Origin of the sequence: Nocardia sp. NPDC051911 (assembly GCF_040681035.1) — a bacterium.
Taxonomy (GTDB): Bacteria; Actinomycetota; Actinomycetes; order Mycobacteriales; family Mycobacteriaceae; genus Nocardia; species Nocardia sichangensis.
The window spans coordinates 57,375-110,469 of sequence record NZ_JBFAXY010000028.1 but is presented as its reverse complement, the minus strand read 5'-3'; the positions used below and the strand labels follow the sequence as shown (position 1 = coordinate 110,469).

Sequence of the window (53,095 nt, the reverse complement as noted above, 5' to 3'; positions counted from 1 at the left end):
CCCGAACCACTCACCACCACACCAGCAACAACCAAAGCCGAGACCGTTATCGGAGCAGATACACGCATTCGGCCACACCCAATCCTCGACGTCGTCCGCGTCTCGGGACGGATGCACCGCACGGACAACGGAGTCCTTCTGCCGGGCCGTAACCACGACCCCGGCCCGCTCCCTCTGATGAAGCGAACCTTCGATAACATAAGGTACACAACGCCGAGGACATCACGGGTTGGATCACGGAAATTCGCAGTAACTTAGCGCTTCTGGCGACAACCCCTGAAACCAGGGTACCGGCCCGAGCCGCCCCATGCCCGTGCCCGTTTCGTCCGTTGCCATCACAGGCTCGATGAGGTGATCCATTGGCGCACCGCACTTGTCGGCCGCAGCGGCGTCGCTCGAGCTACTTCTTCGCGAGCCTCCCGGCGGCGTGATGCGCGTCGCCTGCACCGAAGTCAGTCTCGCGTCATTCCGGTTCGCGCGACCTCGCTCGGCGCCGCCGCCGCGGTCGCCACGGTGGCCGCGGCGGCACGCTCGGCCTCCTCGACAGTGCAGCGGCCCAGGCCGCACGCCGTCGCCACGCCGTAAGCGGATCGCCCGGCGGCCGCTTCGAACAAGGCCAGGCTTCGGATACCGTCTTGCGCTTCCGCGGGCGACACGACCCCGGCGATGACGCGCCAGTCCGGGTCCAGCCGGCGCAGCGGCCGGTAGAACGCCGGCTCCAGCGGGGCAGGATGAGCACCGTAGGCACAGGGGATGTGCGCGGGCGGCAGCGGCACGGCGCGAGCGCGCAGGTCTCGTGCGACGGTGTTCAACAGCCGCACGGCCGGCGCGAGACTACGCGGGGCGAGAAGTTCTTTGTGCTGGTAGTCGCCGTAGCACAGATGCAGGACGGTTCGCGCGCCGAGATCGTGTGCCCGCGCGAGGAAATCGGCCAACTGTCGCGCGACCAGACGCCCGACCGGAGCCTGCGCACCGAATCGCGCCGCCTTCACCAGTGCGAGCTGGGCGATCGGCGACTCCACCTGCCAGGTGATCATGTCGCCGTGCTCGGCGGTGACTCGGGCCATTTCGGCCAGCACGGCCTCCACGAAAACCGGCAGGTTGCGCAGCGCGGGAGTCACCGTCCGGAGGTGGCGCAGCGCGCGCCCGAGCGGAAGACCGTCGGCCACCGCGGCGCCTCCGAACACGAACAACGCCAAGTCCAGCGGATTCGGTTGACTGATCTGCAATCTCGTGTCGGCGAGTTCCGGATGTCGATCCCGCAGCGCGCGAAAGGCGGTGACGGCCGCGCCGATACGGTCGGCGCGATCCATCGCCACGTGCCGGGGTTCGAGGGTGGCGCCAGGGCGAATGCCGTACACGCGCATGTCGGCGTAATCGGCGAAGTCCCCGCTGCGCACCACTTCGAAGACGTCGTCGTGTTTCTCCCGCTCCCGCAGGTACTCCACGACCCAGGTGGGATCCAGGTCCCGCGGTACGCCGGTGAGCCGGCGGCCCTGGCTGCGCTGGACGAACCACTCCAGCACGTCACCGTCATCGGTCGTCAATGGTGCGGGCAAGCTGCCCACGAAGTGCACGAGTCGGGTCATCGCCTGTCCAACACGTAGTCCACCCGAACGGATCAGGTGTTCACCTACCGCTCAGGGCCCCGATCCGGCGGCCGCCAAGCAGGATAGGCTGATCGATAGCCAGAAGTTCGCCACTGCTGGGAAGCCGGCGCTGGACTACTGCGGCGGCTTTTCGGAAACGCACCGCGTGGTGCAATAGCGTCTGCCGGAACTACCTGGTAGAACTCGGCCATGGTCGATCGAACGCGGTTCGCGCGGTTGGCGCTGGACCAGGTTGCCGCCGAGTTGGACGGCACGGCTCTTCGCGGCGGCTACCTCACCTCGGAACGGATGCGATTCCTCGCGACGAAGGTCCGCGACGCCGGACAGGCCTACGACAAAGCTCTCGAATCGAACGCGGCCCCGGAATAAGCTCCGAAGACTTGCCGACCGCCGATTACGGGAGGCCGGAAGAACGATCCGGCCGCCCACCCCTTCCCTGCGCTACCCGTGCCCGTTCGGCGGAATTCGAGACCCGGTGGCCTGCGCCCGACCGCTCGGCGCTCGGTCGACATGGATCCGGCGTCGCCAGATATCGGAGGGATTCCAGTCCGGCGCGGTCCGCCCACGCGTGAGAGGGAACGCGGCCAGCCCGATCAGCAGCGCCGAAAAATGCCCGATGCCGGTGAAGGTGGGGTGGATGAGCAGCGGGATGGCGAACCACACCAGGATTCCGCCGAGGTACAGCCACCGCCACGGCCGGGCGACATGGTAGGTCAGGACTCCGATGATCGCGGCGAGGAAGTAACTGACGCCGATATCGCGGACATCGATCATCCCGGGATCGGCGTAGCCGTGGCGAATCGCCAGGGCCAGGATGCCCTCGCTGAGGTACGTGGCTCCGACGTGCGCGCCCAGACCGACGATCGCCCAGCGCAACGCGCCGAGCCACCGTTCGGCCGGCGCGTGGAAGACGCAGAACAGCACGAAGTAGGGCAGCCAGAAGTAGCCGTCGATCCACAGCAGACTGGTCACGAGGACGTGCACCGGATCGGACTCGAGGTGACGCAGGTTGGTGGAACGCTCACCCAGCAGTCGCTCCAGATCGCCGCGCGGCACCAGGTGCTGGATGATCGTGGTGCCCAGCAGCACAGCCAGCCAGGCGAAGGTCCACGGGGCGGTGCGGACGTACTGCCAGATGGACGCCGTGCGGCTGGGTCGCGTGCCGCCGACGTCGGCTGCTCGAGTCATGGCGCGGCCTTCCCTGTGGAGTCCTCCGCCCGGAGGACGCGACCGCCCGGCAGCATTGCCGACTCGAGACGCGCGCTCCTGGCTCTGCCAGGTGAAACACTACTCTCGGACCGGCTGGAGATCCCGCCGATGACCTGTCCGCGCCCGGGAACCCGCCGAGCGAAGTCAGCCCGCCGCCCGCACGGCGGCGGTGCTGAAATCGTCGACGTCGGCGCAGGCATCGAACGGGAGCGGCGGATAGCTGCCGTCCGTCGGGTGATCGGGATCGCCGTATTGGGCGCCGGGGAGCGCGGTCCAATCGATCGCGAGCCTGATGAGATGACCGTTCAGGCGGCCGTCGCTACTGGGCCGGTAGGTCAGGCTGACGGCACACCGCGACGGCACGGGACCGTACACGGTCGAACGGAGAATTATCCCGCTCAGGCCCGCGGCGCGGTAGGGGCCGCCGTCCAGTCCGGCCGATACCTTCTGCTCCGCGTCCAAGCGGTACTCCAGGTCGACCTGCAAGCTGTATTTCGCGCCCGACTCGGCGAAAGTCAACTGGCAGTGATACGGAGCGATCCACCCGACCGAGTTCAGCGTCCAATCGTTGTACCGAGCCTGCACGGCGTCTCTGGCCGCACACGGATCCTTGCCGTACAGCGCCTTCCCATCGGCGGGCTTGCCGCGGGGCGCGAGGGTGTTCAGCCGATCGATGATCTTGCCGACGTAACTCTTCTCCACATCGCATTTCTCGGGCCACGACGTATTGGCCGGCGCGCCGTCGGGCGGGATCTTGCGCAACCGCAACCGGTGCGCGTAGCCGCTGTTCCCTGCGGGCACGTAGTAGTAGCACGTGTCGGCGGCAGTACGCTCGTCGGCCAGGCGGGACCGGTAGATCGTATGACCGTTGACCGTTTCGGCTTTGTCCCGCGCACGGTCATCGTCGTCGTATACCTCGCCGAGTGACAGTTCGAACAGGTAGAGCGCTTCCTTCGAGCCGGGTTCGCCGACGTGATCGCCCACTCTGAGTTGGCACCCGGTGAGTCCTGGTCCCTCGCGTAACACCGATTTCGTGCCCAGGTTCATCGATGGCAACGGCTCGATGTCCAGCATCGAGCACGGATCGGCGGCCCGGATTCCGGCCATCAATGGCTCGGCGCCAGGGCTGGTGACGATACGGTCGTGTTCGCCCACCGAACTCGCCGTGATCGAAGGCGTGGATGTCGTCGTCGTTCCGGTCGGCGCGCTACTGGTGCTGCTCGGCGCCACCCGATCCTCGGTGACATTCTTTCCGCAACCGGTCACCGCGCTCACCGCGCAGACCATCGTCAACACGGTGGCTGCGGCCAAGCTACGGAGTGTCATCACGTCCCGTCGTAATCTCGCCCAGCTCGGAGCTTTTCATTCTGTCGGTGCTGGGTTACGGCCATCCAACCCTACAAGCTGTTTCCGAACAACCGACGAGCCGACTGTCGCCGTCCCGTCCGCAGCGCTGCGGACGATCCCGCGATCATGAGCGTCCCGTCGGCAACGAAGGCCTCCACCACGATGTGCGACACTGGAGATATTCAGCCGCAGAGCTTTCCGCGCACTGCCCGACCGTCTAGGTCGACGAGCAGCCGTCCTCGGGCGACTCCGGGGCAAGCGGCCCGGTGCGGTTGGCGGTGAGCATTCGGACGGCCGTGATGCGCAGGTCCGGACGGGGTCGCCGGGCGGTGAGCTCGGCCAGGCAGATCTCGCCGACCATGGCCACCTTCATCCGGGAGGCCGCGTCGGGGTCCGGCCATCCGGCGGCCACCATGTCCGGTCGTCCCACCGCGATGAACAACTCGTGGCGACGGCGGATCTCCTCGCGCAGATCCGGGTCGGTGCGCGCCTGCACCATGAACGCCTCGGTGCCGCGGGCATCGAGACAGGCATCCAGGAATGCGTCCAGGCTGGGGCCGATCCGTTCGATCCCCGGCGGAATCCCGGCCAGCGCCGCGGCCACCGACTGCGACAGCGCGTCGAAGAAGCGGCGGTGCAGCGCGATGACGTAGCTGCGGCGGTTGACGAAGTGGTGATAGAAGGTGCCCTTGGCCATCCCGGCTTCCTCGACCACCGCGTTGATCGAGAGACGGTGCAGCCCTTCGCGTTCCGCCACCACGGTGCCCGCGATGAGCAGCGCCGTGCGACCGGGGTCGGCAATGACTGTCATGTTTCCGAATTCTCCCCACTCTTTCTGAAAAGCCTAGTGTCGTGCACCGGCCGCACCTACGCTGTGACCGATCGGTCGGTCGAAGCCTAGCTGGGTTCCGGATGGGCCATCGGGTCATCGAGGACCGATCTGATTCCGGGCGACCCTGGGGGTTCGAAATGTCCGCTGAGTTTAAATTGGTGAGCGGCGATGTGGTGCCGCTGGCGTCGAACGCGTGCTATCTCGTATCGATCGACGACCTGTTGCCCGCGGATTCGCCGCGGTCCAACGGAGAGGATCGCAGGCATATCGCGCGACTGGCCGAGAGCGATACCGAATTACCGCCGATTCTGGTGCATCGCAGCACCATGCGCGTCATCGACGGAATGCATCGGTTGCGCGCCGCGCAATGGCTCGGACGCGAGCACATCGACGTCGTGTTCTTCGACGGGACACCGGCCGAGGCCTTTCTGCGCGGAGTCGAGCTCAATACGACACACGGTCTGCCGCTGACACTTTCGGACCGCAAAGCGGCGGCCGAACGGATCATCGAGACGATGCCGGAATTGTCCGATCGAGCCATCGCGTCCACCGCGGGACTGTCCGCGCGCACGGTGGCCACGATCCGCCAACGTTCGAGTGCGGAAATTCCGCAGTCGAACATCCGCGTCGGCGCCGACGGCAGGCGCAGGCCGATGGACCGCGCGCAGCGCAGGCGCCGGGTCGCCGAGCTGCTGGCGGCCTCGCCGGACATGCCGCTGCGCGCGCTGGCCGCCGCGGCCGAGGTATCCATCAGCACGGCACACGCGATCCGCAAACGCCTGCGCGAGACCGGGTCCTGCGATCGCGACAACACCGCGGAACAGCCCGAGGGCAGCGCGCTGCTGCTGCAACAGCTCACTCGCGACCCGGCCATGCGGCACAGCCAGCAGGGCCGTGACCTGCTGCGCTGGCTGCACACCCATTCGATGCAGCGCGAAGTGTGGACCACGCTGGTGGCCACGGTCCCACCGCATTGCATCCCGGCCGTCGCCGAACTCGCCAGCCGCAATGCCAAGGAATGGCGAGCGCTGGCCAGCTACATCGATCCCGGCGCCGCCGAATAGCGCCCGGCCGCATCGGCATTCGCCACCGCCGGAGTTCGAGAAAAGGTCATTCATCATGCTTGTTGGTCTCGCACGCCTGGCAACCCGGCGCCCGCGATCCATCCTGTACGGCGCGCTGCTCATCGGGATCGTCTGCGTCGGGCTCGGCTGGTCGGCGCCCGCCCACCTGAAGTCCGGCGGTTACATCCCGTCCGACACCGAATCCACCGAGGTCGCGGCGTTCCTCAATCGCGAATTCCCGGGTGCGGCACCGAATCTCGTGCTGCTGGTCACAGCGCCCGACGGGCTGGACAGCCCCGCGGCCCGCACGGTCGGCGAGCGCCTGGCCGCGGATCTGCGCGTCCGCGACGAGGTCGACGCGGTCCAGTCCTACTGGGAGCTCCCGCCGGATCTGCGGCAAGGGCTGCGCGGCAACGACGGCCGCGCCGGCCTTGTCCTGGCTCATGTCACCGGCGACGACACCGACGCGCCGAAACGGGCGGGCGCCATCGCCGAACACGTGAGCGGCGACTTCGACGGCGTCTCCGTGCGGGCGGGCGGCCAGGCGGTGGCGTTCGACGAGATGAGTCATCAGATCGTCACCGATCTCCTGGTCACCGAGGCGATCGCGATACCGCTGACCGGCCTGGCCCTGATCCTGGTCTTCGGCAGCCTGACCGCCGCGCTGATCCCGCTGTCGGTCGGGGTGTTCAACGTCTTCGCGACGCTGCCGATCCTGCGGCTGCTCACCGAGGTCGGCGACGTGTCGATCTTCGCGCTGAACATGATGAGCGCGCTGGGTTTCGCGGTCGCGATCGATTCGAGCCTGTTCATGGTCAGCAGGTTTCGTGAGGAACTCGCCGCAGGGCACGACACCAGCTCCGCGGTCTCGCGCACGGCGCGCACCGCGGGCCGCACCGTGCTGTTCTCCGGCGTGGTGATCGCGCTGTCGCTGTCGACGCTGCTGGTCTTCCCGCTGTATTTCCTGCGGTCGCTGGCCTATGCGGGGCTGGCGGTGCTCGGCGCGGCCGTATTCACCACGCTGCTGCTGGTGCCCGCCGCGCTCGCGCTGCTCGGCCCCCGCGTCGACGCGTTCGACCTGCGGGTGCTCCTGCGCCGCCGACTCCGGCGGCCGCAACCCGAGCCCGTGGAGGTCACCGCAGGCAGGTGGTATCGCCTGGTGCAGTTGGTCATGCGCCGCCCGGTGGTGGCCGCGCTCTCGGTGATCGCCTTGTTGCTGGTGCTGGGTTCGCCGTTTCTGTCCATCCGGTTCGGCGCCGCCGACGACCGGGTCATCGCGGGGGCGTCCAGCCACGTGGTCGGCGACGCCTTGCGCACCGGTTTCCGGGAGAACGCCATGGCCGGTGTGGTCGTGGCCATGCCCGGGTACCGGGGCGGCGACGCCGACATCGCGGACTACGCGGAGCGTTTGTCACGAGTGGAGCACGTGACGTCCGTGCTCTCCGCGGCCGGCGTCTACGCAGGCGGGCTGAAAGTGGCCTCCGCGCCGCCCGGCATGCGCGACGACGCGGGCACGTACCTGCGGGTGGGCACCCGGCTCGACCCGTACTCCCCTGCCGCGATCGATCAGCTCGACCAGGTGCGCGCGGTCCCCGCACCGGGCCGGGCGCTGCTCGGTGGCGCGGCGGCCGAAAGTGTCGACTCGCTCGACGCGCTCGCGGCGAAAGTGCCGGTGGCCGTCCTCGTGATCGCGCTGTCGACGCTGGTGGTGCTGTTCTTCTTCACCGGCAGCGTGCTGCTGCCGATCAAAGCGCTGCTGCTCAACACGCTTTCGCTGGCGGCGACCTTCGGCGCCATGGTCTGGATCTTCCAGGAAGGGCACCTGGCGGGCCCGCTCGGCTTCACCCCGACGGGCTACCTCGTGCCGACCATGCCGATCCTCATGTTCTGCATCGCCTTCGGCGTCTCGATGGACTATGAGGTGTTCCTGTTGTCCCGGATTCGCGAGGAGTGGCTGTCCTCCGGCGACAACACCCGCGCGGTGGCGACCGGCGTCGCGCGCACCGCGCGGATCTTCACGGCGGCCGCCTGCCTGATGGCGATCGCCTTCGCGGGCATGGTGACCTCGCACGTGTCGTTCATCCAGCTGTTCGGCCTCGGCCTGACCCTGGCCGTGCTCAGCGACGCGACATTGATCCGCGGCGTGCTCGCGCCCGCCCTGATGCGCCTGCTCGGCGCGGCCAACTGGTGGGCCCCGCGTCGGCTCGCCCGGTGGCACGAACGTATCGAAATCACCGAGACCAGCGCAGCTCTCGAGCCAGTACCCAAGTAGTGCGATAGGAACAACATGGCGAAATTCCGCACAGGCGTGATGGATTCCGGCGTCTACACCCGGTTCGCGCCCGATCTGCAATTTCGCGGCAGCCGCTCGGTGGCGATGGCGGGCGGGGCGGACTCGCTCTGGGTGACCGACCATTTGCCCTCGATCCTGCCCGCCTCGATCTGGAAACCGCGGCACGTCGGCATCACCCGGCTCGCACCGCACGCCGACGGCATCTACGAACCGTGGACGGCGCTGGGCTATCTCGCCGCGCAGAACCGCTTCGCCCGCCTACGGCTCGGCGTCGGCGTCACCGACGCGGGCCGCCGCAATCCCGCCGTGACCGCGCAGGCCGCGGCCACGCTGCACCAATTGAGCGGGGGCCGCGCCATTCTCGGCATCGGCACCGGCATACGGGACAACAACGAGCCCTACGGCGTGGACTGGTCGGCTCCGGTCGGACGGTTCGAGGAGGCGCTGGCGACCATCCGGGCCCTGTGGGATTCCCACGGCAGCCTGGTCACCAGGGATTCCCCGTATTTCCCCTTGCGCGACGCGGTCTTCGACGTGCCGCCGTACCGGGGCACCCGTCCGGAGATCTGGGTCGCCGCCGGGGGCCCGCGCATGCTGCGGGCCGCCGGGCGCTACGCCGACGTGTGGTTCCCCGGCTTCGCGCAGCGCCCACACGAATACCGGCATCGCCTCGACCTGGTTCGCACCGCGGCCTCCGACGCGGGCCGCGACCCGTCGTCGGTCGCGCCGGCCGCCGTGTTCAGCGTGCTCACCGCCGCCCGTCCCGGGCAGGTGGACGCGCTCGTCGAGAGCGTGGGCGCGCGGGCGCTGACCCTGTGCGCCCCCGGGGAGATGTGGACCAGGCACGGCGCGACCCACCCGCTGGGCGAGGACTTCACCGGCCTGCAGGACTACCTGCCGCAGACGTTGGACGAGCGCACCGTCCTGGACTACATCGAGAAGGTCCCGGCCGCACTGGTACGGGAATTCTGTCTGGCCGGAACGCCGGACGAGATCGTCGAGCAACTCGCGCACTGGCGCGACCACGGTCTGCGCTATGCCGTGCTCATGAATCTCAGCGCAATTCATCCGAGCATCACACGAGGGATGTTTTCGAACGCGCCCCTGGTGGCGACGTTACGTAAATTGAAACGTCTGTAACACAAGACAATTGACGGCCGAGCCGCCCGAGCAATAGCATGCATTCGAGCGAAGGAGCTCGTCACAATATTTGTGCTGCTGCGGTCGGGGGGCTCAGCATGGTCCCGCATTCAAGGCCAGGAGAAATAATGGTCGACATTGCAATAGTGGGTATCGGCTGCCGGTTTCCAGGCGGTGTATTCGATGCGGAAAGCTACTGGAATTTTCTGTTGAACAAAGGCGACGGGATCGTCGATATCCCACCGGACCGTTGGAGTATCGAAAAGTACTACGACCCGGATCCGGACGCGCCGGGTCGTATGTACACGCGGCGCGGCGGATTTCTCACCCAGCCGCTGTGGGATTTCGACGCCGACTTCTTCGGCATCGCCCAGAAGGAGGCCGCGATCCTCGACCCCCAGCAGCGGCTGCTGCTCGAGGTGACCTGGGAGGCGCTCGACGACGCGGGTATGGCCGGTCGGGTCTCCGGCCACCGGGTCGGCGTCTACGTCGGCGGCTTCATCCTCGACAACGTGCTCGGGCGCAGCGGTCCGCTGGTCCGCTCGGCGATCACCAGCCACACCGCGATGAGCGCCTCGCACACGTTGTTGTCCAACCGCATCTCCTATCTGCTCGACCTGCACGGCCCGAGCCTGACGGTCGACACCGCCTGCTCGTCCTCGCTGGTGGCCACGCATCTGGCGGTGCAGGCGATCGCCAACGGCGAGTGCGAGATCGCGCTGGTCGGCGGGGCGAACGCGATGCTGCAGCCGGAGACGTTCATCTCGATGTGCAAAGGCCGGTTCCTGGCGGTCGACGGTCGCTGCAAGACCTTCGACGCCGCCGCCGACGGCTACGGCCGGGCCGAGGGCGCGGGCGCGGTGCTGCTCAAGCCGCTGGACGTCGCACAGCGCGACAACGACCGCGTCTACGCCGTCATCCGCGCGACGGGGGTCAACCAGGACGGCCGCACCATGGCCATACCGGTGCCGAATCCCGTTGCGCAGGAACAACTCGCTCGCCAGGTGCGCGACGACGCGGGTGTCGCGGCGCACGAAGTGAGCTACCTCGAGGCGCACGGCACCGGCACCGCGGTCGGCGATCCGATCGAGCTGTCCGCGCTGGGCGCGGTGTACGGCGCGGTGGACGGCCGCGGCGAACCGGTGCCGGTCGGCTCGGTGAAGAACAATTTCGGGCACACCGAGGCCGCGGCCGGGGTCGCGAGTCTGATCAAGGCCGCGCTCACCCTGCACCACCGCACGGTCGCGCCCCAATTCGAGCTGATCACGCCGAATCCGGCGATCGAGTTCGACGAGCTACGACTACGGGTGCCGCTGAGCGCCGAACCGCTGTCCGCGGCGCCTGGGAAGGGTGTGGTCGCGGTCAACGGCTTCGGCTACGGCGGCACCAACGCCCACGCCGTACTCGTCGAAGCGCCGCCGGCGGCCGCACGAACCGAGGACGAGCGCCCGGTACCGCGGGTGCTGCCGATCTCCGGCCGCCACGACACCGCCGTGCGCACGCTCGCCGGTGAACTCGCCGACGCGCTCGACCGGCATCCCGCCGAGTCGGTGACCGCGGCCGCCTGGACCCGCCGCGCCCACCACCCGCTGCGGGTCGGCTTCGCCTACGACGACGCCGACGATCTGCGCACCCAGTTGCGCGCCTTCGCCGCCGGAGAGGGTCGCGCCCCGTCCCGGATCATCGGCGACGGAGAGGTCGAACCCGTCTTCGTCTTCAGCGGAATGGGCCCGCAGTGGTGGGGCATGGGCCGCGAGCTGCTCACCACCGACAGCACGTTCGCCAAGGTCGCCAGGGAGATCGACCGTGAGTTCGTCTCGATCGCGGGCTGGTCGATCCTGGACGAGATGCTCGCCGACGAGGACGGCTCGCGGATCATGCAGACCGCGTACGCCCAGCCCGCCAACTTCGTGCTGCAGGCCGCGCTGACCGCCGAACTGGCCGAGTACGGCGTGTATCCGGCGGTGGTCGTCGGGCACAGCGTCGGCGAGGTCACCGCCGCGTACGTGTCCGGCGCGCTCTCGCTTCGCGACGCGCTCACCGTCAGCTATCACCGCGCGCGACTGCAGGCGACCACCGCGGGCACCGGCGGCATGCTCGCGTTGGGCATGTCCGAGAGCGAAGCGCGCGAGTTGCTCGCCCGCACCGACAGCATCTCGATCGCCGCGGTGAACAGCCCCGGCGCGGTCACCCTCGCCGGCGACAGCCAGGACCTCGAACTGCTGCGCGACACGCTTTCTGCCACAGGCACATTCGCGCGCAGCCTGCGTGTCGAGGTGCCGTACCACAGCCATCTGATGGACCCGATTCTCGACGATCTGCGGAACGCGCTGGCCCAACTGGCGCCGCGAGACGCGAAACTCACCACGTACTCCACCGTGACCGCCGCCGAGATCGCGGGCACGGACTGGGACGCGGACTACTGGTGCCGCAACGTCCGCGAGCCGGTCCGGTTCGCCGACGCCATCGGAGCGCTGGTCGACGCGGGCCACCGGGTCTTCCTCGAGGTGGGCCCGCATCCGGTGCTCAGCGGCAACATCCGCGAGATGCTGATCCATCGTGGCGTGATCGGCGCCGCGGTGACCACGCTCTCGCGCGATCTGCGCGATCGCAACAACGTGCTGCGCGCCGTCGCGGACCTGTATGTCGCGGGCTCGCTGGACGGTTCGGCCGTGCCGGGCCGTCCGGACTCGATCGTCGAGCACCTCGACCTGCCCGCCTACCCGTGGCAGCGCAAGCGGGTCTGGCACGACGAGGCGGTGACCCTGCTCGATCGCCTGGGCAGGCCGGACGGCTACGCGCTGCTGGGCGATCCCACGACGGCGGGGAGCCCGGAATGGGAGGTGCAACTCTCGGTGTCGCGGCTGCCTTGGCTACGCGATCACGTCGTGGCGGGACATGTCGTGCTGCCCGGCGCGGCCTATCTCGATGCCGCGCTCAGCGCCGCCGTCGAGCGCACCGGACGCACGAGCCTCGGCCTCGAGTCGGTGGAATTCGTCGCGCCGCTGGTGATCGACGAGCACGACATCCCGGTACTGCGGGTGAGCGTGGAGGAGTCGACCAAGCGCTTCCAGATCCGCTCACGCTCGGCCACCGCCGCCACCTGGACGCTCAACGCCCACGGCAGGCTCATCGAAGCCGATTTCACCGCCGCGGTCGTGGATGTCGACGCCCCTGAGCACGCCGTCACCGTCGCGGGCCCGGATCTGTATCGCGGTCTGGCGGCGCGTGGGCTGGACTACGGTCCCGCCTTCCAGCGCATCGTTTCGGCCGTCGTCGGCGCGGACGCGGTGGTCGCCTCGCTCGCGCCGATCGAGGAGGAGACGCCGATCCGGCACCTGGCCCACCCGGCCCTCGTCGACGCCGCGTTGCAGTGCGTCGCCGCGCTGGCAGCGGACTCGGACACCGACGTGGCGATCGTGCCTGCCGCCATCGCCGGGGTGCGCAGGCTGGGCCCGCTGCCGGAGCGGCCTCGTGTCGTGGTGACCCGGCGCGGAGTCGACCCGCTGCGCGCCGACATCGCGATCGTCGGCGAACAGGGCGAGGTGGCCATGCGGCTGCTCGGCGTCGAGTTCCGTCCGGTCAGCGCGGCGATCGATGTCACCCATCAGCTGGATCGCGTTTTCTACCAGCCGCTCTGGGAGATCGTCGAGGCACCGTCCGGTGCGCGGCCCGCCGAGGAGGAGGCCGTGGTCGCCGTCTGCGTCGGCGCGGACGCCGCCGACCGTGCGGCGTCGCTGCTGGGCGAGCGGACCGCCGTCACCGTCGTGCTCGCCGACCCCGAAGCCGACGACAACGACGAGCGCCTGCGGCTGGCGCTGCGCTCATCCGAGGGCGTACCGATCGCCGAACGGATCCGGGTGATCAGCGTATTCGGCGACGCGTTCGACGGGTCGCGCAACGTCTACTGGCTCGCGCGGGTGGCCAATGCGGTCGAGCATCTGCTCGCCGACGCGCCGCAGGTCCGGGTCCGCAGCGTCGTCGTCACCGAGGACGCGCTGTGCACGCCCGCCGACAGCGCCGCCAAGGTGGCGCACGGCGCACTGGTGGGGGCGCGGCGCGCGCTGCTCAACGAACAACCCGCGGCGGGCTGGCGGCTGGTCGACGCGTCCTCGCGCTCGGGAACGCCGCTGGCGGATCTCGTCTTCGCCGACGACGTGCTCGACGAGATCGGTGTGCGGGGAACCGATCACTGGGCGGTGCGGCTGGACCGGAATTTCGGCACGTATCTCGACGAGCGCAACCGGGCCACCCCGCTGTCGGATCCGGAAGCCTCGTTCGTGGTGGAGATTCCCAAGTCGCGGCTGATGTCGGATCTGGCGTTGCGCGAAACCGAGCGGGTCGCGCCGGGACCCGGCGAGATCGAGATTCGGATGGACGCGGCCGGGCTGAATTACAAGGACGCGATGAAGGTCATCGGCGTGCTCACCGAAAAGGAGCTCGCGGGCACGTATTTCGGCACGACGGTCGGTATGGAGGGCTCCGGTGTGGTCGAGCGTGTCGGCCCCGGCGTCACCGATGTCGCGGTCGGCGACCGGATGATGGTGTGCGCCCGCGACATCCTCCGCAAGTACGTCACCATGCCCGCCGACGCGGGCGCGACCATGCCGCACCGGCTGCTACCCGGCGAGGACTACGATCCGTTGACCTGCGGATCCGGGTTGCCTTATCTCACCGCCGAATTCGGATTGCGGACGCTGGCGCGCCTGCGGCCGGAGGAGACCGTGCTCGTGCACGGCGCGGCGGGCGGCATGGGCATGGCCGCGGTGCAGGTCGCGCTGGACATCGGCGCCACCGTGATCGCGACGGCGGGCACGCCCGAGCGGCGCGCGCAGGTGCGCGCGCTCGGCGCGCAGCACGTGTTCGAGTCGCGGTCGGCCGACTTCGTCGACCAGATCGCCGATCTCACCGGCGGCCGTGGCGTCGACGTGGTCTACAGTTCGGCGCCCGGCGAGATCCTGCGCCAGAACTTCCGGGTGGCCGCGGAATTCGGCCGCGTCGTCGACATCGGCAAGGCCGACATCTACACCGGCGGCGTCATCGATCTGGGGCCGTTCGACCGCAACCTCACGTTCTTCTCCGTCGACATGGACCGCGCGCTGGCCCACGATCCCGAACTGCTGCGCACGCCGATGCGCGCCAGCCACGCGGCATTGCGCGCGGGCGCCTACCGATACCTGCCGCACACGGCCTATCCGGTGTCGGAGCTGGCCTCGGCGTTCGAGTCCGTCGCACGATCCGATCAGATCGGCCGGGTTGTGCTGGACCTGCGCGAGGAACAGCCGATGGTGCGCCCGAGACTCGCCCACCCCCGGATCGACCCGGACGGCTGCTATCTGGTGACCGGCGGCTTCGGCGGCTTCGGCCTGGCCACCGCCCGGTGGCTGGTCGCCGAGGGCGCACGGAAGCTGGTGCTGGTCGGCCGCAGCGGCGCGTCCACCCCGCAGGCCCGGCAGCAGGTTGCGGCGTTCACCGCGGCGGGCGTGACGGTGCTCGAGGAGCGGGTGGACGTCGCCGACTACGCCGCGACGGCCGCGTTGGTGGATCGCATCCGGTCGGTCGCGCCGCTGCGCGGGATCTTCCACGCGGCTGGAGTGGTGAACAACCTGCCGATCCCGCAGATCACCCGGGAATCGCTCGACGAGCTGTTCGCCAAGGTGCGCGGAGCGCAGCATCTGGACCGGGCGGTCGAGGAGGCGGGCATCGAGCTGGACATGTTCGTGCTGTACTCCTCGATCAGCGCGCTGGGCTGCATCACCCCGCAGATCGGCTATGCCGCCGCCAACGCCGCCCTGGACGCGCTCGCCGCCGACCGCCGTGCTCGTGGCGCCGCGGCACTGGCGGTGAACTGGGGCTTCATGAGCGGCGGCGGTATGGCCGACAAGACCGAGGCGCTGGTGGACTACGTGAAGTCGATCGGTTTCCTGCCCATCGACATGGACCGGGCGACCGCTCTGCTGCGCGAATGCCTGGCGCTGGACACCACCCAGGTCGCGGTGGCGGACATCGACTGGACGGTGTGGTCGCGGGTGGCCCGGCCGTCCACCGACACCCGTCGCTTCCGGCAGCTGCTCACCGACATCGGCGTCGGCGGCGAGGCCGGCGGCGCGCTGCGTACCGAAATCCTCACGCTGCCCGCCGAACAGCGCGCCGACTTCGTCGCCCAGCGCCTCGCCGATCAGCTCGCGGTGGTGCTCGGCGTGAACACCGACGCCATCAACATCGACGAGCCGGTCACCGACCTCGGCATGGACTCGCTCATGGCGATGGAATTCGGGGCCCGCACCGAGAAGGAACTCGACGTCAAGATCTCCGCGCTCGAACTCAGCCGGGGCCTGTCGCTGCGCGGCATCGGCGCCAAGGTGGTCAGCCAGTTCGCCGAGCCCGCCCAGGCGCAGGCCGCGGCATGAAAGGCACCGACATGTCCACCGAACTCATCGCTTACGCCGATATCGACACCGTGCTGGGGCACCGCGACGGGCGCTTCTTCGGCGAGGGCTACAAGCGGATCACCCACCGCATCTTCGACATCACCCTCGACCGCGACGCGCAGGACCGTCCCCGGCTGACGGCGACCGCGGGAGTGCACTATCCGCTGGACTGGTCGCGCAAGAGCACCCGCGTGCTGGTCCCGCACGTGAGCAGCATCGATTGCTCGATCTTCGGCTACCGGCTGCTCGAGGTGATCCTGCGCGAGTGCTACGGGCTCACCGACAGCGAGATCCGTTCGTGCTGGGTTCCTTTCGTCCAGTTCAGCAGTGGGACCATCGCGACGGAGTCGCTGGAGGAGTTCCCGATCAGCGCGACGGTGGTCGCGGTGGAGGGCGACACGATCAGCATCACCGGGGCGCTGGGCGGCGGTATGAGCCTGGAGGCCACCGTGGCGTTGCCCGCGCCACCGCGTCCGGCCCAGGCCGCACGGCACACCGTGCACGAGACGGGCCGGGGGTACTTCCACGGCGGGGTGTACGCCCGCGGACAGTACCTGCGCAATGTCGTCGTCTCCGACGGCGGCAGCCGGGCGCAGGCCGATTTCGCGCTCGCGGAACCGGATCCGGCCGGGCCGTGGCACGGTGTGGCCGACGCCTACCAGCCCTCGGTCACGCTGGTCGACGCGACGGTGATCCTGGCGCAGCTGTCCCAGGTCGTGCTCTACGAACTGGACAACATCGCCCGCAAGGACAGCGAGACGCTGTGGATGCGCCGGATGACCGCCCGCGCGTCCGCTCCCCCGGCACCGTTCACCTCGGGCACCGCGACCACGCACATGGCGCGATCGATGGTCCTCGCCTTCGGCGGCGGCGACTGGCGCATCTCCAGCTGGGCGTCGGACTTCGCCGGGTGCGAGATCCGATACGACCTCGCGCACCGACTGCCCGCCTAACCCGCGCAATTCCGAACGTTCAGAAAGGCACCCCCATGTCGGGAAACAATTATCGACGCATCGTGATATCCGGGACCTACTCGACCGGAAAGACCACGACCTCCACGGCGCTGTCCCTGCTGACCGGGATTCCCCGGGTGGACGCCTCGTCCGCGCGCGAAGTGGTCACCGAACTCTATCCGGGCATGCGGTTCCAGGACCTGAGCACAACCGAACTGATGGCGCTCGGCTTCCGCAGGCTGGAGTTGCGCATCCAGGCCGAGGCGATCCTCGATGCCCAGGGCGGATTCATCGCCGACGGTTCGGTGCTCAACGAGTGGGTCTACGGCACCACGCGGCTGATCACCGGCCCGAACCCCGGGTCGACCCGGTGGCACAAGGCCGTCAAGAACACCCTCACCCTGCCCGGCCGGCCGTTCTACCGCCGCTACCTCAACGCCTACGGCGATATGGCCCGGCAGCGGGCCCGGCAGAACTACGACATCTTCTTCCACCTTCCGGTGGAGGTGCCGATGGATCCCGACGGCCACCGGCCGGTCGACGAGCGCTACCGCGCCATCTCCGATCGGCAACTGCTGCACGCGATCAGCGAGCTCGGGCAGCCGGTGGTGACGGTGCGCGGCACCCCCGAACAGCGCCTGGAATCCATCGTCTCGATGCTCGACATCCCCACCGTGATGGACATCGACGTCGCGGTGAAGGAGGCGATGGAGATCGTGCGCAGCAGCCGCGAGCGGGTTCAGGAAACGATCATCTCCCAGGCACAACCGAACACTCTCGGCCGCAAGATCAAGTTCGCCACCCGCGTTTAGGAGCACGCCATGACCGTCCTGCTGGACAAGACCAAACGCTACAACCCGATCGACTCGTGGTTCTACGACAACTTCATCTCCGATGCCGTACGGGAGATGACCCCGACCCTGTTCGACGACATCGTCGCCCAGCTCGACGACGGCGCCCAGGTGCTCGACGTCGGTTGCGGCGGTGGGCAACTCGCGGTCGGGCTGGCCACCGCCGGGACCACGTTGCGGCTGACCGGCATCGATCTGTCCCCGCAGCAGGTGCGCAGGGCACGCAAGCGCGGCGCGGCGCTGGGCAGCCGGATCCAGTTCCGGGAAGGCTCGGCGATGGACCTGCCGTTCCCCGACGCCGCCTACGACGCGGTGATCAGCTCCGGCTCGATCAAGCACTGGCCGAATCAGCGCAAGGGTCTCGCGGAGATGATCCGGGTGCTGCGGCCGGGCGGTCTGCTGCTGGTGATCGAGGCGGATCGAGGCTGCACCTTCGAGGACGCGCGGTCGTTCGTCGACCGCTGGAAGCTGCCGCAGCCGATGGCGCGCGCCTGCCTGCCGTTCTTCCGCACCTACATCGCCGGCTACGGCATCGACCTTGAGGACGGCCGCGAGCTGGTGGCCGATCTCCCGGTCACCGAGGCTACGGTGCGGCGCATCTCGGGCGAGCCCGGTATTCAGATCACCGCGCGCAAACTGGACGAGTGAACACGGCTCCCGTCGGCGAATCCTGCCGGTGATCGAGCCGGGCGGCGGCACGGCCGAGACGCCGCCCGGCTCGACCCGGTGTTCTCACGAGCGCCGTCCGCGCTGGGGCTTGCGTGCGGCTTCGTCAGCTACCTGAGCCTGCCGTTCGGCGGGCACCAAGGCGCGGATGTCCTCTCGGGAGCCGATCATCAGTTTCGCCAGGATCGAGCTCATCTGGGCGTCGACGGTCTTGAACGAGCTGCCGCGCCGGGCGGCGATGGCGGTGTTCGTCCAACCGGCCGCCGCCAGCACGGCCACTTCCTGTTCGGCCGCCGACAATTCCTCCCAGTGCGAGGGACGGCGCTGCCGGACCGGATGTTCGACAGGTAGCCGGTCCAGCGACAGCTTCCCCAAAGCCAGTTGCACCACCTCGCCCAGCTCCGGACGCAGCAGCGCACCCTCGCGCTCGGCCTCCGCGAAGGCGGACTCGCCCAGGACCGCCCGGGCGGTGCCTGCGGCGATCTCGGTCTCGATGGCGAACGGGCCGAGATTGGACATGTTCACGCCGATTCTGTCGCGCAACGTGGCGCCGCCACCGACCAGGCGCGCGATATCGCGTGCCCGCGCCGTCACCGTGCCGGAGCCGCCGCCGGTGTCGGTGTCGCGGATCGAGCGCGCCAGTGCCCAGGCGGTGATGTGGACGGCCCACACCACGCCCCACTGATCGCGCATCGCCAGCTGAGTGGTCAGCGCGGCCCGTATCACGGTGAGCGCTTGTTCCGTATCACCGTGTCCGGTCAGCGCGATCCCCCGCGCCAAACCGGCCCACGACGCGGCCCATCGCGCGCCGGAGCGCTCGGCGTGGTCCAGGTGCCGCCGGGAGGTCTCCAAAGCCTGCGCGGGTGTGCCGAGCAACGCCGCGGCCAGCGCTTCGAACAGTTCGCTCATCGCGGCCCCGCCGCGGTCGCCGTCGGCCAGGAACCGCTCCCGAGCGCGGGCCAGTACGGCGATCGCGCGCACATCCCGGCGCACCAGCATCAGCTCGGCGCCTCTGGCGAATTCCACCGGGGCGGGCAGCTCGATGTCGTCGAGCCGCTCGCGCCACCCCGCACGAGCCGCTGGGTCGGGCAGGCAGAGTGCGACGCATTCGTCCAGCATCCGATCGGCGTCGTGGTGCATGCCCTGGCACAGGCTGATCCACGTGATCAGCGACATCGCCGTCACCTGCAGCGGCACCGGCTGCGGGTCCAGCGTCCGGCTGGCGGCCAGCGTGCGCTCGGCCCAGCGGCGCGGTTCGCGCAGCGAACCGCTGAGGAACGGGATGCGCAGCGCGATCAGCCCGGCGGCGATCTCCAGCCCCACCACGGCCTCCTCCGGCACCGTGAGGCTGCCCGCTATGGCGCACAGCAGGTTGTCCCAGGCCGCGCGCGCCCAATCCAGCAGATCCTGCTCGTCCGGGCCGAACCATCCCGCTCCGGCCGCAACGACCTTGTCGCGGTAGTAGCGGCGGTGCCTGCCTGCCAGCCGGGCCGGTTCGCCGTCGCGTTCGGCCAGTCGCTGCTGGGCGAACAAGCGGACGCTCTCCAGCAGTGAGTACCGCACCGTTGTCGCGGTCAAATGCACCGTGACCAGTGATTGGTCCGCGAGCCGTTCGAGCAGGCCGTCGATCTCCGCGCGAGCCAACCCGCCCGGCTCGTCGTCGGCGCAGACCGCCTCGATCGCCTCCAGCTCCGCGCCGACGTCCGACTCCGCCGGGTCCGCGTTCTCCGGGTCGACGTCGTACCCGGCCGCGAACACCGACAGCCGGTCGAACAGCAGCCGCTCTTTGTCCCGGCACAGGTCGTACGACCAGGCGATGACGTCGCGGATACCTTGATGCCGTGCCTCCGCGCCGATCCGGGGACCGGGCGACCAGCGCAGCCGCCGGTCGCTCGCCTCGCCGGTGAGGTCACGCAGGATCATCCGCAGCGGCTGCCGCAACAGCCGTGCGGCGGCCAGACGGATGTAGAGCGGATGGTTGTGCACATGGCGGCAGATCTCCACCGCCAGGTCGGTCTCCTCCTCGGCGACGGTGTGCCCGGTCAGACCGGCGCGCGCACGGAACAGGGTGAGCGCCTGTTCCCGCGACAGGGCGGGCACCGGCACCAACTGCTCGTCCACCCAGCCGATCGCCTCGCGGCTGGTGGCCAGCACGGTCAGCCCCGGCGCCGCCTCCAGCAGGTCGGCGATCACCCGCCCCGCGCCGTCCAGCACGTGTTCGCAGTTGTCCATCACCAGGATCGTCTGCAGGGTGCGCCCGACCGCGTCGCGGCGGCGCAGCGTGTCCAGCACCGCCTCCCACGCCGACCGCCCGGAGAAGTCGGCGTCGATGAGCGAACGCGCGAGGAGTTCCTCGACCGCCGCAGCGCCGGAGTCCCGGGACAGCAGCGCCAGGCGCACCCAGTGCACCGGCACGCGTCGCGCCCTGTGGAACCGCTGCGCCGCCTCGGTCGCCAGCCTGGTCTTGCCGATGCCACCCGCGCCGATCAGCGTGACCAGGCGGGTTCCGCCCAGCAGCGCCATGCCGATCTTCTCCAATTCGCGCTCACGCCCGACGAAGTCACTGGTGGCCACGGGTGCAGACCCCAGACCCGGCGTACGTCCTTCCGACACAACAGGGCAGCGTAGTCGGGTCGCGGCGGCGGATACGCGGGTCTCTACCGATGCGCGGTGTCCACCTATACGCGGACGATTGCGCTGTCACGGCAGTCGATCGCACGACCGGAAGGACACGATGGTGGGACGGATACTGGTACTCGGGGCGGGCGAATGCGGGTTACCCCTCGCCCACCGTCTGCTGCGCGGCGGCCGGACGGTGACGCTGGTGACCGATCGGGACGCCGACGCGGTCCTCGCGGGCACCGTGACCAGCACCCAGGTCAAGTTCCCGCCCACCCTGGACCTCGAATCGGATATCGGCCTGGGCTTCTGGCGCTCGACCGCGCCGAATATCGAGGGCATCCGGTTCACCATGGCCATCGATCGCGCGGCGGTGGTCGGCTGGACCGGACGATTCACCCGCCCCGCCCAGAGCGTTGATCAGCGGACGGTGTTCGCCCGCTGGCTCGGCGAGTTCCTGGCCGAGGGCGGCGACTTGCGCATCGCCGAGCCCTCGGTACCGGAACTCGACCAGCACGCCGCCGACCACGACCTGACCGTGGTGACCCGTGCGGGTCGTGAGCTGGCCGGCTGCTTCGAAGCCGATGCGGCGTGGCCGGTAGCCGCCGCACCGATGCGGCGACTGGCGGTGCTCTATCTCGACGGCGTCCAGCCGGACCCGGAGAACCTCGGCTACTACACCACGCTGCCCGAGCACGGTGAGGTGATCTCCTATCCCGGGCTGACCGGACGACCGGGGCAGGAACGCCGCTGCGAAATCCTGCTTTTCGAGGCGCGGCCTGGCGGCGTGCTGGACGTTTTCGACCAGCACGGCACGCCCGCGCGACGTTGGGCGCAAGCCCGGGAACTGCTGGACGCGCACCTGCCCGCCGAACTCGCCGAGCGCTACCGGCACGCTCAGCCGACCGATGCCGGAGCGACGCTGGTGGGCGCGGTGACTCCGGTCATGCGTCGTCCGGTGGGCACCCTGCCGTCGGGCAGGCCGGTGCTGGGCGGAGGCGACGTCGTCTGCCGGATGGACCCTGGCGGCGCACAGGGCGCCAACAACGCCGTGCACTGCGCGGTCCGCTACGGCGAGGCGATCCTGCACGATCCCGACGGCCCCTACGACCGCGCGTGGATGGAGTGGGCGGCCGCGCCGTGGCTGACGGCCGTCGCGCACCCCGCCGCGCGGTGGACGGCCACGGTGCTCGATCCGCCACCCGCCCTGCGCGAGATGATGCTGGCCGCCCAGCACGACACGACGCTGGCGGACGCCTTCGCCGACACCTTCGCCCGGCCGGCGAACCTCACCCGGCTCGCGGCGACAGCGCCGTCCTGACCGACTGCCGGATTCAGGATTGCCAGGGCGGCGTTTCGGGAAAGACGACCGGCAGCGCGGTCAGAGCGCGGTGAAAAGGCCCCGGCCGCCAGGTCAATTCGTGCACCGGCACGGCGGGCCGCAGTTCCGGCAGCGCGTCCAGCAACTGGTCCACCGCGTCCTGGCCGATCAGGTAGGCCGCGCTGCGGGCCGGACAGGCGTGTGGCCCGGCGCCCCAGGCCAGATGTGATCGGTTGCCGCTGTGGTCGTGCCCGCTGATCGCCGGATCGTTGTTGCAGGCGGCGAAGCTGATGACGACCGGCTGATGCGCGGGCAGCCAGACGTCGTCGATCAGGATCGGCTGGCGCGGATAGGTGACCGAGAAATTCGCCATCGGCGGGTCGGTGAACAACACCTCGTCGAGGGCGTCTCGGGTGGACAGGCTCCCGCCGAGGACGTCGCCGCCGAACCGGGCGTCGGTGAGGATCAGCACCAGGGTGTTGATGATCAGGTTCTGCAGCGGTTCGATGCCCGCCCCGTAGAGCACGACGAGCTGGTGGATCACCTCCGCGTCGTCCAAACCGGCCGGATGCCGCAGCAGCCGCGTCGTGATGTCCTGGCCGGGCTCGGCGCGCTTGAGTTCGAGCAGCCGCAGCAACGCGGTGACGAGCAGGCGATTGCCCTCCTCGGCGTCCACCCCGTCGAACACGGCGCGGGTCGCGGCGGCGACTTCCTGCCCGATCTCCGGCGGGCAGCCCAGCATGGCGTTGATCGCCTCGAAGGCGAGCGGAAAAGCGTACTGCGACACCAGATCGGCGCTGCCCGCCGCGCAGAAGGCGTTGATCAGCGGGACCGCGATCCGCTCCACCGTCTCGTGTAAGGCGTGCAGATCGACGGCATCGATGCTCGCGGTGTTCGCCTGGCGGTAGCGCGCGTGCTCCTCGCCCGTGCTGCGCATGGCGTTGGGGCGCCACTCCAGCACCGGCAGCACCGGGCAGCCGGTGGGGACGTTCGCCTGCCAGGCGCGCGGGTCGGCGGGAAAGTGGGCCGGATCGTGCATGATTCGCACGGCCGTGTGATAGCCCAGTACCAAGGTCGCCGACACGCCCGGCGCGAGCTCGACCGGCGCCATCGAACCGTAACGGGCGCGCATGTCGCGGTAGGCGGCATGCGGATCGGACGCGAACTCCGGGGAAAACAGCGATACGCGCTCGATGTCGTGGTCGATCGGCGAACCATGGTGTACGCCGGAGTTATTCGCGGTGCGATCGAGGTCTCGGGACGTGGTCAACGCGTCACTCCCACGGTAGAAGCGTGCACGGCGAGCGCGGGCGCACTCGGCGCGGATCGTCGCGGCGTCGTCCGGTCCATACGGCGCACCACTGCGACGCATCGTCCCGACCGCGCAGCGGATCGACACACAGGATGGTCGCGTAGGTAGAACGCGGGCATCGGTAGCCGCGCATGACCTGCGATGATGCTACTGCTCCGCTGCACCGCAACCTGATTCGAGACGGCTCGACGCACGGTCGTCCTCGCCCGGCCGACATGGCCACCGACGGACGTTCACCGGCGGCGCCGCGCGGGCACGCGAATCCCTCTGGGACGCTGGGTATTCGCTACAGAACGCAGGACCGACGGACGCGTCCGCTCCGAAACGGCGGCCCGGCCGCGCGCCCGCATCCCCGGGAGCACAAGCACTTCGACGTGCAAGTGGCTGGTGTATAACTTCCATCGGCCCGGTCGACTCCACCGACAAGCGATAGCGAGAAACGATGCACGGTTACCTGAACCAGGTGTCCCAGAGCACGACCCCCTCCGGCTATCCCACGCGCGAGCCCGAGACCCGTGCCGTCACGCCGCCGCGCACCGCGGATCTCGTCGTCAGCGCGCTGTTGTGGTTCCTGCCCGCGACGCTGGCGGCGATGTCGACGATCCTCGCGCCGTGGTTCCTGATGGCGGGCGGCATCTGCGAGTCCAAGCCGGAGTGCCGGGTCGACACCAGCGCGGGCGTCTGGATCATGGTCGGCGGCGGAATCGTGGGCTTCGCCCTGGGCGCGTTGCTGTCGGTGCTGGCGGCCCGGCAGGGACGGGCGATGTTCCCTGGCGCGTTGGTCGGTGCGGTGCTGGTCCTGCTCGCGTGGTTCGCCGCCTCGTTCCTCATGGGCTGAACCGCGCGTCGGCAGCCGCCGCGACGGACCCGTGACCGCGCGGCGCTCGGGGGGTCAGTTTGCGTCGTAGATGCCCTGACAAAGGGCCGACGCGGTGGTGCGCACCCGCTCGTCGGTTTAGTGCGCGAAGCGATCCGGGGCCATAGGAACTCGCCACTGCGCCGCGGACCTCGGGCCGCTTTGTTCTCGTTCCCAACTCACGAAACTGGCGCGGGTGTACTATTCGCCGGAATCACCCCACCGCGGGAGCTCGGGCACGGCCGGGCTGAGAGGGCGGACCGCACGCGTCGCCGACCGCATGAACCTGTCCGGGTAATGCCGGCGTAGGGAGAGCGTTTCCGTCATGTCGTCGACCCGCGCGAGCGCGGCGCAAGAAGCCCCGCTCACCCTCGACCAGCCCGCGCCGAAAGTGCTCTCGTTCTGGGACCAGAGCGCGTTCTGGGCCAATCTCGGCGTCAGCCTCATCGCGTTCTCCGGCGCGTACACGGTGCTCGCGCCGAATGCCGAGGGCGCGGCGCAGATCTCGATCGCGGCGGGCATCCTGGCGACCGTCCTCGGCACCCTGGTGGGCGGGCTGATGCTCGGCGCCGCCGCGCTGACCGGCGCGCGTACCGGACAACCCGCCATGGTGCTGCTGCGCGGACTGTTCGGCGCGAAACTCAGTTATCTGCCGACCGTCCTCAATATCGCGCAATTGATCGGTTGGGGCACATTCGAGCTGATCGTCATCGGCGACGCGGCCGGGGAGTTGTTCGGCGGCGGCCCGCACTGGCTCTACGTGGTGGTCGCGGGCCTGCTCACGACCGTCCTCACGATATGGCCGCTGGGCTCGGTCCGTCTGCTGCGCAGGTTCGTGACCGCCGGTGTCGTGATCGCCCTGATCTGGTTCTACGCGCAGTTCTTCCGCGCCGGTCTGCCCGATCTGCGGGCGAACCCTGGACCGAGCGGGAGCGGGCCGTTCGGCGTCGACTGGAACCTCTTCTGGGTCGCCACCGATGCCGCCTTGGCCGTCTCGATCTCGTGGGTTCCGGTCGCCGCCGACTACACCCGGCACTCCCGCACCGGCCGCTCGGCGTTCGGCGCGGCCAGCGGCGCGTACGCGCTCACCCAGATCATCGCCTACGTCCTCGGCCTGTTCGCGCTGGCGCTGGCAACCGGCGCAGGCGGGCCGTACGCACCGTTCCTGCAGGTGAGCCTCGGTGCGCTGTTCTTCTTCGTCTTCGTGCTGCGGGAGGCGGACCAATCGTTCGCCAATGTGTACTCCACCGCCGTGTCGATCCAGAACCTCGCGCCGCGCGTCGACCGCAGAGTGCTCTCGATCGGCCTCGGCGCCCTGATCACGGTGCTGGCCCTGCGGTTGGACATGAGCAACTATTTCGGCTTCCTCGGACTCATCGGTTCGGTGTTCGTGCCGCTGCTCGGCGTGCTGGTCGCCGACTTCTTCCTGCGGGCCCACCGCGAGTGGAACACCGCTCCCGACGCGCCGGCGCGGTGGGGCATGGTGGTCGCGTGGCTGGCTGGCTTCGCGGTGTATCAACTGATCAACCCGGGTGACGCCGGAGTGTGGACCGAGTTCTGGGATCGGGTTCGGCAGGCTCTGCATTTCACCGCGCAGGCGTGGATGAGCGCATCGCTGCTGTCGTTCCTGGCGGCGCTGGCGGTGGCCTGGCTGGTCGGCAAGGTGGCGGCGAGGACCGCATCGGCGTAGCGAATGCGCCACCATGGAGACATGGGCCAGATCAGGATCGGCACGTCGGGCTGGGTCTACCCGCCCTGGCGCGGGACGTTCTATCCGCAGGGCCTGGCGCACAAGCGCGAGTTGGCCTATCTCTCGGAGCAGCTCGACAGCGTGGAGATCAACGGCTCGTTCTACGCACTGCAACGCCCGTCCAGCTACCAGAAGTGGGCGGAGCAGACTCCGGACGACTTCCTCTTCGCGGTGAAGGGCAGCCGGTTCATCACACACATGAAGCGGCTGCGCGACGGAGACGATCTGCTGGCCAACTTCCTGGCTTCCGGCCCGCTGGCGCTCGGGCCCAAGTTGGGGCCGATTCTGTGGCAGCTGCCGCCGACCTTCCGCTTCGACGCCGATGTGCTGGACGCCTTCTTGTCCGGGCTACCGCGCAGCACCGAGCAGGCCGCCGAGATCGCACGGCGGCACGATCACCGCGTCGATCCCGCGCATACGAGCACCGACGCCGACCGGCCGTTGCGGCACGCCCTGGAGGTCCGGCACGACAGCTTCGTGACCCCGGCCTGCACCGATCTGCTCGGCCGCCACCAGGTCGCCCTCGTGGTCGCCGACGCGGCGGGCAAGTATCCGCTGCTGGAAGAAGTCACCGCCGACTTCGTCTACATCCGGTTGCACGGGCACGACGAACTCTACGTCAGCGGATACACCGACGAGGGTTTGGACATGTGGGCGGAGAAGATCCGCTCGTGGGCCGGATCGCTGGACGTCTACACCTATTTCGACAACGACGCGAAAGTGCGGGCACCGCGCGACGCGATGGCGTTGCGGGAGCGCCTGGCGTCGCTCGTGTCGCCACGGCCCGCGGGATGACGAAGGTGACGCGGCAGGTCGCGGTGTGCGGACCCAGGGAGTGCACGCGGCAGGAAGCGGAGTGGGCGCGTGCGGTCGGCGAACTCTTGGCGCGGGCCGGGATCACCGTCTTGTGTGGCGGCGGGTCCGGGGTGATGGCCGCGGTCGCCACCGGTGCCGCCGAGGTCGGTGGACTGGTGATCGGCGTGCGTCCGGACACCGACCGCGACGCGGTGTGTCCCGGGCTGTCGGCGGTGCTGTTCACGAACATGGGTGAGGCGCGCAACGCGATCCTCGTCGAGTCGGCGGACGCGGTGATCGTCATCGGCGGTTCGTGGGGCACGCTGTCGGAGGTCGCGCTGGCCCGCAGGCGTGGTGGCATTCCGGTTGTCTCCCTGGGCGGTTGGCAGATTCGCGACGCGAATGGACATCCGGTGGCGGCCACGGTGGGCGCGGCCGATCCGGCCGACGCGGTGCGCCGGGCGCTGGACGGGATCGATTCCGCACCGGCCGAGCCGACCTGAGGCCACCGATCGATCCGGGGCGGACGGCGCGGTGCACAAGAGGAGCCGACCATGCCTCGGGCGGCATGCACCGCGGACGGTCGTTGCGCCAGGCGTGAATTCGGCTCAACCGCCCTGCGCCGAAAATCGGCGCTGCGATTGCCTCTGTGGCCGGCGCGACACTGCGACTAGTTTTCCGGATTGCCGAATCGCCTGATGGGTGCGGTCGGACGTAGTCCGTCCTCAGCCCGCGCATGGCCGGAGCGAAGGCGGAGGTACGCCTGATCTGCGCTCTCCCAGATCTTTCCGATCACGCAATCTTGCGCATCACGCAAGTTTCGCTACCGTGGAGTCGTGGCATTCGTACTCGGCTTGCGCGAACGCAAGAAACTCGCCACCCGTGAGGCGCTCGGTTTCGCGGCGCTGCGACTGGCCGTGGAGCGGGGGCTGGACAACGTTCTCGTCGAGGACATCGCCGCGGCGGCCGGGGTGTCGCCGCGGACGTTCAACAACTACTTCGCGAGCAAGTACGAGGCCGTCTGCTCGGTGGCGGTGGACCGGGCCCGCCGGATCGCGGACGACCTGCGCGCCCGCCCGGTCGCCGAGCCGCTGTGGCCCGCGGTGATCCACGCCGTGCTGGCGGAATTCCGCGACGCCGAGCCACCCGATCCCGCGTGGACCGCGGGCGTTCGCCTGATCACCCGAGCGCCGCTGCTGCAAGGTGAGTACCGCAGATCCCAGGCGGTGATCGAGGGCGCGCTGGCCGAAGCCATCGCCGAGCGCACCGGCCGCCCGATCGACGCCGACATGTTCCCGAGGATCATGGCCGGCGCTCTCACGGCAGCGCTGTGCGTGGCCATCGACCGATGGGTCGATGCCGATCCACCCGTTCCCGCGCTACCGGTCATCCGGGAGGCGTTGCGGCAGTTGTCCCTTCTCCCAGGAGCGTTTCCGATGGATGTCCCCACCCAGCACACTCTCGCCGTCCCCGGCGCGACCCTCTACTACGAGATCCGCGGCACCGGACCGCTGTTGCTGCTGATTCCCGGCGGCAACGGTGACGCCGCATCCTTCGACGCCGTCGCCGAGCGGCTCGCCGACCGCTACACCGTGGTCGCCTACGACCGGCGCGGCTTCACTCGCAGCCCCCTCGACGGACCGCCGCACGATCGCGTGATCACCGACGGCACGGACGCCGCCACGCTGCTCACGCACCTCACCGACCAGCCCGCCCACGTCCTCGGTAGCAGTTCCGGGGCGATCGTGGCGCTCGAATTGCTGCGCGCCCGGCCGGAGCTGGTGCGCACACTCGTGGCGCACGAACCACCGCTGGCCACGCTGCTGCCCGACGGCGAGAAGTGGCTGGCCTTCCTGGACAGCATTCACGAGCAGAGCAAGACCGAAGGCACCTCCGCCGCCATGGCCGCGTTCTCGGCGGGCATCGGCATGCGGCCCACGCCGCTTCCCCCGCTCGAACAGCTGCCGCCGGAAGCCGTCGCGACAGTCACCAGGATCCAGCAGAACTTGGTCTTCTGGATGGAACACGAGCTGAGACAGTATCCCCGGTACGCCCCGGATCTCGCGGCGTTGCGCGCGTCGTCGGACCGGCTGGTACTCGGCGTCGGACACGAATCGAGAGACACCTTTCCCGGACTTCCGAACGCCGTACTCGCGAAGGAACTCGGCCTGGACCTTGTCGAGTTCGCGGGCGACCACGTCGGCTATCGCATGGCCGCCGACGAGTTCGCCGCCCAACTCGATCGCGTCCTGACCCGCGACACACCAGCCGCCGCGGACTAAGCCGACTGGCGCAGGGGATGCAGGGCGGCCAGCGCCCGCAGGGCGTCGGCGCGTGAGATGGGCTGGTCGTTCTCCAGGGCGGCCAGTTCCAGTTCGATCCAGTCGCGGATGAGCGCGGACATGGTCATGTTGCGCTGCTCGGCGGCCTTTTTGACCCGCTGGTGCAATTCCAGTGGGATGCGCAGCGACGTGGTGACGGTGACCGTGTCCTCGGCGCGCAACGGCGGGGGCAGCTCGGCCGCGTCGACCGGCGCGTCACTGTATTCCAGACCGGAGAGGAAGTCCCGGACGGCCTCCGGGTTCGTCGGATAGTCAGTCATCGGTGTGCTCCCAACGCTCGAGTTCGGCCACCTGGGCCTCGGTCATCTCGACCGCGCCCAGGATGTCCCACTGCCAGCCTTCGGTGCGGCGGACAGCGACGATGAGCGGCCGGCCCGCCTCGGTCCGGCCCCACACCGTCAGGACCGCGAGCTCGTTCCGGCCGTGCGCCTGCCGAGGCCATCGGCGGGCGCCCATGAGCACCTGCAGCACTTCACGCGGGTCGATTCCCACCAGCGACAACAGTGCCCACTCAGGCCAGTTATAACCCACGATCAGCGATAATACAAGTGTATTACAAGGAAGCTCACCGCGCTCTCGCCCGGGACAGATTCCAGCTCTGCCAGCTGTCCTCGCCCAGGTCGGCGCGCAACCTGGCACGTACGTCCGCACGCAGCGGCTCGGGCAGCCGTTCGGTCGCGGGCATGATGTCCGGCGACAGCGTCACCAGGTATTCGGTGTCCAGCGCTTTGCCCCGCTGCCAGCGATCGATGTTCTCCTCGGCGATGAGTCGCTCCGGGTCCACCACGGCCAGCGCCAGCAAGGTCGCCATGGCGGTGCCGAGCACGGCGCGCGGCAACCATGCCCGGCGCAGTCGCAGCACCGCGACCAGGACCAGAACGTAGACCAGGCCGAGCCACAGTTCACAGACTTCCACCAGCAGGCGCAACACCGTGAAGCCGTAGGCCCGCTGATAGGTCCACATCCGGCCGAGCGCCGAGGCGACGATCACCAGCGCCAGCAGGCTCACCGCCGTGAGCAGACCGCGCAGCCACCACCGGTCGGCGGGCGTGTCCTGGGCCGCCCAGCGCAACACGACAACGAGCACCGCGAGTGTCAGGACGGTGACGGCCGACAGCTGCCAGAAGCCGGTGCGGGCGTACTCGGCGTAGGTCAAGCCCGACGTCTTCCGGACATGCTCGTCGCCGCCGAACAGCACGACGAACTGGGTCACGACGAAGGCCGCGAACAGGATCGCGAGCGCACCGACCGGCAGTGCCCATTCCGAACGGCGCAGTGTTCGCCCACCCGCGCTCGCGGTGGCAGGCGGCGGCGGGCCCGCGAGCACGAACAAGGCACTGACCGCACCGAGCGCGACCACCGCGAACAGGACGATCCACCGCACCACCGAGGGGATGTCCAGGTCCGGCGTCACGGTCTCGAGCAGCGCGGCGAACATCGCGTCGGCGCTGCCGAGCAGCGGAACGAAGACCGCGAGCAGCGCGACGGTCACCGCAACCGACAGCCCGAGCCGCCGGGCCCGCGGCGTGTGCGCACCGCGCACCCTGGCGGTACCGGCGTACACCCACGGCACGGCGGAGACCGCCTCCAGGCCGAGCGCCAGGGTGTCGTAGAGGATGCCGTTCGCCGAGCGGCGTCCCACGACCGCCAGTGAACCGGCGACACACGCCGCGAGCACGCACAAGGCGAACAGCCAGCCCGCGGCGCGGACGGCGCCTACCGCGAGCAGGGCGAGCGCGAGCGTCGCCCACCACGCGCGTCCCGCGAACCGCGCTCTTCGCGCGTAATGCGATGTCGCCGCCGATCGTTCGGCCGCTTGTTCCGCGTCCCCTGTGCTGTCTTTCGTCGTGCTCGCCACGGCCCTGCGGGCGTTCCGGTCGACGAGGACGACCGCCGTCGCCGCGACCGCGGCGGCGAGAACCCAGCCGATGCCTGGCCGGTCCCAGTGGACGAGGATCGCCGCCGCCAGACCGGAGACGAGCGCGGCAGGCACCACCCCGGGAGGACAGACCACACGCCGCCACTTGGGTGGCCGCTGCCACGCGGTCGGGCCGCCCGGGCAGGGCTGGGCGGATCCGCCGGTCGGTGTACCCGCAGCGGCGATGCCTGCCGCCCGCATGTCCGATCCGGCGACCGGTGGATCGACCATCGCAGTGCCGGAACTGATTGCGGCAGAGATGGATTCGGTGCTCGACGCAGCAGAGGCCTCGGGTTCGGCCGTCGAGGCGGATTCGGGTTCGGGAGGCATGGTTCGTCCCTTCGATAGGCGTGCGGAATCACCCCGGAACCGTTCTGGTGGTCCGGGTCGGATGAGTGGCAGGTCAGCGCCCGGGCAGAACGACCCGGATACGGGAGCCAGGCTCGGCGACCGCGATGGTGCCGCCGTGCAGGTCGACCACCCAGCGGGCGATGGCGAGGCCGAGCCCGGTGCCGCCGCCCGTGGTCCGGCCGCCCCTGGTGAACCGGTCGAACACCCGGGCGCGTTCGGCGTGCGGGATGCCGGGGCCGTCGTCGTCGACGTCGATGACGGCCTCGCCTTGCGAGACACGCACGGCCACGCGGACTTCCCCGCCCGCAGGTCCGTGGCGGGCGGCGTTGTCGAGCAGGTTGAGCAGCACTTGGTGCAGACGCGCACGGTCGGCGTACACGCGGGCGGCGCCGGGCAGCACGTCGGTGCGGAATCGCACGCCGCGCCCGAGCGCGGCGGTCATGACCTCCGCTTCGGCGACGACGTCGGCCAGCAGCGGCGCGATCGGCAACTCCTCGCGGTCGAGCGGGAAGGCGCCCGCTTCGATGCTGGAGAGGTCGAGCAATTCGGACACCAGCAGGGTGAGCCGTTCGGTTTGGGCCAGTGCGGTGCGCAGGGTCGCCGGGTCGGGTTGGGAGACGCCGTCGACGAGGTTCTCCAGTACCGCCTGCAAAGCGGTGATGGGCGTGCGCAATTCGTGCGAGACGTTGGCGATCAGGTCGCGGCGTTGCCGGTCGGCCGCCGCGAGGTCGGCCGCCATCTGGTTGAACGCCTCGGCCAGTTGCCCGACTTCGTCCCGGGAACTCGCCCGCACCCGCAGGGTGTAGTCGCCGTGGGCCATCCGTTTCGCCGCCGCGGTCATCTCGCGCAGCGGCCTGGTGATGCCGTGGGCGAGGAACTGCGAAGTGAGCAGCGCGATCACCACCGCGGTGAGCGTGGTGCGCGGGGGCAGCCATCCGATCTTGAACCGGAAGAATCCGAACGCGACCCCGCCGGAGCACAGCATGAGGATGGCGAGCTTCAGCTTGATCGACTTCACCGGGTCCAGCGGCCGGGGCAGCAGCTCGGCGATCCGATCGCTCGCTCGGCGCACCCACCGCCGTTCGCCGTATTCCGCTCCCCCGACGGGTATTTCGCGTTCCACCTCCGGTGCGCTCTCGGGTTCGGTACTCATCGGGCATCCAGGGCGTACCCGACGCCGCGCACGGTGCGGATCAGGTCGGCGCCGAGTTTGCGACGCAACGCCTTGATGTGGCTGTCGACCGCGCGGGTGCCCGCCGCGTCGGACCAGTCCCAGACGTCTTCGAGCAGCCGCTCGCGCGCAAGCACCATGCGCGGGCGGCGGGCCAGCCGGGCCAGCAGATCGAATTCCAATGGTGTGAGCAGGGCCTCGACGTCCGCGCGCCAGACTCGGCGCTGGTCGACGTCGATTCGCAGGTCACCGACCAGGATCGTCGCGCCGCCGCGGTCGGCGGCCCGGTCCAGCCGGCGCAGCAGCGCGTGCACCCGGGCCGCGAGCACGCGCAGTGAGAAAGGTTTCGTGAGGTAGTCGTCCGCGCCGACACCCAACCCGACGAGCTGGTCGGTTTCCTCGGCGCGCGCGGTGAGCATGAGTACGGGCACCGGGCGGCGCGCCTGAATACGGCGGCACACCTCCAATCCGTCGAACCCCGGCAGCATGACGTCGAGCACCACGAGGTCCGGTCCGACGGCCTCGGCGGCGGCGACGGCCGAGGGACCGTCGTGCGCCAGGTCGACGGTGTACCCCTCCGCCCGCAGGCGAGCCGCGACGGATTCGGCGATGGTCATCTCGTCGTCCACCACCAGGATCCGCCGTGCGGCCTGCGCCGGTGCGCTGTGTTCCATGCACCGAACCCTAGCCACCGGCTGTGGAGAGATCCGGGCTCGATTGTGGAGATTTCGTGTGCATCCGCGCGGGCGCGCCCGCGTTCAGGGCCGGGGCCACGGACGCTTGTCGATGCGTTCGATGTCGGTGTTGAACCGCTTCAGGAATTCGGCGAACGCGGCGATGTCCTGCGCCGTCCAGTTCGCCAGGACGTTTTCGAGAGCGCGGACGTTGTAGGCGCGTTCGGCGTCGAGCTGGCGCCCGCCCTCGGCGGTGATCCGGAATTTGCGCGCCATGCCGCCGTCCGGATCCGGAATACGTTCGATCAGACCGGCTCCGCGCATGGCGGTGGTCTGCCGGTGCAGCGTCGAAGTGTCCAGGCCGAAGGCATCGCTGAGTTCTCCCACGGACATCGGGCCCTGTACCCGCAGCCTGCTCAGCACCGTGTAGGCGCTGCGGTCGAGGTGGCCACGCCCCCGGCGGGCCTTGGCGCTGAGGCTGTGCCGCCCCAGCAGCATGGTCTCGAACTCCACCGAAGATACGGGCTTGTCCACACAACGCTCCTGCCGATATTCGCCAGCTACGGGCTCATCTCCGCACCTATACCACACTCCCGCGGGCCGACCAGCACATTTGCATAGTACAACTCTTGTGCATCATGCAATTCGTATGTACTGTGCACAAGAATCGCAAGAGAGGGAGACCCGCGTGGCAGCACCATCGGCAGCTCGGTCCGAGGGCATCGTCGGCGTACTCGCGGCGGCAGGCATCGTCGCCGCACTGATGCAAACCCTGGTGGTGCCGTTGATCGGGGACCTGCCCCGGATCCTGGACACCACACCGTCCAACGCGTCCTGGGTGATCACGGCGACGCTGCTCGCCGGCGCGGTGGCCACCCCGATCACCGGACGCCTCGGCGATCTCTACGGCAAGCGCCGCATGCTGCTGGCGTGCACGGTTCCGCTCATCGCCGGATCGCTGGTCTGCGCGCTGGCGAGTTCGGTGGTGCCGATGATCGCCGGTCGCGGCCTGCAGGGCATCGGCATGGGTGTCGTCCCGCTCGGCATCAGCGCGTTGCGGGACGTCCTGCCCGCCGAACGACTCGGCACGTCCATCGCGGTGATGAGCGCGTCGATGGGAATCGGTGGCGCGCTGGGTCTTCCGCTGGCCGCGGCGGTGGCCGAGAACGCCAGCTGGCGCGTGTTGTTCTGGGGCTCGGCGGTGCTGAGCGCTGGTGTCGCCACGCTGATCTGGCTGCTGGTGCCCGCCATCCCGGCACGCGGCGGCGGCGGTTTCGACGTTCCCGGCGCACTCGGTCTCGGCACGGCGCTGGTGTGCCTGCTGCTCGCGGTGTCCAAGGGCGCCGATTGGGGCTGGACGAGCGGAACCATCCTCGGCCTGTTCGCGGTCGCGGTCCTGGTCCTCGCGGTGTGGGGCTGGTGGGAACTGCGTACCGCGGACCCGCTGGTCGACCTGCGCGTGACCGCGCGCACGCAGGTCCTGCTGACCAACGCGGCCTCGATCGTGGTCGGGTTCGCCATGTACGCGCAGTCTTTGATCATCCCGCAACTGCTGCAACTGCCGGTGGTCACCGGGTACGGCCTCGGGCAGTCCATGCTGGCGATGGGATTGTGGATGGCTCCCGCCGGCCTGGTGATGATGGCGGTCTCCCCGCTCGGCGCCCGGCTGTCGGCCGCGCGCGGGCCGAAGGTGACGCTCGCCGTCGGCAGCTCGGTGATCGCCCTCGGATACGGTTCGTCGGTCGTGCTGATGGGGTCGACCTGGGGGCTACTCGTCGTGACCTGCGTGTGCAGCGGTGGCGTCGGCCTCGCTTACGGCTCGATGCCCGCGCTCATCATGGGCGCGGTCCCGCTGTCGGAAACCGCGTCGGCCAACAGCTTCAACACCTTGATGCGCTCGATCGGCACCACGGTGTCGGCCGCGGTCGTCGGCGTCGTCCTCGCGCAGATGAGCACCCGCCTCGGTGGGCACACCATCCCCACCGAGGCCGGCTTCCGCACCGGATTGCTGATCGGTTGCGGCGTCGCGGTGCTGGCGGCGCTGATCGCGCTGGCCATTCCGGTTCGCAAGTCTGCCGCGACGCTGCCGGAGGCCGACCCCGAGCCCGCGGCCGCGCGCGCCTGAGCGCCGCGGCCCGCGCGGGGTCAGGCGAACAGGCGGGCGACGAACGGAATGCTGTCGGACAGCGAAGCGGCCATCGTGGCGCTGTGATCCTTGCCCGGATACACGTGGACCTCGGGCCGGACGCCGTGCGATTCCAGATCGGTGACCAGCTTCGCGGTCAGGGGAGCCGGGACGTCGGTGTCGTTGGTGCCCTGCCCGATGAACAGCGGCCGGTCGTAGCCCGTGAGCGGAACGTCCATGACGGAGCGGGCGGTGGCGACGAAATCGCCGTCCGCCAGCGGGCGCGAGAACAACCGGTTGACCGAGATCCCTTGCGCCCGCTCGGCCAGCGGCTGGAAGCACAGCGATTCCGCGGCGGTGGCCAATTGCTTGCCGACCGGGCTGAGGTAACTGTCGAGATCGAAGCCCGGTCGCGCCGCCCGCAGTCCGTTCATGACATACGCGATATAGGCGGTGAGGTGCGAATTGTCGATCGGAGGGGCGTCGGGCCCGAGGAACGAGGCGGCCTCGACGACATTGGAGGCGGGGCCGGTGGCGACCGCGCCGCGATAGTCCAGTTCAGGGGCGTACGCCGTGGCCAGCGAGGCGGTGAACACCGCGGCTCCGCCACCCTGCGACTGCCCGATGGCCACCCATTTCGACGACAGCGAATCCTCGACGGCGCGGGCCGCGCGCACCATGTCGATCCCGGCGTGCGCCTCGGCGCGTCCGTCCAGATACGCGTGCGGCCCCGGGGTGCCCAGACCGATGTAGTCGGTCGCGACGACGGCGTAGCCCTGGCGCAACCAGGTCGCCAGGTAATCCAGGTCGCGCTTGCTACGGCCGGCGGTCGACGGCGCGCATTCGTCGGCGAGGCCGACCGTCCCGTGCTCCCAGGACAGCACCGGCCAGCCACCGCTCGGCGGCGTCCCCGCCGGAACGAAGACCGCACCACCGGCCAGCGCCGACCGGTCATCGGAGGTCCTGGTCCAATACGTCAGGCGGCGGGCCGCGCCCGCGCCCTCGATCCAGAGCTGTTCGGGCAGCGCCTCGTCGCTGGCGACCGCACCCGGAGCCGCGCCCGGCCCCGTGGGGTCGGCCACGGCCGCCCCCACCGGCGGACCCGCGAAAAGCAATGCGGCCGCGGCCACGGTGATTCCTGCACGTCGCACCGACATGGCGCCACCTCTCGGTTCTCAATTTGGTGTCTCGTCGAGACACTGTAGCCCGATTTTCGGCTAATGTGTCACTTTGAGACATCAATAGGGACGACATCGCCGAGAGAGAATGCGGGGCATGACGGGTGTGAACGGTCCACGCGACCGCGAGAAGGCGCGGGTGCGGCGGGAATTGGTCGACGCGGCGCTGCGGCTGTTCGAGCTGCATGGGTTCGAGCAGACCACCGTGCAGCAGATCGCCGACGCGGTACAGGTCTCCCGGCGGACCTTCCACCGTCATTTTCCGTCGAAGCTCGCGGTGGTGTTCAGCCACGAGGAAGACCTCATGGCCCAGTTGCTCGCCGCTGTCGACCGACGCCCGGCGAGCGAATCGGTGCTGACCGCGGTGCGCGCGGCGCTGCGCGACTTCTTGCTCGACGAGCGGGACGCACCGTCGCGTGACCGCCAGGCGGAGACCGCGCGCCGAGCCAGGCAGCTGCTGGTCGGCAATCCGGAATTGCGCCGGGAGAACTTCATCGGGGCGCTGGGACGCCAGCGCGCGATGGCGCTGAACTTCGCCGCCCGCGCCGGGCTTCCCGCCGATGACCTGCGACCGCAGCTCACTGCCGCGGCCTGTTTCGCGGCCTTCGGTGTCGGCCTCGATCACTGGATGATGGGAGCGGACCACTCGATCCCGGCCTTGCACCGGGTCCTCGATCGCGCGATCGCGTCGCTCCAGCGGGGCATCGACATCCAGGGCGCCGGCTGAACGCGCGCCGGATCGGCACAGCCCGCGCCGCAACCTGTTTCAATCGGTCGCATACCATCGCGAAGGTGATCACGGTGGCCACTTGGAACGTCCTGCATCGCGTCCACGCCGAGAACTGGTACGAGGACGTCGCCACCCGCTGGCCGGACGAGGGCGCACGTATCGCCGAAGTCACCGCGCGGGTGGCCGAACGCACCGAGCGGATCATCGCGTTACAGGAGGTCAGCGGCGATCAACTGGCCAGCCTGCGAATGGCGCTGCCGGATCGAACCTTCCACGCGATGCGGTACCAGCGGTTGCCGACGCCGCGGCGCATGCCCAGCTCCTTGCTCGACGGCGGGGAGTACCTGGTGGTGCTCACCGCGGAGCCGAGCAGGGAGGTGACCGCCGAATCCTTCGCGCACGACCACGGCAAGGGCGCCCTCGTCGTCGACGTCGGCGGGCTGACGGTGATCGCCACCCATGTCACCGGCGATCGGCGGCGCACCGACCAGCTCGCCCGCCTGGCCGAACTCGCCACCGATGCCCCGGAGGACGCCGCGGTGCTGCTGGGTGACTTCAACATCGACCGCGCCACCGTCGCCGCCGGGTTGGGTGACCACTTCATGGTCGCCGAACATGTCGCGGGTGGGCTGCCCACCCGCCCGCGTTCCTCGGGAACGAAGTCGCAGCACATCGACCACGTGGTGGTCCACGGCGCGACCGTCACGGCGGCGTCGGTCGACGACATCGGCGGGGTGTCCGACCACAATCTCGTCCATGCGAGCGTCATGGTGTGAGTCGGCCGGGGTCCGCGTCGGTGCCGTCGTACTGCCGATGCCGGGCGGGCCACGAGTTCGGTGCCGCGGCGATTCCGGTCGACCCGTGCCGGAGGTCGCAACGGAAGTTCCGGAAAGCGGGGATGCCACGGCATGATCGGCGAGTTCGGGGAGGGAGCCGGGATGTCCGCGGTCGCGAAATCTCCCGCGCACACAGCGGGTTCCGCAGCGGCAGCGCGTCTTCGACCCCAGTGAGTCGTTGCCGTGTCACGTGCGCCGCAACAGCACCCGGACTGGTCACGCCCAGGTCCCGAATTCCGGGCAGCACGAACGACCTCGGCGCGTACGACGAACGTCGTCACCCGCCCGCGGCAGAGATACTCCACGCCAGAACGATTCGGCTCCGGTCTGTGGCCGGGACCCGTCGAGTCGAGTTCGGCACGCGGGTCCGTCGGGCATCCGATCCGGCACCTCCTCGCGCTACGACGGGCGGTAGTATGAGTCGGTGCGTAATCCGACGGTAGTGGCGGCGCGGCTGCGCGGCGCGTTCGTCGGATCCGCGGCCGGGGCGGTGAGCATCGCCGCGCACGCGCTCGGCGGCGGTGCGATGGCACCCGGCGCGGCGCCGATCGCCCTGCTGATCGCCGCGTGCGCGGCGGTCGGCGTGCTGGCCGGTGCGCGACCCCACCGGCACGGGCTCGGCGAGATGATCGCCACGCTGGCGGTGGCGCAAGCCGTCGCGCATTTCGCGTCCACCCTGTCGGCTGCTCATCACCACGACGCGGGCGCGACCTCGGTCATGCTCGGCACGCATCTCGCGGCCGTCCCGCTCGGCGCGCTACTCATCCGCGCCGCCGAACGCGCTGTCGTGCGCGCGGTCTCCGATGTGCGCCGCACGGTGCGCGTGCTCGGTGAAGGCCCCAGCGCGCCGGTCCGGATCGGCTCGCCCGCGTCCGGGCATGTTCTCCCCCATCCGCGCCGCCCGCTACTGAGTTCGGGCCCCGGCCTGCGCGGCCCGCCACCGATCCGCTGACCCCCACATCGCGCCGACGAGCATCGCCGGAGCACCCGGCCGCGCGAGACGACCCTGCCCACGATTCGCTTCGGATCATGCCTGCCCACTCCGGCTCGCGAATGCCATTCCGACCTCGGATATCACGGCGGTACAGCGCCGGAGAATCGACTCGCCGTGAACCCGGTTGCGAAGCGGGCGTTTTCGGCGACTCGCAGTGCGGCTTCAGGGCCAGATCGGCTGCCGCCGACTCGGTGCCCGGCCTCCTCGCGGCGGGCGGGATGTGACGTGTCCACCGACAGCACCGAGTGACCCGGGCCCGCCGACGGATCGGTCGATGCCCGGAACTCCCGAGGCCTTCGTCAGCGCGCACCACACCGAATCTCACGACTTGCGGAGTTCTCATGACCGTCAACCTTTTCGTCGCACCGCGCACCGCTCGTTTCTTGCGTGGCGCGCTCGCCGCCGCGGCGGTGCCCCTTCTGCTGACCGCGTGTTCGTCGGCCGACAAGACCGGCACCGTCGCATCCGCCGATGCGGTGACCATCTCCGACCAGTGGGTCAAGGCCGCCGACAGCGGGATGTCGGCCGCGTTCGGCGACCTGACCAACAGCGGCGACACCCCGCGCACCATCGTCTCGGCCGCCAGTCCCGCCTCCGGCCGGATCGAGTTGCACGAGGTGGTCACCGACGCGAACGGCACCAAGGCGATGCGGCCCAAGCCCGGCGGCTTCGTCGTTCCGGCGCACGGCCGCACCCAGCTGCGGCCCGGCGGCGACCACATCATGTTCATGGACCTGCACGGGCCGCTGCGCACGGGGTCGGAGACGTCGGTCACGCTGACCTTCGACGATGGCTCGACCACCACCTTCACCGCTCAGGTGCGCGACTTCGCGGGCAACCAGGAGAATTACGTGCCCGATCACACGGGCGGCGAGGCACATGCAGGCGCGCAGACCCCCGCGCACGGTGGCTGACCGCAACGAACCGCGTCCCGCACGGATCAACCGGCGGCGTCTACTGGGCGGCGGAGCCGCCGCGGCCGGCGTCGCCGGTGCCGGGCTCGGCGCGGCCGCGCGTTTCGGACGGCGGGAACCCGGTCCCCCGGCCCGGGAAGCGACGGTGCCGTTCTACGGCCCGCACCAAGCCGGGATCGACACCCTCCCGCAGTCGCACGCGGCATTCGTCGCCTTCGATCTGCGACCGGGTGTCCGGCGCGATGACCTCGTCGGACTGCTGAGGATATGGACCGGGGACGCCGCCCGGCTGACCGAGGGGCGGCCCGCGCTCGCGGACACCGAAGCCGAACTCGCGCTGCGCCCGGCGCGGCTCACCGTCACGGTGGGTTTCGGGCCGGCGGTGTTCACGGCGGCCGGGCTCGAGCATCGCAGGCCGTCGTGGCTGCGGCCGTTGCCCCCTTTCGCCATCGACCGGCTCGAATCCGCCTGGACCGGAGGCGATCTGCTCCTGCAGATATGCGCCGAGGAGGCGACCACGGTGTCACACGCGGTGCGTGTGCTGTGCCGGAGCGTGACCTCGCTGGTCACCGTGCGCTGGGTGCAACGCGGATTTCGCGATGCCGCACCAGGCCGGACACCGCGCAACCTGATGGGCCAGGTCGACGGCACGGTGAACCTGGCGCCCGGCACACCGGAGTTCGCCCGTCTGGTGTGGGACGACGGGGCCACGCAGCCCTGGCTGCGCGGCGGAACCTCGTGCGTACTGCGGCGGATCGCGATGACGCTGGACACCTGGGACCGGATCGACCGAGAGGAAAGGGAACTCACCGTCGGCCGCACCATCGCCGACGGCGCGCCGCTGACCGGAACCGGCGAGTTCGACGAGCCGGACTTCGCGGCCGTCGACGCGAACGGGATACCGGTCATCCCACCGTCATCGCACATCGCTCGCGCCCATCACACCCACGACGGCGAGCGTTTCCTGCGGCGCGGCTACAACTACGACGACGCCCCCACGCCGGGCGGGACCTCCAACTCGGGTCTGCTGTTCGCCGCCTATCAGCGGGACGTGGACACCCAGTTCCTTCCGGTCCAGCGTCGGCTCGCGGAATTCGACGCGCTCAATGTGTGGACCACACCCATCGGTTCCGCGGTGTTCGCGATCCCGCCCGGGGTCGCGTCACCGGGCGGCTATCTCGGGCAACCGCTGTTCGAGGCGTGAGAAGTGTTCGGCGCCCATGCGGCGCCGGACACCTCAGGTCCACAACACGGCCACCAAGACGTTCACGATCGCCAGCACGCCCGCGGCATCGGTCAGCCACGGCACCGGCTTGCCTCGCTTCTCGTCCGCGTGCCCGATCTCCGCGAACGCCGCCACCGCCACCGCGACGACCAGCTTCACGCCGATCTTCACCATGTTCGGGTCCTTGCCGAGCGAATCGATCGACTCGGCCATGCCGACCAAGATCAATCCGGTGACCACCTGCAACCGCGCACCCCAGACCATCACCTCCGAGACCCGAGGCCGCCCCGCCACATAACCACCCACTACCGCCGCCATGCCGAGCAGGTGAGCGACGACTACGACGTTGTAGATCAACTCTGACACGTTCACGCAGCAAACTTGCCATGGTTCGGGCGCGAGTGCACTTCGCGATTTCGCTGCCCGATGGGACGAACTCGCCCGCACCGGTGCGGCGCATTCGAAGAGCTCGGTCACCGAACTACGTCGCGTACAGCGTCACCTGACGGATGTGGCGGGGATGCCGCACGACCCGACAGTGGACCACACGACTTGCATCACACCTGCTCGAAGGACGAACCACATGGTCGAAATCCGACGCGGTCGCACACGGTGGCGAACCACCAAGACTGTCACCACAATCGCGGCCGCAGTCGCCGCGGACGGACCCGCCGCCGCGACCCTACCGAAACGAACTGCCGGACCGGCTACGACGCCGACCAGCCCGCGGAGAAACGCCGGCGTCCGTGTAGCGACACGACCGGCCGCGCGACTATCGTGACGAGTCGATCTGTTGGTGGACTTGGCTTTTCACCCCACGGTGGGAGTATTCGAGGTTGACGTATGAGCAGCACATCGGCCGCTGTCACGCTCGACCGGCTGCGCCGGGATCTGCGCGAATTCGCGCGCTTGGCCGAAGCGCGTTACGACCCCGCGGTGGTGGATCCGGCGCTGGACGCTCTCGCCGATCTGTGGACCGGCTCGGTGGTCGGTGTGCGCACCACGACCCATCCGGTGCCCGAGCGCGAGGTCAACGCCAGGGTGCAGCACTCGGGCCCACCGGCAGAACTGGTCGAGACGCTGCGCGGTGCCGGACTGATCACCTTCATCGGACATCCCATGGAGCGATTGCTGGCGGAGGTCTGTGCCGAGGTCCCGGCGGGATCGGCCGTTGACCTGTCCCTCACCGGTGGTGTGCAGAAGGTCTGGCTGTTCTTCGCCGATGTCCTCGAGGTCCAGCGGATGCTCGCGTTCCCGGGGATTCCGGACGCGGCGCGCTCGCACGCCGAGCACTTGACCCGCTACGGCGGCAAGGTCGGCATTCTGGCGCTCGATTTCGCCAGTCGCACCATGAACTTGTACTCCCAGGTGCTGCCGCCCGGTGCGATCACTTCCGACGACATCGCCGCGATCCTGACCGACCTGGATTTCGTCGTTGCCACCGACGAAGAACGGACGCTGTTCGACGGCACATTCAACGTCTACCGCACCTTCTCTTGGACCTCGCCGCGCATGCGACGCATCTGCTTCCCGCAGCGTTATCAGGAATCGAATTTTCCGCGCGACCTCGATCCGGTGCTGGCCCGTTTCGTCGACGGGGCGCCGCGCGCCTTCGAAGGGCCACGCGGCTTCACCCTCTACGCCGCCTACGGCCCGCACTCGCGGTATTACAAAGTGCAAGCCGAATACACGACCGTCCATCGTGCCGTCATCCCCGGCGGCGGCGCCGCGCCGCGAGCGAAATAGGCGCGGCTCGTAGTGGCCGCCGCTGACGGAGATGGCCTCGGGGTGCGGCGGACGTTCGGCGGCGGCGAGCACCTGCATCGAGTGCGCGCAGACGATGGCGCCGTCGACCGGGCGCACACGTTCGTGCCGTGACCTCGAGCCGTGCGCACGCCGAGGCGGGGTGATCCACGCGACAGTACAATCTGGAATGATTCCAATAAAGTCGGAGTTGTTCTCCGTGAAGACCACGAGAGGAGTGCAACCATGACTACCGCACACAAGACTCAGCACCGAACCAATCGCCGTCTCGCCGACGAGGTCCGCAATTTCACCGGTTCACCCCGCTTGGCCGCCGATCTGCAGCGCGTTCTCGTCGATCTCGTCGAACTGCACTTGCAAGGCAAGCAGGCCCACTGGAACGTCGTCGGCGCCAATTTCCGCGATCTGCACCTGCAACTCGATGAGCTCGTCGATGCGGCACGGGAGGGCAGCGACACCATCGCCGAGCGGATGCGAGCCCTCGACGTGGTCCCCGACGGACGCTCCGACATCGTCGCCGCGACGACGAGCCTCCCGCCGTTCCCCGCCCAAGAGGTGAACTCCGCCGACGTCGTCGACTTGATCACGACTCGCACCTACGCGGCGATCGACACCATCCGCGACGTGCACGACGCGGTGGACGCCGAGGACCCCAGCACCAGCGATCTGCTGCATCAGATCACCGCGTCGCTGGAGAAACTGGCGTGGATGATCAAGTCGGAGAACCGCAAGGTCTGACGCACGAGCGCCATACGCCGAGTGGAAGCACCCGCCGTTCCCTTCCAGGGGTCCGAGCGCGATCATTGAGGCGTGCACGACCTGATCCGCTCGGTGTGGCACGAGCCGCACGCCCCCGACGCTCCACCTCGGTCATGGCGGGATCGGGCGCTCGTGGGAACGTTCATCGCGCTCGCGGTTCTCGAAGGTTCGCTTCGACAAGACATCTCGCACCGGTTCGTGTGGATCGCGGTCGCGGTCGCGATCATGCCCACGCTGTTGTGGCGCCGGAGCCGACCACTGGCGATGGTCGGCATCGCCTTCGTCGGCTCGACCTCGGCGACGGTGCTGCTGGGTGGCGATCAGTCGGACATCGCCGCCATGGGGGCGACGCTGCTGTTGCCGTACGCGTTGTACCGGTGGGGGTCCGGGCGCGACATCGTGATCGGATCGGCGATCGTCTTCCCCAGTGCGGGCATCGCGATGCTGACCGGCGGCCTCCCCGCCGCCGATGCGGCCGGAGCGTTCATCGTGCTGTTCGCGGCCGTCGCGCTGGGCTTGGCATTCCGGTACCGGGCACGGGCGAAGGCTCGGGAACTCGATCAGGTCAAGCTGGTCGAACGTGAACGACTGGCCCGCGATCTGCACGACACCGTCGCGCATCATGTGTCGGCCATGGCGATTCGCGCCCAAGCCGGTCTGGCGATCGCGGAGTCCACGCCCGGCGCCGCCGTCGACGCGCTGCGCCTGATCGAGGCCGAAGCCGCGCGCACGCTCGCCGAGATGCGCGCCATCGTGCGTGTGCTCCGGCGAGACCAGCCGATCGATGATGGGGACCGCTCGCCCAATCCCGGCATCACCGATCTGGAACAGCTCGCCGGTTCCACCGGCAACGGTCCTTCCGTGGAGGTGGAGATCAGTGGTGATGTCACCGATCTGCCCGCGACGGTCGGCACCGCGATCTACCGCTTGGCCCAGGAGTCGATCACCAACGCGGTGCGTCACGCCCGGCACGCCACCCGCATCGAAGTGCGTGTAACCAGCGACGACACAGCCGTCCGGCTGCTCGTCCGTGACGACGGCGACGGCGGTCCCGCACGCCCGGCCGGATCTCCGGGTTACGGGCTGGTCGGCATGGCCGAGCGCGCCGACCTGCTCGGCGGCACCTGCGCGGCGGGCCCGAACTCCGACCGCGGGTGGACCGTGACGGCGGTGCTGCCCCGGCAGGGTGCGGCGACATGACCGTAGGCGAGCCGATGACGCCGGATCTGCGGGTGGTCGTCGCCGACGACCAGGAGATCGTCCGCACCGGGCTGGTGATGATCCTCGACGCCCAACCGGGTATCGAAGTCGTCGGCGCGGCCGCGGACGGGGCCCAGGCCGTCCGGCTCGCTCGCGATCTGCGCCCAGATGTGTGCTTGTTCGATATCCGCATGCCGGGCGTCGACGGCATCGAGGCCACCCGCCTGCTCGCCGGGCCTGCCGTCGACGACCCTCTCGCCGTGGTCGTCATCACCACCTTCGACCTCGACGAGTACGTTTACGCGGCGCTGCGTGCCGGCGCACGCGGTTTCTTGTTGAAAGAGGCCGGACCCGCGATGCTCGCGCAGGCCGTCCATGCCGCCGCTCGCGGCGACGCGCTCATCGCCCCGAGTATCACCGCGCGTCTGCTCACCGCCTTCGCAGGCACCGGACGCGCCGCAGCGCCTGCCCGGCCCGCCATGGAACTCACCGACCGCGAGGAGCACGTACTGGCCACTGTGGCCCGGGGGCGAACCAACAACGAGATAGCCGCGGAGCTGCACATCAGCCTCAGCACGGTCAAGACCCACATCGCGAGCCTCATGGCCAAACTCGGGGCGCGCAACCGGGTGGAACTCGTCATCTGGGCGTACGAGACCGACCGCGTCGGGCGCTGACCGGAGCACCTCGGCCGAAAGTATCCCCGGGCCCCGTCCTATCGGCCGACTCGGATCGAACCGCTCGTCCGATGTGGTCCGTCGGCCGGTTCGCCAGGATGGACGCACAACCGACGCCGCTCGCGGCCCGGCGTGACCATCCGAGGGAGAAAACCATGTCGGCATCGACGAACGCGACCACGCCCGAACGCGACGCCACGATGAAGGCGATCGTCCAACGCGGTTACGGTGCACCGGAACAGGTACTCGCACCTGACGACATCGCCCGTCCCACTCCTTCCGACGACGAGGTCCTGGTCCGCATGCGCGCCACCAGCGTGAATACCCCGGACTGGCTCGCGGTGACCGGTGTGCCGTACCTCCTGCGACTGGGGTTCGGACTCCGCCGGCCTGCGACACCGGTGCGCGGAAGTGACATCGCGGGAACCGTGGAGACCGTCGGAAAGAACGTGACCGGCTTCCGCCCCGGCGACGAGGTATTCGGTTCGCTGTGGGGCAACAGCGCGAAATCGCTGGCAGGCACGTTCGCCGAATTCACGGTGGTACCGGCGTCCCAGCTGATCGGCAAACCCGCCGAACTGTCGTTCGCGGAGGCCGCGGCATCGGTCATGTCGGGCATCACAGCGCTGCTGGCCATGCGCGACGTGGGCCGGGCCGGGCCGGGGAAACGGGTCCTGATCAACGGCGCGTCGGGCGGTGTCGGAACGCTCGCGGTGCAGATCGCCAAGACGCTCGGCGCTCAGGTCACCGGCGTGTGCAGTACCCGCAACGTCGAGTTCGTGCAGTCGTTGGGCGCCGACCACATCATCGACTACACCCGGGAGGACTACACCCGTGGCACACAACGCTACGACGTGATCCTCGACAACGTGTTGAACCATCCGCCCTCCGCGACAGCCGATCTGCTGACACCCACCGGAATATTCATCCCCAACAGCATCGGCAGCGCCAGAGGACTTTTCGGGAGCCTGCCGAGGATCGCCCGAGCGAAGATGATGGGTTGGGGTTCGACCGACGTCCGCACCGTCACCTGCCTCCCCGGCCAGGACGATTTGAACGATCTCGCCGCGCTCTTGGTGTCCGGCGACGTCAAGGTGATCATCGAGCGGGCCTATCCCCTCGGCGAAGCCGCGCACGCGGTCGCCCACATGCTCGGACACCACGCCAGAGGCAAGATCGTCATCACCGACTAGCTTGCCCGGCGACCGCGGTCCAGCCTTCGCCGCACCCGTATCGGAGAGGCCTGGTCGGTTGAAACGCGCTGTCGGCGGAGTGGCTTGTGCGCCACCGGGGAAGTTGCTCAGCCACCCGTGAACTCGGGTGGTCTGCGCTCCAGCACGGCCGCGACGGCCTCGCGATGGTCCTCGGTGTGATGCGCGGCGGCCTGCATGGCCGCCGACAGCTCGAGCAGGCTTTCCAAGGTCTGGTGTGTTCCTTCGCGCAGCAGCCGCTTGGTCATTCGCAGCACATGCGGCGGATTGGCGCACACGCGGGCAGCGAGCCGGTGGGCCGCGTCCAAGAGTGCGCCGGGCTCCACCACCTCCGAGACCAACCCCCAGTCGAGTGCGGTGTGCGCGTCGATCGGCTCACCGGTGAACGCCATTTCACAGGCCCTGGCCATGCCGATCGCCCTGGGCAGCAGCCAGGCCCCGCCGTCGCCGGGGACCAGGCCGATCTTCACGAAGCTCTCGGCGAACACGGCGGTGGCAACGGCGATCCGCAGGTCGCACAGCAAGGCCAGGTCGCAACCCGCGCCGATGGCCGGGCCGTTGACGGCGGCGATGGTGGGTATCTCGCAGTGATACAGCGCTCTCGGGATGCGCTGAATCCCGTGACGGTATTCCTGACGTAGCCGCGCCGGTGTGCCGCCGAACATTCCGGCCCGGTCGCGCATGTGCTTGACGTTGCCGCCGGAGGAGAACGCCGAGCCCGCACCGGTGAGGATGGCCGCCCGGAGGCTATGGTCCCGGTTGGCCGCCGCCACCGCGTCCTCGAGGGCGCTGATGGTGTCCGCTTCGGAGATCGGATTGCGGGCTCGCGGGTTGTTCAAGGTCCAGACGACCACGTCGCCGGTCCGGTCGATCAGGATCGGGTCACTCATCGCGACCTCCGGACGCCGACTCGGACAGGACGATTCGCACATCCACCGGCGTGAGGTCGTGCCCGGACGCGATCACCGGATTGAGATCGAGTTCGGCTATCTCCGGGTGCGCGGCGACGAAATCCCCGATGCGCACGAGGAATCGCGCGAGCCCGTCACGATCGACCGCGGGCAGGTGCCGGTAGCCGTCGAGCATGCGGGAGGCGATGGTCTCCTCGATCATCTCGTGAGCTTCCGATTCGGTGAGGGGGACGGCTCGGAACGCGACATCCCGGACCGCCTCGACCAGCACCCCACCGGAGCCGAAAGCCAGCACCGGCCCGAAGATCGGATCCCGGGTCGCGCCGACGAGCAACTCCACACCAGCGTCGGCCATGGGGGTCACGATCATTCCGTCGATCCTGGCGTCGGGCACCTTCGCGGTCACCGCGTCGACAATGGAGTCGGCGTTCTCGGTCGCGGTGGAGGCCACCACTCCCAGCCGGACGCCACCGACGTCCGACTTGTGGATCACCTGTGCTGAGACGACTTTCAGTGCACACGGTCGCCGGTACGCGGCGACTGCCGGAGCCACCGCATCCACGTCGCGCGCGAAGGTCCACATGCCGACCTCCACTCCCCCGTCGGCCAGCACCCGCCGCGCGGTCGGCTCGTCGAGGATCCCCGAACCCGGGATGGGCGGGGCGGGCGGCGGCAGTGTCAGCGGGGAGCGCCGGGCGCGTTCGGCGATCAGGCGGCCGCGCCGGTGCAGAGCCGCCGCCGCTCGCACGGCGTGCTCGATCGAGCCGAGCACCGGTACGCCGCCGGCGCGCAGCCGGTCGTGATTGGCGATATCGAGACCGGCGTAGCAGCTCTGGATCACCAAGGGCACGTTGTATTCGGCCGAAAGCGCGAGCAGGACGCCCGCCGTCGCGTCTTCGCTGTCGCGCAATCCCGCGTCGAAACGCAGGTGGTAGCCACCGAACAGCCCGATGATCAGCACGAGGCCCACCGCGGGATCGCGCATGAGGATCTCGGCGGCTTCGGCGAAGACCATCGGGTCGGTATCGGTGGCGCCGGCCACATCGACGGGGCCCGAGACCGCGGCCGCGGCGCCGAGCACTTTCCGCAATTGTTGCCGGGTGTGCTCCGCGAGCCGCGCGGATTCGATCCCGTACGCGGCCAGGCCGTCCGCCGCCAGCGCGGCGTGTCCACCGCCGTCGCTCAGAATCGCGACCGTGCGCCCGGGGGTGATCGGAGCACACACGGCGAGGGCTCCCGCGACGACCGCGAGTTCGTCGGAGCGATCGACCAGTTCCACCCCGGCTTGGCGCAGGACGGCGGTCGCCACCGCGTCCGAGCCCGCTATCGAGCCGGTATGCGAGGCCGCGGCACGCCGGCCCTCCTCCGAGCGGCCGCCGCGCAGCAGGACGACGGGCGTGTCCGGCACGGTCCGAGCGGCCGCCACCAGGAACGACCGCCCGTTGGCGAATCCCTCGGAATGGATCGCCACGACACCGGTTTCCGGATGACGGGCGAGTTCGACCAGGCATTCGTCGTAACGGACGTCGGCTTGGTTGCCCAACCCCACGTACGCGTGAAAGCCGGGACCTCTGAGGACGTTGTTGTCGTTCACCAGCGACAACAGCATGTTCCCGCTCTGCGTGATGACGCTGATCGGTCCGCGCGGAACACCCTGCAGCCCCACCAGATTCGCACCCGAAGTGAGGTTGAGCAGGCCGGAGGTGTTGGGACCGATGACGCGAATGCCGGTCTCGTCGATCGCGGCTGCCAGCTCGGCGGCGAGATCGGCGCCGTCCACGCCGATCTCACCGAAACCGTTGGCGAGCACCACTGCTCCGGCGATGCCCGCGGTCGCGCATTCACGCAACGCGCCGGGCACGGCTGCGGCGGGCAGGGCGATCAGCGCGACATCGGCGCCGGGAGGAACCTGATCGAGCGATGCGCAGACATCCAGGCCGAGTATTTGCCCGGCATTGGGATTGACCGGATAGACGGGGTTTTCGTAACCGGCCTCTCGCAGAGCGCGAATGGCCTGGTGACCACGCTTCGCCGGGTCGGAAGACGCACCGACCACCACGACGGAGCGTGGATCCAAGAGACGTTCGAGCGCGGTGCGGACCGAGGCGTCGAGTGTGGGCACGTCACTTCCCTTCGAACACAGGGGTGCGGCGTTCGGCGAACGCCGCGACGCCCTCGGCCCAGTCCCTGGTCGCCATCAACTCCAGGATCTGGCGCGGCTCACCGGCGAGCGCGACTTCCAGGGGATCGTCACGGCGCAGCGCGGCCTTCATCCGCGCCAGCGACAACGGCGCTTTCCCCGCCAATGCGTCGGCGAGTCCGCGCGCAGTATCGAGAAGGACGTCACCGGGCACCGACGCGTAGGCCAATCCCCACTCGAATGCTTGTGTGCCGGTGCAGCGCTCGCCGAGGACGAGCAGATCGGTGGCGCGGCGCAGACCGACCAAACGCGGTAACCGATGGGTGACTCCGCCGCCGACGAACGTCCCGATGCTCACCTCGGGGAAACCGAGCTGCGCGTCCTCGGCCATCACGAGGAAGTCCGCGCTCACCGCCATTTCGGCGCCTGCGCCCAGCGCGTATCCGCCGACGGCGGCGACGACCGGCGTGTCCATTCGCTGGATCTGCTCGCACGCCCGCTGGGCGAGATCGAGGTAGTGCGCTTGCTCGGTGGGCGTGCGGGAGCCGGCGTGGTGCGCCTTCAGGTCGGCGCCGGCACAGAACGCGCGGCCCGCACCGTGCAGCACCACGCAGCGCACCGCCGGATCTGAATCGGCGACCACCAGATGGCCGATCAACGCTTCGTAGAGCTCTTCGCTGACCGCGTTGAGCCGTTCCGGACGGTTCAACGTCAGCGTCGCTGTCGGACCGGACCTGCTCACCAGCACCATGGACATTCGCTCATCTCCTCCTGCTCGGGTCGACGTCACACTATGCCATAACAGTTGCATTCCCATCTCTGAATGCAAATCGATTTGCACGCACGGGGACGCGGGTGTTGCATGACCGACCATCAGTTACCCGGGTCACAGCCCACGGTCCTTGGGAGGCATCGTGCCCACCTCAATTCCCCCTACGCGAAATCTCCAGCACACCATCACCACTCGTCAGCTCACGATGATCGGGATCGGCGGCGTCATCGGCGCCGGGTTGTTCGTCGGCAGCGGCACCGCGATCGCGGCCGCCGGACCCGGCATCGTCCTGGCCTATCTGCTCACCGGCCTGGTCGTGATCCTGGTGATGCGCATGCTGGCCGAACTGTCCACGGCGCGCCCGGAGACCGGTTCGTTCTCGAGTTACGCCTCACGCGAACTCGGGCCATGGGCCGGACTGTCGGTCGGCTGGGTGTACAGCTACCACTGGTCGGTGACGGTCGCTTTCGAGGCCGTCGCCGGTGGCGCGATCGCCAACCAGCTGGCGCCCGCGGTGCCCGCCTGGGCGTTCGCCCTGCTCTTCCTGAGCGCCCTGACCGGAGTGAACTTGGCCGCGGTGAGCTCGTTCGCGCGTTTCGAGTTCTGGTTCGCCTTGATCAAGGTCGCCGCGATCGTCGTCTTCATCGGCGTCGGCATCGCGGCGATCTGCGGCGCGTTCGCCCACTACACGGCACCGGGCACGACGAACCTGCTGGGACGAGGCGGGTTGCTGCCCAACGGATTCACTCCCCTGCTGGCCGCGTCGCTGACGGTCTTCTTCTCCTACTTCGGCACCGAATTGGTCACCATCGCCGCCGGTGAGGCCGACGATCCGGTCAACGCCGTGCGAGCGAGCATGCGCAGCGTCGCCGGGCGCATCCTCGTCTTCTACGTGGGCTCGATCCTGGTCGTCGTGACCTTGTTGCCGTGGGACAGCGCCGAGATCACCGAAAGTCCGTACACCGCGGTGCTGAATCTGCTGGGGATTCCCGGCGCCAGGACCATCATGAACCTGATCGTGCTCACCGCGGTGCTGTCGTGCCTGAACTCGGGGCTCTACTCCGCGTCGCGCATGCTGTTCGCGCTGGCCCAACGCGGAGAGGGGCCGCGACCGCTGGGCCGCGTCACCCGCTCCGGTGTGCCGACGGCCGGGGTTCTCGCCGCCGCGAGCGCCGGATTCCTGGCCGTGGCCGCGAACTACTTCCTGCCCACCGGAGCGGTTTTCAGCTTCCTGCTCAGCTCGTCCGGCGCCGTCGCGGTGGTGGTCTACCTGTGCATCTGCGCCACGTACATCGCCGGCCGACGCAACCGCGCCGCCGTGGAATCCGCCGCGCCGGCCGTACGGATGTGGGGGGCTCCCTATCTGCCGTACCTGGTCTTGGTCACTCTGCTGGGCATCGTAGTGGGGATGGTGTTCGGTTCCGATACCCGAACGCCGCTGGCGCTCACCCTGGTGGTCACGACCCTGGCCGTCGCCGCGGGCCTGCTGCACCAACGTCGCGCCGACCGGGTCGCGGCGATGACGCCGGTGAAATAGCCACCGGCAGAGCAGGATCAGACGCCGTCGGCGGCGTATACGCCGAATTCGCCCAGCAGTCTCTCCTCCTCCAACAAGGTCTCGCGGACCTCACGGCCGAGGAGGTGCGCCACCGCGCCGGACAACGCCTGGACGATCGACGTGAAGGCGGTGATCGAGCGCAGCACGCTCGCGCTCGACGCCTCGACGTAGAAGGTCTCGTGCGCCGCCGCCGCCAGCGGCGAGGCCGGGGTGTCGGTCAGGGCCACGACGTGGGCGCCACGCTGGCGGGCCCACCGCGCCGCACGGACCGTGTCGGAGCTGTAGCGATGGATCGATATCGCCACGAAGCAATCCCCCGCGCGAACACGGCGCAGTTCGTCGGTCAGCGACCCCCTGGTCCCCGTCACGGTCGCCACGTCCTCACGCAACAGACCGAGCAGGTAGCCCAGCAGATAAGCAGGCGCGTGGCACTTGCGCAGGCCCATCACGTGGACGCGGGGCGCGCGCGCCAGCTGGGCGGCCACCGCGTCCCAAGTGGTGTCCGCGATGCCCGCGAAGGAACGCGCGATGTTCGCCTGGTCCAACACCACCTGGCTCTCCCGCAGGCCCGCACCCTGCGCCACCAAGTGTTCGAG

At 69.3% G+C, this 53,095-nt stretch carries 44 protein-coding genes and 1 riboswitch (1 of these 45 running past the window's edge); of the genes, 26 read left to right on the top strand and 18 right to left on the bottom strand.

From position 1 onward, the window contains the following. Positions 1-452: 452 nt before the first annotated feature. Entirely contained in the window at positions 453-1,589 is a 1,137-nt protein-coding gene (locus AB0L97_RS28980) for a hypothetical protein (protein WP_364435558.1), read from the bottom strand. Positions 1,590-1,799: 210 nt separating this feature from the next. Here AB0L97_RS28980 and AB0L97_RS28975 point away from each other — a divergent pair, with 210 nt between their 5' ends. Further along, positions 1,800-1,979, top strand: a complete 180-nt coding sequence (locus AB0L97_RS28975) for a hypothetical protein (protein ID WP_355081194.1) — start codon at positions 1,800-1,802, stop codon at positions 1,977-1,979. Positions 1,980-2,051: 72 nt separating this feature from the next. Here AB0L97_RS28975 and AB0L97_RS28970 read toward each other — a convergent pair whose 3' ends face one another. From AB0L97_RS28970 to AB0L97_RS28960, 3 genes are all read right to left on the bottom strand, one after another. Beyond that, complete coding sequence (locus tag AB0L97_RS28970; protein ID WP_355081192.1) at positions 2,052-2,798, bottom strand: rhomboid-like protein; 747 nt, start codon at positions 2,796-2,798, stop codon at positions 2,052-2,054. 165 nt (positions 2,799-2,963) lie between these two features. Then, complete coding sequence (locus AB0L97_RS28965) at positions 2,964-4,130, bottom strand: hypothetical protein (protein ID WP_364435553.1); 1,167 nt, start codon at positions 4,128-4,130, stop codon at positions 2,964-2,966. 253 nt (positions 4,131-4,383) lie between these two features. After that, positions 4,384-4,977 carry a TetR/AcrR family transcriptional regulator gene (locus tag AB0L97_RS28960; protein ID WP_356968376.1) on the bottom strand — a complete coding sequence of 198 codons (594 nt, stop codon included), beginning with the start codon at positions 4,975-4,977 and terminating at the stop codon, positions 4,384-4,386. Between the two features lie 158 nt (positions 4,978-5,135). On the opposite strand from AB0L97_RS28960, the gene AB0L97_RS28955 reads away from it, so the two are divergent. The 7 genes from AB0L97_RS28955 to AB0L97_RS28925 all read left to right on the top strand — a co-directional run bounded on the left by AB0L97_RS28955 (position 5,136) and on the right by AB0L97_RS28925 (position 18,378). Beyond that, positions 5,136-6,062 carry a ParB N-terminal domain-containing protein gene (locus tag AB0L97_RS28955; protein WP_355081186.1) on the top strand — a complete coding sequence of 309 codons (927 nt, stop codon included), beginning with the start codon at positions 5,136-5,138 and terminating at the stop codon, positions 6,060-6,062. A 55-nt stretch (positions 6,063-6,117) separates the two neighbouring features. Further along, positions 6,118-8,334 (top strand): MMPL family transporter, encoded by a 2,217-nt coding sequence (locus tag AB0L97_RS28950; RefSeq protein ID WP_364435548.1) that lies wholly within the window; start codon positions 6,118-6,120, stop codon positions 8,332-8,334. Between the two features lie 15 nt (positions 8,335-8,349). After that, positions 8,350-9,495, top strand: coding sequence for an LLM class flavin-dependent oxidoreductase (locus AB0L97_RS28945; protein WP_355081182.1), 1,146 nt, complete (start codon positions 8,350-8,352; stop codon positions 9,493-9,495). A gap of 128 nt (positions 9,496-9,623) precedes the next feature. Beyond that, positions 9,624-15,905: an SDR family NAD(P)-dependent oxidoreductase gene (locus tag AB0L97_RS28940; protein WP_364435543.1), complete on the top strand. Its 6,282-nt coding sequence runs from the start codon at positions 9,624-9,626 to the stop codon at positions 15,903-15,905. 11 nt (positions 15,906-15,916) lie between these two features. After that, positions 15,917-16,879, top strand: coding sequence for an AvrD family protein (locus AB0L97_RS28935; RefSeq protein WP_355081178.1), 963 nt, complete (start codon positions 15,917-15,919; stop codon positions 16,877-16,879). 62 nt (positions 16,880-16,941) lie between these two features. Next, positions 16,942-17,691 carry an ATP-binding protein gene (locus AB0L97_RS28930; protein WP_355081177.1) on the top strand — a complete coding sequence of 250 codons (750 nt, stop codon included), beginning with the start codon at positions 16,942-16,944 and terminating at the stop codon, positions 17,689-17,691. 9 nt (positions 17,692-17,700) lie between these two features. Next, complete coding sequence (locus AB0L97_RS28925; RefSeq protein WP_355081175.1) at positions 17,701-18,378, top strand: class I SAM-dependent methyltransferase; 678 nt, start codon at positions 17,701-17,703, stop codon at positions 18,376-18,378. Between the two features lie 84 nt (positions 18,379-18,462). On the opposite strand, the gene AB0L97_RS28920 is transcribed toward AB0L97_RS28925, so the two are convergent. Then, positions 18,463-20,970, bottom strand: coding sequence for an AAA family ATPase (locus tag AB0L97_RS28920; protein ID WP_364435537.1), 2,508 nt, complete (start codon positions 20,968-20,970; stop codon positions 18,463-18,465). Positions 20,971-21,133: 163 nt separating this feature from the next. On the opposite strand from AB0L97_RS28920, the gene AB0L97_RS28915 reads away from it, so the two are divergent. After that, entirely contained in the window at positions 21,134-22,336 is a 1,203-nt protein-coding gene (locus AB0L97_RS28915; protein WP_364435534.1) for a styrene monooxygenase/indole monooxygenase family protein, read from the top strand. A gap of 13 nt (positions 22,337-22,349) precedes the next feature. On the opposite strand, the gene AB0L97_RS28910 is transcribed toward AB0L97_RS28915, so the two are convergent. Beyond that, positions 22,350-23,606 (bottom strand): cytochrome P450, encoded by a 1,257-nt coding sequence (locus AB0L97_RS28910; RefSeq protein ID WP_364435531.1) that lies wholly within the window; start codon positions 23,604-23,606, stop codon positions 22,350-22,352. Between the two features lie 484 nt (positions 23,607-24,090). On the opposite strand from AB0L97_RS28910, the gene AB0L97_RS28905 reads away from it, so the two are divergent. The 5 genes from AB0L97_RS28905 to AB0L97_RS28885 all read left to right on the top strand — a co-directional run bounded on the left by AB0L97_RS28905 (position 24,091) and on the right by AB0L97_RS28885 (position 29,331). Further along, positions 24,091-24,486 carry a hypothetical protein gene (locus AB0L97_RS28905; protein ID WP_355079285.1) on the top strand — a complete coding sequence of 132 codons (396 nt, stop codon included), beginning with the start codon at positions 24,091-24,093 and terminating at the stop codon, positions 24,484-24,486. A gap of 232 nt (positions 24,487-24,718) precedes the next feature. Then, a riboswitch (TPP riboswitch) is annotated at positions 24,719-24,833 on the top strand. Beyond that, positions 24,830-26,194 (top strand): cytosine permease, encoded by a 1,365-nt coding sequence (locus AB0L97_RS28900; RefSeq protein ID WP_355079287.1) that lies wholly within the window; start codon positions 24,830-24,832, stop codon positions 26,192-26,194. It overlaps the preceding riboswitch by 4 nt. A 21-nt stretch (positions 26,195-26,215) precedes the next feature. Further along, positions 26,216-27,049 carry a DUF72 domain-containing protein gene (locus tag AB0L97_RS28895; protein WP_364435526.1) on the top strand — a complete coding sequence of 278 codons (834 nt, stop codon included), beginning with the start codon at positions 26,216-26,218 and terminating at the stop codon, positions 27,047-27,049. Next, complete coding sequence (locus AB0L97_RS28890; RefSeq protein WP_364435523.1) at positions 27,046-27,552, top strand: LOG family protein; 507 nt, start codon at positions 27,046-27,048, stop codon at positions 27,550-27,552. The genes AB0L97_RS28895 and AB0L97_RS28890 overlap by 4 nt, the downstream gene beginning before the upstream one ends. 333 nt (positions 27,553-27,885) lie before the next feature. Next, a complete protein-coding gene (locus tag AB0L97_RS28885) occupies positions 27,886-29,331 on the top strand; it encodes an alpha/beta fold hydrolase (protein WP_364435520.1) in 1,446 nt (481 codons plus the stop codon). On the opposite strand, the gene AB0L97_RS28880 is transcribed toward AB0L97_RS28885, so the two are convergent. From AB0L97_RS28880 to AB0L97_RS28855, 6 genes are all read right to left on the bottom strand, one after another. After that, positions 29,328-29,651, bottom strand: a complete 324-nt coding sequence (locus AB0L97_RS28880) for a CopG family transcriptional regulator (RefSeq protein ID WP_364435517.1) — start codon at positions 29,649-29,651, stop codon at positions 29,328-29,330. The genes AB0L97_RS28885 and AB0L97_RS28880 overlap by 4 nt on opposite strands. After that, positions 29,644-29,922 carry a hypothetical protein gene (locus AB0L97_RS28875; protein ID WP_355079297.1) on the bottom strand — a complete coding sequence of 93 codons (279 nt, stop codon included), beginning with the start codon at positions 29,920-29,922 and terminating at the stop codon, positions 29,644-29,646. Before AB0L97_RS28875 ends, AB0L97_RS28880 begins: the two co-directional genes overlap by 8 nt. Before the next feature lie 34 nt (positions 29,923-29,956). Further along, positions 29,957-31,540: a DUF4173 domain-containing protein gene (locus AB0L97_RS28870; protein WP_364435513.1), complete on the bottom strand. Its 1,584-nt coding sequence runs from the start codon at positions 31,538-31,540 to the stop codon at positions 29,957-29,959. A gap of 172 nt (positions 31,541-31,712) precedes the next feature. Next, the gene (locus AB0L97_RS28865) at positions 31,713-32,813 is read right to left on the bottom strand and encodes an ATP-binding protein (RefSeq protein ID WP_364435510.1); all 1,101 of its coding nucleotides are present in this window, start codon (positions 32,811-32,813) and stop codon (positions 31,713-31,715) included. Next, positions 32,810-33,505 carry a response regulator transcription factor gene (locus AB0L97_RS28860; protein WP_364435507.1) on the bottom strand — a complete coding sequence of 232 codons (696 nt, stop codon included), beginning with the start codon at positions 33,503-33,505 and terminating at the stop codon, positions 32,810-32,812. Before AB0L97_RS28860 ends, AB0L97_RS28865 begins: the two co-directional genes overlap by 4 nt. A gap of 84 nt (positions 33,506-33,589) precedes the next feature. Then, on the bottom strand, positions 33,590-34,039 hold the full coding sequence (locus tag AB0L97_RS28855; protein ID WP_356968407.1) for a MarR family winged helix-turn-helix transcriptional regulator: 450 nt from the start codon (positions 34,037-34,039) through the stop codon (positions 33,590-33,592). A gap of 154 nt (positions 34,040-34,193) precedes the next feature. Between AB0L97_RS28855 and AB0L97_RS28850 the strand changes: the two genes are divergently transcribed. Beyond that, positions 34,194-35,630 carry an MFS transporter gene (locus AB0L97_RS28850; RefSeq protein WP_364435502.1) on the top strand — a complete coding sequence of 479 codons (1,437 nt, stop codon included), beginning with the start codon at positions 34,194-34,196 and terminating at the stop codon, positions 35,628-35,630. Positions 35,631-35,650: 20 nt separating this feature from the next. Here the strand turns inward: AB0L97_RS28850 and AB0L97_RS28845 are convergent, their stop codons facing one another. Beyond that, the gene (locus AB0L97_RS28845; RefSeq protein ID WP_364435499.1) at positions 35,651-36,787 is read right to left on the bottom strand and encodes a lipase family protein; all 1,137 of its coding nucleotides are present in this window, start codon (positions 36,785-36,787) and stop codon (positions 35,651-35,653) included. 118 nt (positions 36,788-36,905) lie between these two features. On the opposite strand from AB0L97_RS28845, the gene AB0L97_RS28840 reads away from it, so the two are divergent. From AB0L97_RS28840 to AB0L97_RS28820, 5 genes are all read left to right on the top strand, one after another. Further along, entirely contained in the window at positions 36,906-37,535 is a 630-nt protein-coding gene (locus AB0L97_RS28840) for a TetR family transcriptional regulator (protein WP_356968413.1), read from the top strand. A gap of 65 nt (positions 37,536-37,600) precedes the next feature. Further along, entirely contained in the window at positions 37,601-38,314 is a 714-nt protein-coding gene (locus AB0L97_RS28835; RefSeq protein WP_356968415.1) for an endonuclease/exonuclease/phosphatase family protein, read from the top strand. A 484-nt stretch (positions 38,315-38,798) separates the two neighbouring features. Continuing rightward, positions 38,799-39,326: a hypothetical protein gene (locus AB0L97_RS28830; RefSeq protein WP_364435494.1), complete on the top strand. Its 528-nt coding sequence runs from the start codon at positions 38,799-38,801 to the stop codon at positions 39,324-39,326. 383 nt (positions 39,327-39,709) lie between these two features. Next, positions 39,710-40,282 (top strand): copper chaperone PCu(A)C, encoded by a 573-nt coding sequence (locus AB0L97_RS28825; RefSeq protein WP_364435491.1) that lies wholly within the window; start codon positions 39,710-39,712, stop codon positions 40,280-40,282. Beyond that, positions 40,275-41,486 carry a Dyp-type peroxidase gene (locus tag AB0L97_RS28820; protein ID WP_364435488.1) on the top strand — a complete coding sequence of 404 codons (1,212 nt, stop codon included), beginning with the start codon at positions 40,275-40,277 and terminating at the stop codon, positions 41,484-41,486. Before AB0L97_RS28825 ends, AB0L97_RS28820 begins: the two co-directional genes overlap by 8 nt. Before the next feature lie 33 nt (positions 41,487-41,519). Here the strand turns inward: AB0L97_RS28820 and AB0L97_RS28815 are convergent, their stop codons facing one another. Next, a complete protein-coding gene (locus AB0L97_RS28815; protein ID WP_355079438.1) occupies positions 41,520-41,825 on the bottom strand; it encodes a hypothetical protein in 306 nt (101 codons plus the stop codon). A 525-nt stretch (positions 41,826-42,350) separates the two neighbouring features. Between AB0L97_RS28815 and AB0L97_RS28810 the strand changes: the two genes are divergently transcribed. The 5 genes from AB0L97_RS28810 (at position 42,351) to AB0L97_RS28790 (ending at position 47,100) form a co-directional block, all read left to right on the top strand. After that, entirely contained in the window at positions 42,351-43,253 is a 903-nt protein-coding gene (locus tag AB0L97_RS28810) for an aromatic prenyltransferase (RefSeq protein ID WP_364435485.1), read from the top strand. 243 nt (positions 43,254-43,496) lie between these two features. After that, complete coding sequence (locus AB0L97_RS28805; protein ID WP_364435482.1) at positions 43,497-44,009, top strand: DNA starvation/stationary phase protection protein; 513 nt, start codon at positions 43,497-43,499, stop codon at positions 44,007-44,009. Positions 44,010-44,081: 72 nt separating this feature from the next. Beyond that, complete coding sequence (locus AB0L97_RS28800) at positions 44,082-45,230, top strand: sensor histidine kinase (protein ID WP_355079324.1); 1,149 nt, start codon at positions 44,082-44,084, stop codon at positions 45,228-45,230. After that, complete coding sequence (locus tag AB0L97_RS28795; protein ID WP_355079326.1) at positions 45,227-45,907, top strand: response regulator transcription factor; 681 nt, start codon at positions 45,227-45,229, stop codon at positions 45,905-45,907. Before AB0L97_RS28800 ends, AB0L97_RS28795 begins: the two co-directional genes overlap by 4 nt. 155 nt (positions 45,908-46,062) lie before the next feature. Beyond that, a complete protein-coding gene (locus tag AB0L97_RS28790; protein ID WP_364435477.1) occupies positions 46,063-47,100 on the top strand; it encodes an NAD(P)-dependent alcohol dehydrogenase in 1,038 nt (345 codons plus the stop codon). A 107-nt stretch (positions 47,101-47,207) separates the two neighbouring features. On the opposite strand, the gene AB0L97_RS28785 is transcribed toward AB0L97_RS28790, so the two are convergent. The 3 genes from AB0L97_RS28785 to AB0L97_RS28775 are packed head-to-tail and all read right to left on the bottom strand — an operon-like array spanning position 47,208 to position 50,926. Then, positions 47,208-48,008, bottom strand: coding sequence for a crotonase/enoyl-CoA hydratase family protein (locus tag AB0L97_RS28785; RefSeq protein ID WP_356968431.1), 801 nt, complete (start codon positions 48,006-48,008; stop codon positions 47,208-47,210). Beyond that, the gene (locus tag AB0L97_RS28780) at positions 48,001-50,151 is read right to left on the bottom strand and encodes an acetate--CoA ligase family protein (protein WP_364435473.1); all 2,151 of its coding nucleotides are present in this window, start codon (positions 50,149-50,151) and stop codon (positions 48,001-48,003) included. The genes AB0L97_RS28785 and AB0L97_RS28780 overlap by 8 nt, the downstream gene beginning before the upstream one ends. Position 50,152: 1 nt before the next feature. Continuing rightward, entirely contained in the window at positions 50,153-50,926 is a 774-nt protein-coding gene (locus AB0L97_RS28775) for an enoyl-CoA hydratase/isomerase family protein (RefSeq protein WP_355079333.1), read from the bottom strand. 157 nt (positions 50,927-51,083) lie between these two features. Here AB0L97_RS28775 and AB0L97_RS28770 point away from each other — a divergent pair, with 157 nt between their 5' ends. Next, positions 51,084-52,478 (top strand): amino acid permease, encoded by a 1,395-nt coding sequence (locus AB0L97_RS28770; protein WP_364435469.1) that lies wholly within the window; start codon positions 51,084-51,086, stop codon positions 52,476-52,478. A gap of 17 nt (positions 52,479-52,495) precedes the next feature. Here the strand turns inward: AB0L97_RS28770 and AB0L97_RS28765 are convergent, their stop codons facing one another. Continuing rightward, positions 52,496-53,095, bottom strand: the 3' portion of a protein-coding gene (locus AB0L97_RS28765; protein ID WP_364435466.1) for a MurR/RpiR family transcriptional regulator. 300 nt of this gene lie beyond the right edge of the window; only the last 600 of its 900 coding nucleotides appear in the window; its start codon lies off the right edge, out of view; it ends in the stop codon at positions 52,496-52,498.

Coding starts and splice junctions, on each gene's coding strand:
- AB0L97_RS28860 (WP_364435507.1), bottom strand. CDS start 33,505: ATGGAACACAGCGCACCGGCGCAGGCCGCACGGCGGATCCTGGTGGTG.
- AB0L97_RS28950 (WP_364435548.1), top strand. CDS start 6,118: ATGCTTGTTGGTCTCGCACGCCTGGCAACCCGGCGCCCGCGATCCATC.
- AB0L97_RS28925 (WP_355081175.1), top strand. CDS start 17,701: ATGACCGTCCTGCTGGACAAGACCAAACGCTACAACCCGATCGACTCG.
- AB0L97_RS28825 (WP_364435491.1), top strand. CDS start 39,710: ATGACCGTCAACCTTTTCGTCGCACCGCGCACCGCTCGTTTCTTGCGT.
- AB0L97_RS28945 (WP_355081182.1), top strand. CDS start 8,350: ATGGCGAAATTCCGCACAGGCGTGATGGATTCCGGCGTCTACACCCGG.
- AB0L97_RS28970 (WP_355081192.1), bottom strand. CDS start 2,798: ATGACTCGAGCAGCCGACGTCGGCGGCACGCGACCCAGCCGCACGGCG.
- AB0L97_RS28840 (WP_356968413.1), top strand. CDS start 36,906: ATGACGGGTGTGAACGGTCCACGCGACCGCGAGAAGGCGCGGGTGCGG.
- AB0L97_RS28870 (WP_364435513.1), bottom strand. CDS start 31,540: ATGGTCGATCCACCGGTCGCCGGATCGGACATGCGGGCGGCAGGCATC.
- AB0L97_RS28960 (WP_356968376.1), bottom strand. CDS start 4,977: ATGACAGTCATTGCCGACCCCGGTCGCACGGCGCTGCTCATCGCGGGC.
- AB0L97_RS28790 (WP_364435477.1), top strand. CDS start 46,063: ATGTCGGCATCGACGAACGCGACCACGCCCGAACGCGACGCCACGATG.
- AB0L97_RS28785 (WP_356968431.1), bottom strand. CDS start 48,008: ATGAGTGACCCGATCCTGATCGACCGGACCGGCGACGTGGTCGTCTGG.
- AB0L97_RS28900 (WP_355079287.1), top strand. CDS start 24,830: ATGTCGTCGACCCGCGCGAGCGCGGCGCAAGAAGCCCCGCTCACCCTC.
- AB0L97_RS28980 (WP_364435558.1), bottom strand. CDS start 1,589: ATGACCCGACTCGTGCACTTCGTGGGCAGCTTGCCCGCACCATTGACG.
- AB0L97_RS28905 (WP_355079285.1), top strand. CDS start 24,091: ATGCACGGTTACCTGAACCAGGTGTCCCAGAGCACGACCCCCTCCGGC.
- AB0L97_RS28955 (WP_355081186.1), top strand. CDS start 5,136: ATGTCCGCTGAGTTTAAATTGGTGAGCGGCGATGTGGTGCCGCTGGCG.
- AB0L97_RS28940 (WP_364435543.1), top strand. CDS start 9,624: ATGGTCGACATTGCAATAGTGGGTATCGGCTGCCGGTTTCCAGGCGGT.
- AB0L97_RS28845 (WP_364435499.1), bottom strand. CDS start 36,787: ATGTCGGTGCGACGTGCAGGAATCACCGTGGCCGCGGCCGCATTGCTT.
- AB0L97_RS28865 (WP_364435510.1), bottom strand. CDS start 32,813: ATGAGTACCGAACCCGAGAGCGCACCGGAGGTGGAACGCGAAATACCC.
- AB0L97_RS28795 (WP_355079326.1), top strand. CDS start 45,227: ATGACCGTAGGCGAGCCGATGACGCCGGATCTGCGGGTGGTCGTCGCC.
- AB0L97_RS28890 (WP_364435523.1), top strand. CDS start 27,046: ATGACGAAGGTGACGCGGCAGGTCGCGGTGTGCGGACCCAGGGAGTGC.
- AB0L97_RS28775 (WP_355079333.1), bottom strand. CDS start 50,926: ATGTCCATGGTGCTGGTGAGCAGGTCCGGTCCGACAGCGACGCTGACG.
- AB0L97_RS28805 (WP_364435482.1), top strand. CDS start 43,497: ATGACTACCGCACACAAGACTCAGCACCGAACCAATCGCCGTCTCGCC.
- AB0L97_RS28975 (WP_355081194.1), top strand. CDS start 1,800: ATGGTCGATCGAACGCGGTTCGCGCGGTTGGCGCTGGACCAGGTTGCC.
- AB0L97_RS28935 (WP_355081178.1), top strand. CDS start 15,917: ATGTCCACCGAACTCATCGCTTACGCCGATATCGACACCGTGCTGGGG.
- AB0L97_RS28815 (WP_355079438.1), bottom strand. CDS start 41,825: ATGGCGGCGGTAGTGGGTGGTTATGTGGCGGGGCGGCCTCGGGTCTCG.
- AB0L97_RS28810 (WP_364435485.1), top strand. CDS start 42,351: ATGAGCAGCACATCGGCCGCTGTCACGCTCGACCGGCTGCGCCGGGAT.
- AB0L97_RS28880 (WP_364435517.1), bottom strand. CDS start 29,651: ATGACTGACTATCCGACGAACCCGGAGGCCGTCCGGGACTTCCTCTCC.
- AB0L97_RS28895 (WP_364435526.1), top strand. CDS start 26,216: ATGGGCCAGATCAGGATCGGCACGTCGGGCTGGGTCTACCCGCCCTGG.